Source organism: Vagococcus sp., assembly GCF_052102835.1.
GTDB lineage: Bacteria > Bacillota > Bacilli > Lactobacillales > Vagococcaceae > Vagococcus.
Map to the genome: position 1 here is coordinate 1 of NZ_JBQEIL010000006.1, position 57,671 is coordinate 57,671.

Here is a 57,671-nt window from a genome sequence, read left to right on the forward strand (position 1 = left end):
TACTTAAATCATAACAGAAAGACGATATGTTTTTTATATCAAAAATAAAAATAGGGCTGATAAGAATTTAAAATTCTCATCAGTCCTATTTATTATAGAGCTAGAATTGAAACGATACATTTTCTATACAAAAAAAGCCGCAGAGACAGAAGTCTCTTTGGCTTTTCAGTGATTCATGAAATCAATTATTAGGGGTTCCAGCATAGTGTTGAAACAATTAAGTAAAAGTCTCTTTTTATTTTTAACTTTGCAACAGAACCGTTTTTTCTAATTTCTTAATCTTTTTTATTAAGCTTATCTTTAGCTTTTTCTGTTAATTCATTAGCGACGTCTTTGACATTTTCTTTAACTTCTTTAGCTTTTCCGATTCCTTGATCAACTAAACCTTCAGATTTTAACTCTTTATCACCTGTGATATCACCAGTTACTTCTTTTGCTTTACCTTTGATTTTGTCTGTAAAACCTTTGTCTGTCATAAAAATGTCCCCCTTGTTATTTATTTAAGACAAGTATAGCATGAGTTGTTTTAAAAACACAAAAAATAAGCTTTAAATAATATTTTTATGGGTAGCGAGTTGGTTTATTTTGGAAATAAGTTGTTCAAAAATATAGGGACAAAAAATAGAAGTGAGTAAAAACGTTTCCGTTTTTTCGTCATAAATATCAAGTGAATCAGTAATAATCAAGTCAGCCCTCTCAATATGATTTGTAAATTGAATCAAATCACTTGAAAAATAAGCTTTTAATTTTTTTTGAATTAAAAAGGAGTAAGAAACGTTCTTTGAAAAGTTTAATTTGATAGCTATTTTTTCTTGTTTATAAGATTTTAAAAGGTGTGAAAGGAAATGAACAAATCGAGAATAACTTTTTCGATTTGTAAAAATATCTTTTAAAAAACTTGTTTTCATTTCTTTTTCTATGAGTATCATAATTGTTTGTGTTTCAGTATCCGTGATAGAACCTCGTACGGAAGTTGGATATAGAGGGATTAAATTTCGAATATCAAACCAAATATCACCAACAATTAAGTGAATAACAAAGTAATAAACGAGATGATAGATTTGGATGAGAAAATCAGCATAACTAATATTCACATCTAACGCAGTTGAGCTTTTTTCGATAATCGTCGCTGCTAGTTGTACATATTCAGAATCATGTTCAAGTAGTTGCCTAGCAATATTTCGCTTTTCGTTATCTGTAACGTTGCTAGCTGAGTGCAAGTGAGTTAAAAAGCTAAAAGCCAATTGATCATTTTCAGTTTTTGGACTAGTTTCTTCAGATAGGAGTTTATTTTTAAATAAATTGAGAGAATGATTATTACACAAAATTATTTTTAAAATATCCTTTAAAGTATTAGAAAAATGAATATCAATCTCCTTATTATTTTTGACGCGAACATCGTTGATTAAGATAAACATTGCGATTGAATTCTTTCGAGAAGTTGACGGATAAAGAGTATTGAATTCTGCTTTATCTGATGAATCAGTGAGTTGAAAAGAACTAGGAACTTTTGTTTCAAAAGGCCATTCGATATTTTGATAAGTATCTTTTACAACATGGTATAGAAAAAGACGGATGTTAAGTTCATTACCATCGAAAAAATAAAAATTCTTTTCTCTTCTTAAGCGAAAAGAATATCGCGAAATCGCTCGATTTATTACTTTCACTAATTTTCTCAAATAAGATTCTGAAATAAAAAGTTTATCACAAACTTCTTGAGTGGATAATTGATAATAGTTGGCCAAAAGAACAAGAAGGTTGAATACAGGAGACTCTTTTAAATAATGTAATTGGATTTGATTAATAATCAATATTTTTTTTGAATCATAATGTTTATTAAAATAAATATCCCCTTTATGGTTTGATATAATCAGTTTTTCTGGATTATCTTTACTCATAAAGGTCTGGTTTAAGCGATTGATTCCTTCTTTAACTGTTCGTGTAGGAATATAAAGCAACTCGCTAAGTTCGATTAGTGACGTTTTATCAAAGTAGGATAAAAGATATAGAGTGTAAAGATCTTTCTCTTTTGTAAGTTTTAACATGTTAACCACCTTTTCATTACAAAACATGTGTAAGCTTATACATGTTTTGGGTCATGACAAAGTCATCGTTTAAATGCTATTATAACGAAGTATTCAAGATGTGTAAATCTTATACAAGGGGAAGTTAATTTTAAAAGTTAGTAAAAGTATTTTATTGATTTGATTTTAGCTTAACTAAATGGGGAATACTTAAAAATATTTAAGTAGTATGGGAAAGTTGAAAAATCTAACGATGATACATTAAAATTTAAAATTAATTTTTTATATTATGGGGGGATAGTCTGTTTAACAGACTATTTTTTTTTGCCTTTATTAAAAAGATAAAAATAGTTATAATGAAAGAAATAGAAAATATAAAGTGTTAAAGAATTGAGGCAATTGAATGACAATAACATTGAAAAAAATTGAAGAACTGTTACTTGAACATCACCTATTAAAAGAATTTATTACTAATAAGGAGTGGCATTATCACTTACCAATAACGAATCAGGTGATAACTGAACTGACCTATGACTCTCGTCAAGTTGCTACAGATAGTCTGCTTTTTTGCAAAGGGATTGGTTTTAAACAAGCCTTTTTAGAAGAAGCGATAAAAAATGGCTTATCTTTTTATGTTTCTGAAACCCCTTATGATGTGGATGGAAAACTTGGTATTATTGTAACAGACATCAAAAAAGCGATGTCTATTATTGCGATGGCTTTTTATAATTATCCACAAAAAGAGTTATTCTTAATCGGTTATACAGGAACCAAGGGGAAAACAACGTGTTCTTATTTTACAAAGTCTATTTTAGATAGAGCGACACATAAAAAAACAGCAATGTTATCTACAATGAATACAACGTTGGATGGTGTGACTTTTTTTAAATCTAAATTAACTACTCCAGAATCTTTAGATTTATTTAGAATGATGCGTGAATCTGTAGAAAATGGTATGACTCATTTTATTATGGAGGTATCTTCTCAAGCCTATAAAGTTCAACGTGTTTATAATTTATTATTTGATGTTGGTATCTTTTTAAATATTTCGCCGGATCATATTAGCCCAATTGAACATCCGACTTTTGATGATTATTTTTATTGTAAGCGACAACTTCTTTTAAATTCTAAACAAGTTGTTTTATTTAAAGAAACGGATTATTTTGATATTTTAGAAGAAATCCTTCAAACAAAGAAAATTCCTTATTTGACTTATAGTTCACATTCAAAAGAGGCTGATTACTATTGGAAAGAAGTTATAGGAAGACCACAAGCCTTTGTTGTTAACCCAACAAGAGAAGCGGGACCTAAAATAGCGGGAGAGTACGATGTTAGCTTGCGAGGGGACTTTAATAAAGATAATGCATTAGCAACTTTAATCGTTTCTTCATTAGCAGGGGCGACTTTAGAAGATTGTAAGCAAGGACTGGCCATTGCGGAGGTTCCAGGTCGCATGGATCATTTACAAACCCAGTCTGGAGTTGATATTTATGTTGATTATGCACATAATTTAATTAGCTTACAAAGTTTATTAACCTTTGCAAAGAAAGAACATCCCAAAGCGAAAATTATTACAGTAATTGGAAGTCCAGGTAACAAGGCCTTATCGCGTCGTAAGGATTTTGGAACCGTCCTTAGTGATTTAACAGACGTTGTCGTGTTGACAGCGGATGATCCTGATCGTGAAGACCCACAAAAAATAGCAAATGAAATTAGTGCTTCCATTACTAATATTAAAGTGGAGCAATCTTTTGAAATGGATCGAGAAGTAGCCATTCGACAGGCAATAGCGAAAGCTGAACCGGGTGATGTGGTGGTAGTTGCAGGAAAAGGACGAGATGCTTATCAAAGGATAAATGGAGAGTCGGCTCCTTACCAAGGTGATTACGAAATTGTGAGAAGAATGATAAAATAAAAAAACGAGACTGCTGATTAAAAAAGCAGTCTCGAAATATTAGGATGTCGTATTTAAGATTTATCTTTTTTGATTGATTTCCGATAGTTAAGACCAAAAGGAACTAAACTTTCAGACCCGTTTTTAATACGTTTAATATTATCACGATGACGATAGATAATAAAAATACTAATCAGAGTCGCTAAAATAGTTAGTAACCAATTTTGATGACTTAAAATGATTGGAAAAGTTAAAGGTAAAACAATCGTTGAGAGGGTAACGGCGACAGCGCTTATCATACTAGAAAGACTAACCATGCTGGTTATAAAAAGTAGAATAATAAATAAACTGAATGAATAAATAAAGAAAGTTGGGCTATAGGCTAACAGCATACCTGCGCTTGTAGCAACAGCTTTTCCTCCTTTAAACTTGCCGAAAATCGGAAAGGTATGCCCTAAAATGGCCGCAACACCAAACCATAAGGGATTGATTGATAAATTGAACCACAAGGGTAGAAGAGTAGCAATCGTACCTTTTAAAATATCTAAAATTAGAACAACGGTACCTGGCTTTTTTCCTAAAACCCGAAAAGTATTAGTTGTACCTGTATTGCCACTACCAAAATCACGGATATCTTTATGGTAAAAAATTTTACCTAACCAAACTCCAGATTGTATGGAACCTAGCATGTAAGCTAAAAAGAATAACAAGATGAGTTTCACAGGTGATACCTCCTTAAGGATACGCATCATTTTACCATGAATACTGAAAGACAACAATATGAAAACAAGCAGCTTGCAGAATTTTTAAAGAGCGTTTAAACTGAAGTAAGTAGAGCAATTGGAGGGAAAAAAATGATATTTAAAAATCCATCAGATGAAGTGATTCAAGGTTATTTGAAAGAAGCAAAAAATATTGCGATTGTAGGACTTAGCAACAAGGTTGACCGAACAAGTTATGAAATAGCTGAATTGTTACAACAAAAAGGATATCATATATTTCCAGTTAACCCTGTGTTGAAAGGTCAAAAAATATTGGGAGAGCCGGTCTATGGTTCCTTGAAAGAGATTGCTGAACCAATTGATATTGTTGATATTTTTAGGCGGAGTGAGTTTTTACCAGAAATAGCGAACGAATTTGTTCAAACAAACGCTAAAGTCTTTTGGGCTCAATTAGGCTTATCAAGTGAAGAGGCTGCGATCATTTTGACTCGACATGGTAAAGTGGATATTGTGATGGATCGTTGTATTAAAATAGAGTTAGATAAATAAAAAACGATGAGACTTGCTATGAGCTCTTTAAGTTAGAATTTTAATCTGACTTAAAGAGCTCATAGCAACTTTAGTCCATCGTTTTTTTTTTGTTTTTTGCTGGTTGTTTTTTTCTCATCAGTAGAATCGTTAGGCTGGTTAAACAACCGACGATGAAAAAATAAATAAATGCAGCAGAGAAACTATCGGTGAGATCAACCAAAAGACCAATGATAAGTTGGACGACAGCCCCACCTACAATTCCCCCTGTTGCAACACTAGCGTAGACTGGGGCAAATTGACTTCCTTCATACTGTTTCAGGGGAATTGACATGACGTTTACAAATGTTAAGGTTAAGAAAAAAGAAGCAATGCTTAATAAAATAATAAAAAAGGTCAAAGAGGCTTGAAAATAAGCAATTAAAAGACTACAGCTTCCAATTAGAGAAGAAAGAATAATGACATTCTCATCTTTGTCTTTAAAGAGTCGATGAACGACAACATTACCTAAAATCGCCCCCATTAACGAAGCCGCACCACTAATAGAACTGATAATACCAGCCTGCACCAAAGAGATTGAACGAACAGACACAAGATAGCTGGGTAGCCAACTACCAATGCCATAAAGAACGTTATTAATACAAAAGGCAGCTAAAACTAATAAATAAATATTAGGATCACGAATAAGTTTACGAATATAAATTTTTTCAGTTTCTTCTGGTTTTATTAATTTATTACGATCTTTTGGAATTGAAAAGAATAGAAAAACAGCAGTAACTAAAGCTAAAATCGTTAGGCTTTTATAAGCAAAACGCCAATCAAATCGTTCGATAATTGGAGGAAGTAGAAGTGGGCCTAATATGCCAGCAAAACCAGAAGCTGAAATCAAGATACCTTTGGCAGTGCTTCTTTTTTCAATGGGGAAATGAGTGACAATTTCTTTACTTGAAGCTGAAGCATATCCAGAATGGGCTAGCATGCCTGATAGTAACCGTGTGATTAATAAGAAAGTGATAGTATCTGAGAGTGAAAACAGATAATCAAAACCACCAATGGCCACTAGCGACCATAAGATAACAGCCCGCTCACCAACCCGATTAATCATGAAGCTCATGGGAATTTGAAATAAAGCATAACCGATAAAAAAGACACTCATGATTAGTCCTTGAGTTGATTCGGACATTGGGATGTCTTTATTAATTGAAACAATCGCAAAACCAACGGATAATTTGTCGATATATATAATAATATAGCCAATCAATAAAGCAAATAATAGGTAATTAGCTTTCTTAGAATAAATTTTATTTTCCATATCTAGCCCTCTTTTCATTCGTTAAAAACGACCCTTTTTTATATCATATAACGATTAATAAAAAAAGTACAGTTAAGACAGAGGTTAGAGAAAACTTTGAATATTTTGCTAATTTGTTATATGATAAAGCTGAGGTTAGAATTTGATAGAGAAGATTCAGCTTGTTTACCAAGTTGTTTTTTTTTGCCTATTTTAGGCTTTCAATCTTTTTTAATATGAAGTAAGATAATGAAAGTAGAAATGATTGCCTTTTTAAAGAGAACAGGTTAAAGGAGATTTTTTATGTCAAATAAAATCAATAAAAAATATGATGATGCGTCCATTCAAGTTTTAGAAGGATTGGAAGCCGTTAGAAAAAGACCAGGTATGTATATTGGTTCGACAGATTCTAAAGGACTTCATCATTTAGTTTTTGAAATTTTTGATAATGCGGTGGATGAAGCACTATCTGGTTATGGTGATGAGATAGATGTCATCATACACAAGGATAACAGTATCACTGTTCGTGATTATGGCCGAGGAATGCCGACAGGAACTCATAAATCAGGAAAACTAACGATGGAAGTTATTTTTACAATTCTTCATGCAGGTGGTAAATTTGGGCAAGGAGGATATAAAACTTCAGGAGGTTTACATGGGGTGGGTGCCAGTGTGGTTAATGCTTTATCAGCTTATCTAGGTGTAACCACTGTTCGTGATGGTGAGAAGGTTTCTATCGAATTTGAAAAAGGCGGACATCCTGTTGGTAAAGTCAAACGGAGTAAGGTTAACAAGGAACGTAATGGCTCATTAATTACATTTAAACCGGATGAAACGATTTTTTCAAATATTGTTTTCTCTTATGATATACTTGCTGAACGCTTGCGAGAATCAGCATTTTTACTTAAAGGGATTAAAGTAACTTTGCTTGATGAACGAACCGATCGTTCAGATGTTTTTCTTTATAATGAAGGAATTAAAGAATTTGTGGCCTATTTAAATGAAGGTAAGGATGCTTTAACTCCAATCTTTTATTTTGAAGGAGAAAAAGATGAAATCGAGGTTGAATTTGCCTGTGAGTACAATGACGGCTATTCTGAAAACACGTTATCTTTTGTTAATAATGTAAGAACAAAAGACGGTGGAACGCATGAAACAGGAATGAAGACCGCATTGACAAAATCATTCAATGATTATGCGCGTAATGTCAGTTTATTAAAAGAAAAAGATAAAAATTTAGAAGGTAGTGATTTCAGAGAAGGTTTAACTGCGATTATATCAGTTAAAATCCCTGAAAATTTACTTCAATTTGAAGGCCAAACTAAAGCAAAACTAGGCACGCCGATTGCTCGTTCAGCAGTAGAAACAGTGATTAGTGAACAACTTGGTTTCTTTTTACAAGAAAATAATGATATGGCACAAATGTTGATTAGGAAAGCGTTAAAAGCTCGAGAAGCTCGAGAAGCAGCACGTAAAGCTCGTGAAGATAGTCGAAATGGTAAAAAACGAAAGAAAAATGAAGGACTGTTGTCGGGAAAATTGACACCAGCACAATCTAAAAATCCTAAAAGAAATGAACTTTATTTAGTCGAAGGTGATTCTGCCGGCGGTTCAGCTAAATTAGGGCGTGACCGTAAATTTCAAGCGATTCTACCTTTGCGAGGAAAAGTGATTAATACTGAAAAAGCGAAATTAGCTGACATCATGAAAAATGAAGAAATTAATACAATGATTTATACAATTGGCGCTGGTGTTGGTGCTGATTTTGAAGTTGAAAATTGTAATTACGACAAGGTCATTATTATGACCGATGCTGATACCGATGGAGCGCATATTCAAGTGTTATTATTGACTTTTTTTTATCGTTATATGAAACCATTAGTTGAAGCTGGAAAAGTTTATATCGCTTTACCTCCTCTATATAAAGTTCAAAAAGGTGTCGGTAAAAAAGCAAAAATTGCTTATGCTTGGACCGATGAGGAATTAGCAGGAGTTACTGATGAGATGGGTAAGGGCTGTATGTTACAGCGTTACAAAGGGTTAGGTGAAATGAATGCAGACCAATTATGGGATACAACCATGGATCCGACAACACGGACGTTAATTCGCGTTAGAATCGATGATGCTCTAAAAGCTGAACGTAGAGTGACTACTTTAATGGGAGATAAGGTTGAACCTCGTCGTCGTTGGATTGAAGAAAATGTTCAATTTACAATGGAAGAAGAAGGTAGTTTATTAGAGAATCATGGCACGGATGAATCCGTCGCTAATTTTGAAGACATCAACTTATTTGATCATTAAAACTTGAGAATTAAGGAGCGAAAAATAAATGAGTGAACGCCAAAACATTCAAGAATTAACACTTGAAGAAGTGATGGGAGACCGATTTGGCCGCTATTCTAAATATATTATTCAAGATAGAGCTTTACCAGATATTCGAGATGGACTGAAACCAGTTCAACGTCGTATTTTGTATTCGATGAATAAAGATGGTAATACGAATGATAAAGCTTTTAGAAAGTCTGCCAAATCAGTTGGGAATATTATGGGTAACTATCATCCTCATGGCGATAGTAGTATCTATGAAGCGATGGTTCGAATGAGCCAAGATTGGAAGCTAAGAGAACCATTAATAGAAATGCATGGTAATAACGGGAGCATGGATGGCGATCCACCTGCTGCGATGCGTTATACAGAAGCTAGGCTTTCAAAAGTAAGTGAACAACTATTAACCGATATTGAAAAAGAAACGGTTGATTTTATTTGGAACTTTGATGATACTGAAAAAGAACCAACAGTCTTACCCGCAAAATATCCTAATCTTTTAGTAAATGGTTCAACTGGAATTTCAGCAGGTTATGCAACTGAAATCCCGACACACAACTTAGGTGAAGTGATTGATGGAACGATTTATTTAATTGATCACCCTACGGCTTCTTTGGATAAATTAATGGAGTTTATACCGGGTCCTGATTTTCCGACAGGTGGTATTTTACAAGGCAAAAAAGAATTGAAGAAAGCTTATGAAACGGGTAAAGGAAAAGTTAATTTACGTTCGATTACTTCAATTGAACCTCTAAAAGCAGGTCGTGAGCAAATCATTGTCACAGAATTACCTTATGAAGTTAATAAAGCAAATCTAGTGAAAAAAATAGATGAACTACGGTTAACCAAAAGAATTGAAGGGATTTCTGAGGTTCGAGATGAAAGTGACCGAACGGGTTTAAGAGTGGTTATCGAATTAAAAAAAGATGTTGATGCCAATGGTATTTTGAATTATTTATTAAAAAATACCGATTTACAAATTAATTATAATTTTAATATGGTGGCTATTCATAAATTAAGACCAGAACAAGTAGGACTTAAAGTCGTTTTACAAGCCTATGTTGAGCACCGAAAGAAAGTAATTAGTGCACGTAGTAAGTTTGAATTAAACAAGGCAATGAAACGATTACATCTTGTTTCCGGATTAATCAAAGCTTTGTCAATTCTAGATGAAGTGATTGTAGCAATTCGAGCAAGTAAAGACAAAAAAAATGCTAAGCAGAATTTAATTACTCAATTTGCTTTTAGTGAGGAACAGGCAGAGGCGATTGTTTCTTTACAACTTTATCGTTTAACGAACACCGATATTGTGGCTTTGGAAGCAGAAGCTGCTGAACTTACGAGCGCTATTGAAAAACTAAAATTAATTTTAGATAATGAAATTGAGTTGTTTAAGGTGATGAAATCTGAGCTCAGAGAGGTTAAAAAACAGTTTCAAACGCCTCGTTTAACTCAATTAGAAGATGAAATTGAAGAAATTACGATTGAAACAGCTGTTTTAATTCCACAGGAAGAAGTGATGGTGAGTATTACTCGTGAGGGATACATTAAACGTAGTAGTTTACGCTCATATAACGCTTCTAAGGAAGATAAGATTGAAATGAAAGACACAGATGGATTATTGTTTAGTGAGCAGCTAAATACACATGATCATCTTTATTTATTAACGACAAAAGGTAGTGTCATTTATCGTCCTGTCCATGAATTAGTTGATAAACGATGGAAAGAAGTGGGAGATCACCTTTCGTTAGCTATTTCTAATCTAGCTTCGGATGAACAAATCTTAAAAGTGTTAACCCTTAAATCTGAAGTTGAGTTAAGTGGCCAATTAGTTATTATGACAAAAAATGGGATGATAAAACAAACAGATTTAAAAGAGTTTGAACCATGGCGTACGTATCGTAGTCGCTCGACAATGATGATTAAATTGAAAAAAGAAGATGAGGTCATTGCCGTTTATCAAAAAGAAACGGATGAAAAACGAGATGTTTTATTAGTTTCAAATCGTGCTTTTGGTTTGTTATATGCACTTGAGGAAGTTCCAATAGTTGGAGCTAAAGCAGCTGGAGTTAAATCCATGAATCTTAAAGAAGGCGATTTTATCGTTTCAGGTTTTGTTTTCAAAAGAGGAGCCAAAGAAACTTTGACTGTTTTAACACAACGAGGAGCGATTAAAAGAATGGATGTTGGGCAATTAAGTAAATTAAGTCGTGCTAAGCGAGGCTTGATGGTTTTAAGAGAGCTTAAAACCAATCCACATCGTGTTCATACGAGTTTCTTGGGATCAGAAACAGAGTCATTTGAAGTGGTTACTGAAAACGAAAAAAGTTATTCTGTAATGATTAAGGAAATTCCAATTAATGATCGGGCATCCAACGGTTCTTATTTAATAGACGAAAAAGAAGATGGTGACATTTATCTTGTTATTAAATAAGATGTAATTCTTTCTTAAACCGAATAGACATCACATTAAACTGAGAATAATAAATTATTCTCAGTTTTTTTATTAAAATATTTTTTTCACTATCATAAATCTGTTATAGGACAAAGAGTGATAAAACGCTCTGTTATAGTACAGTTTTTATTGTTGCTTACATTGTGTTAGTTTTGTTTTTTTATGTTTATAAACTTGATAAATCAACCTTTGTACAGGATTGAGTGAAAAATCATTTAATTTTATTCTTTTTTCACTATAACACTTGCGCACTTCTGTTTTTGTGTTATAATGAGCATGTAAATAAGTAATTGACCTAAAAAACAAAGATCAATTTAGGAGGATCCTGAAAATGACAGAACAATGGAATGGATTTAAAGGCGAAAAATGGCGTACATCAGTAGATGTGAGAGATTTTATTCAACACAACTACACAGAATACAAAGGTGACGACAGTTTCTTAGAACCTGCTGCAGAAAGCACAGACAAACTATGGACTAAACTACAAGAATTATTTGAAGTACAACACGAAAAAAATGGTGTGTACGATATGGACAGCAATATTCCTGCAACTATTACTTCTCATGAACCTGGTTATTTAATCAAAGAAGAAGAAAAAATTGTTGGTTTACAAACTGATGTTCCTTTAAAACAAGCATTTATGCCATTTGGTGGTATTAACATGGCTAACAACGCTCTTGTTTCAAATGGTTACGAAATTGATGACGAAATGACAAAAATCTTTTCTGATTGGAGTAAAACTCATAACCAAGGTGTTTTTGATGCTTACACACCAGAAATGAGATCTGCTCGTAAAAATAAAATTATTACTGGTTTACCAGATGCATACGGTCGCGGTCGTATTATTGGTGACTATCGTCGTTTAGCATTATACGGAATGGATTTCTTGATTTCTGAAAAGAAAAAAGATTTATCAAATGTTGGAAACAAAGTGATGACTGATGATGTTATCCGTTTACGTGAAGAAGTTTCAGATCAAATTAAAGCTTTAAACCAAATTAAAGAAATGGCTACTTATTATGGCTTTGATATTGCAAGACCAGCAGCAAATGCTCAAGAAGCAATTCAATGGACATACTTTGGTTATTTAGCAGCCATCAAATCACAAAATGGAGCTGCAATGTCAATTGGCCGTATTTCAGCGTTCTTAGATGTTTATATCCAACGTGATTTAACAAATGGTGTTATTACTGAAAATGAAGCTCAAGAATTAATCGACCATTTAATCATGAAATTACGTATGGTTAAATTTGCTCGTACGCCAGAATACAATCAATTATTCTCTGGTTATCCAATTTGGGCAACTTTATCAATTGCAGGTATGGGCTTGGATGGCCGTTCATTAGTAACTAAAAATGATTTCCGTATTTTACATACTCTTGTAAACATGGGACCATCACCAGAACCAAACTTAACTGTTCTTTACTCATCTCGTTTACCAGAAGGATTCAGAACTTTTGCTTCTAAAATTGCAAAAGAAAGTTCTTCAATCCAATTTGAAAATGATGATTTATTGAGAGCTAACTGGGGTTCAGATGATTGTGCGATTGCTTGTTGTGTATCTGCAACAGTTGTTGGTAAAGACATGCAATTCTTTGGCGCTCGTGCCAACTTAGCTAAAGCTGTTCTTTATGCTATCAACGGTGGTGTTGATGAAAAAACTAAAGCACAAGTTGCACCAAAATATCGTCCAATTACATCAGATGTTTTAGAATTTGATGAGTTCATTGAACGCTATAAAGATATGATGGATTGGTTAGCAGAATTGTATGTTAATACATTAAATGTTATTCACTTTATGCATGATAAATATTCTTATGAAGCAGCACAATTAGGTTTCATGGATACTGACTTAAAACGTACGTTTGCAACTGGTATTGCAGGTATTTCTCATGCAACTGATAGTTTAATGGCTATTAAACATGGTAACGTTAAAGTTATTCGTGACGAAGATGGCTTAGCAGTAGATTATGAACCAACAAAAGAATTTCCAACTTATGGTAATGATAATGAAGAAGCAGATGCGATGGCAAACTGGATCTTAGATTACTTCATGACTCAAATTAAACGTCAACATACTTACCGTAACTCTACACCAACAACATCATTATTAACAATTACTTCTAATGTTGTTTACGGTAAAGCAACAGGTAATACACCAGATGGACGTCGTGCAGGTAAACCTTTAGCACCTGGTGCTAACCCAAGTTATCAAGACGGTAAATACTTAGGTGAAAAGAATGGTTTATTAGCATCATTAAATTCAACAGCTCGTTTAGACTATAAACATGCTTTAGATGGTATTTCAAATACTCAAACAATTAATCCTAACGGTCTAGGAAAAGACGATGAAACACGTATTGCTAACCTTAGAAACGTAATGGATGGTTACTTTGATAATGGTGGTTACCACTTAAACGTTAACGTCTTTACAACTGATTTATTATTAGATGCACAAGCTCATCCAGAAAAATATCCAAACCTTACTATTCGTGTTTCTGGTTATGCGGTTAAATTCCGTGACTTAACTCCAGAACAACAAGCAGACGTTATTTCACGTACTGCTCACGATAAAATGTAATTAAATAAAATATTAAGAAGAGGTGACTTGCGATTATTGAGTCGCCTCTTTTTTTAAAAGAATTGAGGGAAACGTCATGTCACAACCAGTAAAGGGTAGAATTCATTCAACAGAAAATTTTGGAACCGTAGATGGTCCAGGAGTTAGATTTATTGTATTCATGCAAGGCTGTAAAATGCGTTGCCAATTTTGTCATAATCCAGATACTTGGAAAATTGGCGGGGGCAGGGAAGTTACAACCGATGAAATCCTAGAAGAAGCTTTGCGTTTCAAAGGCTACTGGGGAGATAAAGGGGGGATCACGATAAGTGGTGGTGAACCTTTACTTCAACCAGAGTTTTTAACGGATCTTTTCAAAAAAGCTAAAGAGCATGGCATCCATACAACGATTGATACTTGTGGTCGTCCATTTACTTATGAAGAGCCTTTCTTCAGTCAATTCAATGAACTAATGAAATATACTGATTTACTGTTATTTGATTTGAAACATATTGATAATCAAGGTCATAAAGAATTAACAATGAATCCAAATGATAGTATTTTAGAAATGGCTCATTACTTATCTGAAATTGATAAACCAGTCTGGGTAAGACATGTCCTTGTTCCTGAAAGAACAGATTATGATGAATACTTAATTCGTTTAGATGATTTTATTAAAACGTTGAAAAATGTTGATAAAGTAGAAGTTTTACCTTATCATACAATGGGAATTTTCAAGTGGGAGGATATGGGCTTAGACTATCCATTGGTAGGGATCGATCCTCCAACGCAAGAACGTGTTGATAATGCTAAAAAATTATTGCATGTTGACGAATATCAAAAATATTTGACTAGATAAAAAAGAACCTTAACCATTTTTTGTAGTGTATTTGAACGGCTGCAAAACAAGTGGTTAAGGTTTTTTTTAGCATACAAAACAATAAAGGTGTATAATATGAACATCATGAAATTAAGGAGTGTTTAAAATGTGTACAAGTATTTTTGTAACATCTAAAACGAAACAACATTATTTAGCACGAACGATGGATTTTGTATTTCCACTAGAGGCTACGCCTATATTTATTCCTCGAGGATATGTTTGGAAATCATTATCAGGTGAAGAACATACCAGTCAATACGCTTTTATCGGAAGTGGAAGTGCTGCAGAAGCAAAATATTTGTTAGCAGACGGGATTAATGAAAAAGGGGTTTCGATTGCTGAACTTTATTTTTCAGGAGAAGCAAGATATCAAGATGAATTAATAAAAGATAAGATAAACTTGGCTCCTCATGAATTTATTACTTGGTTATTAGGTGACATCGCAAGTATTACTGATTTACGTCATAAGATAAATGATATTTGCTTGCAAAATATACCAAATAAAATGATAAACACTACTGTACCGTTACATTATATCGTTTCTGATGTAAGTGGTGAATCCATTGTTTTAGAATCTGATAATTCAGAAGGAATTTTAAAAATAAAAGAAAATAGCTTAGGCGTAATGGCAAATAGTCCGGAGCTAGAGTGGCATTTAAAGAATGCGCGGAATTATTTAGGGTTAGATAATCATGCGATGTTGTCACGAGAGGTGGATCAATTTGATTTACTACCGACAGGTTTGAGTTCTGGAACATTTGGGTTACCTGGAGGCTTTACCTCTTCAGAACGTTTCATTAGAGCTGTCTATTTGAGACATGTGATGTTATGGGAAGGGGATGAAGCGGAAGTAGTGAACCAGATTATTCATTTATTAGATAATGTTTCCGTCCCTAAAGGAGCTGTAAAAAATAACCAAGGTGAATGTGATTATAGTCAGTACAAAGCTGTTTTCAATAATAATGAGTTAATCTACTATCATCAACCCTACTCAACACATGTCATTTCTAAAATTGATTTAAAACAGCTAGTTGACAATAAGGAAGTTAAAGTTTACAATGTATTGAAAATCAATGAGTTTTCAGAAATAGAATAATTGTGCTTTCTAGGGTTCCGAGGTCTTCGACTTGTCTGGTCCGAGAGAAAGGCCATGGTCTTTTGACTATGTCACGGAAGGATAAAAGCCTGGGAGATGTTTGAGTAATCAATCATTTCTTAGGTTTTTTATATTCTATTTCTAAATGAAAGGAGAAATATGATGAAAAACCCATGGATACAGGTCGTTATTGCAGCGCTTTTTGAAGTCAGTTGGGTCATCGGGTTGAAGCACGCTGATTCAATTTTAGAATGGGGAGTGACGTTAGTCGCTATTTTTATGAGTTTTTATTTGATGATTAAAGCTGGTGAAAAGATACCAGTAGGAACCGTTTACGCTGTTTTTGTAGGTCTTGGAACGGTAGGAACTGTTATTGTAGGTGCTGCTCTTTTTGGAGAAAACCTCACACTTGCTAAGTTGTTTTTTATTATTTTATTAATGATAGGTGTTGTTGGTTTGAAAACATCGACTAAAGAAGGAGTTGATTAATGATGGCCTGGGTGAGTTTAGTTTTAGCAGGAATTTTTGAGATGTTTGGTGTGAATGCCATTAATACCTATTTAAAAAATAAAACAAGGGCAAATATTATTAAATTGATTGCTTTTTTTGTCGCAAGTTTTTTACTGTTAAGTTTTGCTATGAAAAGTTTACCAATGAGTACAGCTTATGCTATTTGGACGGGGATTGGTGCGTCAGGAGGCGCTGTCTTGGGGATTATTATTTACGGAGAACCGAGAAATATTAAAAGACTTTTTTTTATTAGTTTGATTTTAATTTCAGCAATTGGATTAAAAATTATTTCATAAACTGGCTAATATGAGGAGATTTTTTATGTTATAATACACCATATGGAATGATTATATATTGGAGGAATATGTTATGACAAAGGTTTTAATTTTTGGTCATCAAAATCCAGATACGGATGCTATTACATCTGCGATTTCATTTGCTTACTTACAAAAAAAATTAGGCGTGAATGCAGAAGCAGTGGCTTTAGGTAAAGTTAATGAAGAAACGGCCTATGCACTGAATTATTTTGAAGTTGAGGCGCCTCGTATAGTAACAACGGTAGCGAATGAAACAGATAAAGTAATGTTAGTTGATCATAATGAAGTACAACAAAGCGCACTTGATATTAAAGATGTTGAAGTATTAGCAGTGGTTGATCATCATCGGATTGCTAATTTTGAAACAGCGAATCCTTTGTACTATCGTGCAGAGCCAGTGGGATGTACAAATACTATTATTTTAAAATTGTATAAAGAAAAAGGAATTTCAATTCCTCAAAAAATTGCCGGCCTAATGCTATCAGCAATTATTTCAGACTCTTTATTATTTAAATCACCAACTTGTACAACTGAAGATATAACAGCTGCTAAAGAATTAGCAGTAATAGCAGGTGTTGATTTAGAAGAATATGGTTTAGAAATGCTAAAAGCCGGAACGAACCTAGCAGATAAATCAAGTGAGGAATTAATTGATGCCGATGCTAAAAGTTTTCCAATGGGCGGTAAAAACGTTCGAATTGGTCAAGTAAATACGGTAGATGTTCAAGAAGTATTGGCCCGTCAAGCGGACTTAGAACGAGCGATGTTAGAAGCAAATACAGCGAATGGCTACGATTTATTTATTCTAGTTATTACGAATATCTTAGATAGTGATTCTGTTGCACTTGTCATTGGAGAATCAAAAGATAAGGTAGAAGCAGCATTTAATGTCACGTTAGAAAATAATATTGCTTTGTTAAAAGGTGTCGTATCACGTAAAAAACAAGTGGTACCACCATTAACGAATGCATTTAATTAAATTTTTTGATTGAAGCGATAAGGCTGATAAGATAAACTTACAGCCTTATCTTTGTGTTTTAATCTCTTTTTGAAAGGAGGAAAAAGGTAATGTTAATTTTAAATACACTTCTTTTTAATCCCAAATTGATGAGTTATACTCAAAATGAAAATTTTATCCCAATTTGTACATTTTTATCAGATCATCAGGATTGTACACTACGAGAAATGAAACAAGCCTTTCCATTATTTGATAATATGGAGAAATTTATAGACCCTTTGATTACTGCAGAAATTATTCAACGTCACCACGGAAGGTATCGTTTAAAACAGGCTAAACTATCGGTCGATTTGCAAGAAAGCATTGTTAAAGAAGTGAAGATACTGTGTGAACAATCCTCATCTCATTTTAAAAACTGGCTTGAAGAGAACGACTATTTTTCTAGTCTTGAGTGCAACGAAACAAAAGTTTTTGCTTTCGTTTTGGCTTTAGCAGAAGCCTTGATTTCTGAAGAACCATTTTATTTTTTTGAACAATCCTCACACCTCGACCGTTGGCAAGATTATCCTTTACAATTAAAAATGATGCAAGGGCATCGGGATAAATGGTTAACACTGGATACTTTCAATCCAAATTATCAAGCGAGCGTTGTTGATTATTTCAATTTATTGAAACTACCTAATTATGTCTTACCGAAAGAATTACAGCTTGTTTATCAAAGAATAGGGGATGTTAATCCTCACTATTTTTTAGAATATACAGAACGAAAATTAAGACGGTTATTTAAAAATAAAAAAGTGCCAACGACAACTCCAGATATATTCATGACCGCTTTGTTTGAAATGGGGTATGTTAAAATTAAAAATGAAGAATATCAGCCTCATCTTTTAAAACTTAATTCAAAAGAACTTTGGACAAAACCAAGTTTTTTAAATAAATTTGAAAAAACATGGCAAACTATTTATTCTGATCAGATAAGCTTAGGAGCTTGGAATTTTATGGTTACTTATTGCTTGTATGACTACTTTAAAAGAACATTTGATATTGGAGTAGTAACCAAACGGCATGCTTTATACGCTGACCTTTAGTTATGGGCAAAAACATTGGTATTTTGACTTTTATTCATTACAATAAGTGTAAGAAATAAAAAAGGTGGTCTATCATGTTTAAACAAATTAAAAAAATTGAAGAAGTGAAGAATGAAATCAAAAATAATCCGTTGGTATTTGCTTATTTTGGACAGCCAAACTGTAGTGTGTGTCACGGATTAAAACCACAAGTAGAAAAAAAGTTTGCAAATTTAGAAGAAGAAGTGACGTTTATTGAAATCAATACACTTGAAACACCGGAAGTTGCTGGCGAATATCAAGTAATGACGGTTCCAGTTATTTTACTCTTTGTTGAGGGACAGGAATATTTACGTCGGGCAAGAATTATCCCTTTACAAGATTTAGAAGATAATGTTTTAAAAATAGTGAAGGGTTACTTGAGTCTAAATGAAGAAGAAGAGGTAAGTAAATGAAAAAATTTATATCAGTACTAATTATTGTTTTAGTTATTGCTGGGGGCGGTTACTTTTACTATACTGAAGTGATGAAAACAAAAGCACCGGATAAAATTGCCACTAATACTGGGACAACGACAGTAAAAAAAGAGGTTTTAAAAGAACGAACTGAGGAAGTTAAGAAAGTTAAAGAAAAATTTTCTTATGAAGAAACTTTTGAGTCATGGGATTCTCTAGATGGTTTACTAAATGATGATGGTAGTTATACCGTTTCTAAATATCCAGATAAAAAATTATACTTAGTGATGGCAACTCAGCAAGAAGATGAAAAAATAATTGCCGTTTTTAATGACCAACCGTTGAATAAAAAATAAGCTAGGAGCTTACTGAATGAATAAATTAAACTATGAAGTGAATGAACAAAAAGGCCGAATTGATAAAGTTTTAAGTCAGGTTTATCCAGCGCATTCCCGGTCACAAATTCAAAATTGGTTAAAAGATAGCCATGTCTTTGTTAATGGAGAAGTGGTTAAAGCAAACTATAAAGTCAAACAAGGTGATAAAATTGAAATCGAAATTCCAGAAGTCAAGGAATTAGAGGTTGTTGCTCAAAATATCCCTCTCGATATTGTATTTGAAGATGATGATATTATCGTAGTCAACAAATCTCAAGGAATGGTTGTTCATCCTTCGGCAGGGCATCCTGATCATACATTAGTGAATGGGTTACTTTACCATTCGAAAAATTTATCTGGGATAAATGATGTTATCAGACCAGGTATTGTTCATCGAATCGATAAAGATACATCCGGTTTATTAATGGTTGCTAAGAACGATCAAGCGCATGAATTTTTATCTGAGCAGTTAAAATCACGCAAAGCTTTGAGAAAATATGTTGCCTTAGTGCATGGCGTAATTCCTCATGAAAAAGGTACGATTGAGGCACCCATCGGTCGTAGTAAAGAAAATCGCCAAAAACAAGCGGTAATAGAGGGTGGTAAGCCAGCGGTGACGCATTTTACCGTTTTAGAACGCTTTGATGAGTTTACATTAATCGAATGTCAGTTAGAAACTGGACGTACTCATCAAATCAGAGTTCATCTCAATTATATTGGCTACCCAATCGCCGGGGATCCGATGTATGGCCCTCGTAAAACATTAGAGGGTAATGGTCAATTCTTACATGCTCAAACGATTGGTTTTGAACATCCAAAAACGCATAAAGAACTGTTGTTTAGTTCTAAACTTCCTGAAATTTTTGAAAATCAATTGAATTTACTTCGCGAAATAGATTGATTTTTTTATAAAAATAAGTTAAAGTACAAGTAGTTGAATATAAGAGTCCTTTAAAACTAGTCCAGAGAGGCTAAGAAGGTATCCGTAGAAAGTGATAATATGTAATTTAAGATAATCTAGAGTTATCGTTATGTAATGTCACGCTTAATTTTTGTAGATACACTCCTGCCTTTCTTTGAAGAGGTAGGAGTTTTTTATTGCTCTTTAATTAAGAAAGGAGAAACATCATGAAAGAGAAAGAAATTATTGATGCAATGACAATGAAGCGTACGCTTACCCGCTTAAGTTATGAAATTATTGAGCGTAATAAGGGCATTGATAACCTTGTTCTTATCGGAATTAAGACAAGAGGTATTTTTCTAGCTCGTCGAATGAGTGAACGTTTAAAAGAATTAGAAGGATATGAAGTTCCAGTAGGTGAGATAGATATCACACTTTATCGTGATGACCACCATTTCTCAGAAGCACAAGAACCTGAAGTTCATTCATCAAGTGTTCCCTTTCCAATTGACGGGAAAGAAGTCATTCTCGTTGATGACGTTATTTTTACCGGTCGAACCATCCGTGCGGCATTAGATGCCATTATGGATATTGGTCGACCAGATAAAATATCATTAGCTGTTTTAGTGGATCGCGGTCACCGAGAGTTACCGATCCGTCCTGATTATGTTGGTAAAAATATCCCAACTTCAAAGTCTGAACAAGTCATTGTGCGGATGGTAGAAGTTGATCAAGTCGATACTATTCGTTTGAAAGCACAAATTTAATACGCTTTTTAATCCAGTCCAGAGAGACTAGAAAGAGCAAATAAGTTATTCAATTTTTTAAAATTGGCTGAGTGTAACTTATTGCGCCTCATTTCTAGTGAAATGAGGCGTTTTTTTGAAAAGGAGAGGGAAAAATGACAGAAAAAAAGTTTAGAAATCCAGATGTGGTACTTGATATTCATGATAGACCGCAGGGGTTAAAGTGGTTAGGGTTAAGTTTACAACATCTATTTACAATGTTTGGAGCCACGGTTCTTGTTCCGATTTTAGTGGGGATAAATCCAGGTATTGCACTGTTTAGTTCAGGTTTAGGTACTTTAGTTTATCTTTTTGTAACGAAAGGGAAAATACCTGCTTACCTTGGAAGTAGTTTTGCTTTTATTGCTGCGATGCAAATGTTGATGAAAGAACAGGGTTATCCTGCTATTGCATTAGGAGCATTAACCACAGGGATTGTTTACTTGATTGTTTCTTTAATTGTCAAAAGGAGTGGGTCTGGATGGTTAGACCGCTTATTACCTCCGATTGTTGTTGGACCAGTGGTAATGGTTATTGGGCTGGGCCTCGCTGCAAATGCCGCAAATCAGGCAATGTTTGAAACACTCGCCAATGGACAAGAGCTTTACAATGTTAAGTATATAGCTGTTGCGCTGATAACATTAGCCTTAACCATTTTTTTCAATATGTATTTAAAAGGTTTCTTGGGTTTGATCCCAATCTTATTGGGAATTGTGTGTGGTTATCTGATTGGGTTACTTTTTGGGATTGTTGATACACAACCAATCCTTGATGCACCATGGTTCGCTTTACCAGATTTTCAAACGCCATTTATTACTTATCAGCCTAAATTTTACTTGACGGCGGTACTTACGATGGCGCCAATCGCTTTTGTAACAATGACGGAGCATATTGGTCACTTAATGGTTTTAAATAAATTAACGAAGCGAAATTTCTATGAAAATCCCGGCTTGCATAAAACGCTGATGGGTGATGGGTTGGCACAAATAGTTGCTGGTTTAGTAGGAGGACCTCCTGTTACGAGCTACGGTGAAAATATTGGTGTCTTAGCAATCACTCGTGTTCATAGTGTTTTCGTGATTGGAGGAGCTGCAACGTTAGCCATGGTTTTGGGCTTTGTTGGTAAACTTACAGCGATTATTCAAAGTATCCCTGGCCCAGTGATTGCTGGAATTAGTTTTATCTTATTTGGAGTTATCGCTTCAAGTGGGCTTAAAATTTTGATTGATAATCAAATTGATTTCAATCAAAAACGTAATCTTTTAATTGCTTCTGTCATCTTAGTCGTTGGGATTGGTGGTTTAACTTTCCAAGCAGGTCCAGTAGCGGTATCAGGAATGGCTTTAGCGGCTCTGTTCGGAATTGTTCTGAATGTAGTTTTACCCCAGAAAGCAAAAAGTGAAGAAGAATAACTAGACAAAATAGGAAGGGTGACATCAATGATTATCACATCAGAACAAATTAGTTTAAAACATCTTTTAACAGCAGAGGCATTAAGTGATCAAGAAGTGATGGGATTAATTCATCGTGCACAGGCATTTAAACAAGGTGAAAAACCAAATCTAGATCAACAACAATACTTTGTGGCAAATTTATTTTTTGAAAATAGTACCCGAACGCATAAAAGTTTTGAAGTTGCTGAAAAGAAAATGGGCATTGATGTGATAGAGTTTGATGCCAAGACAAGCTCTGTTAGTAAAGGCGAGTCACTCTATGATACGGTTTTAACAATGTCAGCAATTGGGACACATGCCTGTGTCATCCGTCATTGGCAAGAAGATTACTATAACGAATTGATTGAGAGTAAAACAATAACAACTTCAATTATTAATGGAGGTGATGGTAGTGGTAATCACCCTACCCAATGTTTATTAGATTTACTGACAATTTATGAAGAATTTGGTCATTTTGATAATCTTAAGATTGCGATTTGTGGTGATTTAACTCATTCACGGGTAGCAAATTCTAATATGAAAATGTTAAAACGCTTAGGAGCCACGTTGTATTTTTGTGGTCCGGAAGAATGGTATAACAAAAAATATGAAGCGTATGGCACTTTCATTCCGTTAGAGGCTGTGATTGATAAGGTGGATGTCATGATGATGCTACGAGTTCAGCATGAAAGACATGATGATGATTCACAATTTTCAAAAGAAAATTATCACCAAGAGTATGGATTAACGGTTGAACGAGCAAAAAAAATGAAAGAAGGAGCCATTATAATGCATCCAGCTCCGGTCAACCGAGATGTTGAATTGGCGGATGAGTTGGTCGAATGCTATCAATCAAGGATTACTCAACAAATGACAAATGGTGTTTTTATTCGAATGGCGATATTAGAAGCAATTTTACATGGAAAGGCCTAGGTGAGCTAAATGGATATTTTGGTCAAAAACGGGAAAATTGTCACTCAACAAAATAAATTAGTTGAAACAGATTTATGGATAAAGGATGATAAAATTCAAGGTATTGGTCGATTTACAGAGTTGGAACAAGGGATGGACGAAGTGATTGATGCTAAGGGAAACTTGATACTTCCAGGATTTGTCGATGTCCATGTCCATTTTCGAGAACCAGGATTTGAATATAAGGAAACGGTACAAACAGGAAGCCGTTCTGCTGCAAAAGGTGGTTTTACTACTGTCTGCGCAATGCCCAACTTAAATCCGGTTCCCGATAATGTTGAAAATTTTGAAAAAGTTGACAAGATAATTGAAAAAGATGCCATTATTAAGGTTTTACAATATGCGTCAATAACCAGTGGATTAAGAAGTGAAGAACTTGTTGATTTTAAAGCGTTAAAAACAGCAGGAGCCTTTGCATTTACCAATGATGGTGTCGGAGTTCAAACAGCCGGTACCATGTATCTTGCGATGCAGGCTTGTGCGAGCTTAAACGTCCCACTAGTTGCTCATACAGAAGATGAATCGCTTCTTTTTGGAGGAGTCATGCATCTCGGTGATGTTTCTGATAAGTTGGGGTTACCTGGGATTATGGGTGCCACCGAGTCTTCTCAGATTGCTCGTGATGTTTTATTAGCAAAAGAAACAGGCGTTCATTACCATGTTTGTCATGTGTCAACAAAAGAAAGTGTTGAAATTATTCGTCATGCTAAGAAAAATGGGATTAAAGTAACGTGTGAGGTTTGCCCACATCATCTGATTTTGAATGATACTAGCATTACTTGTGATCATGGGTACTTTAAGATGAACCCACCTTTAAGAGCAGAAACTGATCGCCGAGCATTGATTGAAGGCTTGAAAGATGGCACCATTGATTGTATTGCTACGGATCATGCCCCGCATAGCCATGAAGAAAAAAATCAAAGTATGTTACACGCACCGTTTGGAATTATTGGTAGCGAAACCGCTTTTCCTCTAATGTATACTCATTTTGTTGAAACAGGAATTTTTACTTTAGCCGAAATCGTCTATTGGTTATCCGAAGCACCAGCAAAAATTTTTAATTTAGACGTAGGAACGTTGATGATTGGTAAATCTGCAGATTTTACGTTGATTGATATTAATGAATCTTTTGAAATTCAAGATGATTTTGAATCAAAATCAAATAATACTCCTTTTATTGGTGAAAAGGTAAAAGGGATGGTATTAGCTACTTTTGTGAATGGTGAAAAAGTCTGGTCAAAAAATAACTAGAGGGAGAGTCTTATGAAACAAGAAGAAATGATCGTTGTTCAACAAAAAAAATCGCTAAGAATATTTTTGAATTAACACTAAAAGGAAACCTCGTCAGTGAGATGACACAAGCGGGTCAATTTTTACATATCCGTGTACCTGACTCACATTTATTATTGCGTCGCCCCATTAGTTTAGCTGAGGTTAATTTAAAAGATGAGGAGTGTCGTTTGATTTATCGTGCAGAAGGTGAAGGAACGTTGAGGCTAAGTCAACTTTCTTCAGGTGAAACCGTTGATATTTTAGGTCCTTTAGGTCAAGGGTTTAATTATGATTTTATTCAAGAAAATGATTTGGTTTTTTTAGTTGGCGGTGGAATAGGCGTTCCTCCTCTTTATCAATTAGGTAAAAAATTAAAAGAAAAAAATGCAACACTGGTTTTTATGAATGGTTTTGCTAGTCGTTCGGTTATGTTTTATGAAGAAGAATTTAGTCAACTAGGAACATTGATGCTATCGACGGACGATGGTTCTTACGGGATTAGAGGTCATGTGGGTCATTTGATGGAAAGTGCTTGTTCTGTATATGGACAACCAAGAGCTGTTTATGCTTGTGGCCCGACTGCACTATTACGCTCAGTCGAACAAACCTTTAATCAGGAAGAGCACGTTTATCTTTCAATGGAAGAAAGAATGGCCTGTGGTGTAGGAGCTTGTTCTGCCTGTGTTTGTCAATCTAAGAAAGAACCAACAGTGACTAAAAAAGTATGTGCGGATGGTCCTGTGTTCAAACGTGGGGAGGTTATACTATGAATCGCTTAGCGGTGAAGTTACCTGGATTAGATTTAAAAAACCCGATTATGCCGGCAAGTGGCTGTTTTGGTTTTGGTGAAGAATATGCAAAATATTATGATTTGAGTCAATTAGGTTCGATTATGGTTAAAGCGACAACAGCAGAAAAGCGATTAGGAAATCCAACTCCTCGCGTTGCGGAAACCCCTAGTGGGATGTTAAATGCGATTGGCTTACAAAATCCTGGATTAGAAGTCGTTATGAAAGAAAAATTACCAGTATTAGAAAAATATAATCTACCAGTTATTGCCAATGTTGCAGGCTCAAGTGTGGCTGATTATCTGGAAGTGTGTGCTCGAATTGGTGACGCACCAAATGTTAAAGCGATTGAACTGAACATCTCATGTCCAAACGTTAAAGAGGGGGGCATTGCCTTTGGAACGAGTGCACAAGTTGCTTATGATTTAACCAAAGCAGTAAAAAAAGTTGCTAAAGTCCCAGTTTATGTTAAGTTATCCCCTAATGTTACTAACATTGTTCCAATTGCAGAGGCAGTTGAAAGAGCAGGAGCAGATGGTATAAGCATGATTAACACTCTTTTAGGCATGCGAATTGATTTAAAAACACGACAACCCATTTTAGCAAATGGGACAGGAGGATTATCTGGTCCTAGTATTAAGCCAGTTGCAATCCGGATGATTGATCAAGTTTCTCGAGCAGTTTCTATCCCTATTATTGGGATGGGGGGAGTAGCAACAGTTGATGATGTTATTGAAATGTTTTTGGCGGGTGCCAGTGCAGTAGCAGTAGGAACAATGAATTTTACTGATCCTTATATTTGTCCAAAATTAATTGATGCTCTTCCAAATCGAATGAATGAATTAGGGATTCAAACTTTAGAACAGCTAATTCAAGAAGTAAAGGAGAGTCGTTAAATGAAACGTCCTATTATTGCCCTCGATTTTAAAAACAAACAAGAAATTGCTCAGTTTTTAACTTATTTTCCAAAAGAAGAGTCTCTATTTGTAAAAGTTGGAATGGAAATTTTTTATAAAGAAGGACCGGAAATTATTGAATGGTTAACATCTTTAGGTTATGACGTTTTTTTAGATTTGAAACTTCATGATATCCCTAATACTGTTTATTCTGCAATGAAAAATATTGCTTCTTTAGGAGTAGCAATAACTAATGTACACGCTGTTGGTGGATTAGAGATGATGAAGCAGGCTAAACTAGGTTTATTAGAAGGAACTTTAAAAAATAAAGAAATGCCTAAGTTAATTGCGGTGACACAATTGACGTCGACAAGTGAGTATGAGATGCAAGCTGAACAACTAATCCCGTGTTCGCTCATCGAAAGTGTAACTCATTATGCAAAACTAACACAAGAAGCAGGTTTAGATGGTGTGGTTTGTTCTGCCTTAGAGGTTGAAGCCATTCAAGGAAAGACCTCTTCAGATTTTATTTGTTTAACACCGGGAATTCGCCCGGAGAATAGTAATAAAAGTGATCAAAAACGTGTCGTTACTCCTAAACAAGCAAAATTAATTGGTTCAACTTACATTGTTGTCGGCCGTCCAATCACCTTATCAGAAACACCTTACGAAACTTATTTACAGATAAAAAATGAATGGAATGAGGAAAAATAAAATGAAGAAAATAGCTGAACAACTCTTATCAATTAAGGTAGTTGCTTTAAGTCCTAATGAACCTTTTACTTGGGCAAGCGGCTTGAAAAGTCCAATTTATTGCGATAATCGTTTAACGATGAGTTATCCAGAAGTTAGACGAGAAATTGCTCAGAATTTAGCTCGAAAAATTAAGGAAACTTATCCTGGGGTTGAAGTGATTGCAGGGACAGCAACCGCTGGAATACCGCATGCTGCTTGGGTAGCTGAGATTTTAGATTTACCAATGGTGTATATTCGTGGCAAAGCCAAAGACCATGGCAAAAAAAATCAGATTGAAGGGCGGATTACGCTTCAACAAAAAATGGTTGTGATTGAAGATTTGATTTCAACTGGTGGCAGTGTAATCGAAGCCTGTGAGGCCGCTAAGGAGGAGGGAGCAGACGTTTTAGGTGTTATGGCTATCTTTACCTATCAATTACCTAAAGGCGTGGAGAACTTCAAAAAAGCCGAATTAGAAGTAGTGACGCTAACTAATTATACAGAGTTATTAGAAGTAGCATTAGAGCATCGTTATATTAAGGCCAATGATTTAGATGTTTTAAAAAGTTGGAAAAGTAATCCAGCGGAATGGAACTAATAAAATAAAGCAACTTCGGATGACTCTTTTTCAAGTGAATCATCCGAAGTTGTTTTATTGATTATAAAATTTGATTTTTTGAGTTTAAAAAAACTTTTTTATTTTCACGTTTTGCTAGTACCGGAAAAATAAAACCTAATGCAATTAAGAAAATAGGAGTTAAAATATTTAAGGTTAATTCAAAGAGAAAAGCTTTAGGATTATCGGAGTAATTCAATTTTGGTATAATTCCCATGATACAAGAAAAGGCGGTGAAAAGGAAACACCATAAACCGATAGCAAAACCAACCTTAGGATTTTTAACAAATTTATAATCTGAATCAAACCTGGAATGCATCTTATTGATCATCATAAATGCAAAAAAGACCCATAAATAACGAAGTGGCATCACAACTGAATTTAAATTAAGTAACCACTTGTATAAACTATTCATACTTTTAATACCAAGCCCCGGAAGGACAATTAGAATTGAAACGAGAAGGCCCGTCAGTAAGTAGCCATTGACAATGACGCCCTTTTTATTTTCTCTTGTAAAAGATTCTGGAATGAACTCTTTATCAGAATCAGCTAATAAAATTTTTAAGGGCGCATCAATTGAAAAGGCTAATGCAGAAACTTGGGCTAGTGCGTTTGCCACAGCATAGACAATGACAAATAAATTTCCAACTCGATAATACTGTCCTAATTTGGCAAAAGCTTCATAGGCACCATTGGCCATTAAATCAGAAGGAATAGCATTGGTATCAAAGAGCATCCCCATTGAGAATGAACCTAAGATAGCACAGATAGCAATCATAATGGTTAAGACAATCATCCCTTTAGGAAATTCTTTAGACGCATTTTTTGTTTCGTTAATATAAGGAGAAATTTTTTCTGCTCCTCCAACGGCTAAGACTAAGAAAGAGATGGTTGTAAAGTAATTTAGATCAAACTTAGGTATGTAAGTGCTTAGCGATGACATATCCGGTGTTGCTAAAACAGCATCATTACTGATCATAGGCGCACTAATCGCTAGTAAAATAAATAATAAGGACATAATAAACATAGCTGTTCCAGCTAAGCCACCAATTCGTTTTAATGTCGTTAAACCTTTAGATGAGATCCATAGAAAAAAAAGAAAAATAAAAAGGCTTAAAATAGAAACAACTAAGGCACTTGTTTCAGCAACAAAGTGACCATTTTGTTTGAAGGTCCAACTCAAAGCTATTAAAATCGCTTGTGGTTTTTGAGCTAAGTAAGGGATATGAACCACCCAGTAAGTCCAAGCAGCAAAATAGCCAATTTTTTTGGTACTGGTATTTTTAACCCAACTACTAACTCCTCCAGAACTATCTTTAAAAGTAGATCCTAACTGACCAACGATTAAAGCATAAGGGACAAAATAGAAAATCATAATCAATATCCATGAAAAAATAACAGATATTCCTTGAGTAGCATAGTTATTGACCACATTACCAAGCCCCCATACCGAAACAAAAGCAATGATTGCAATATTATACCATCTCAACTTTTTAGATTGACTCAATCTCAACACACTCCTATTTATAAAATATAACACATTGTTATATCATATTTTTAAATGAGTTAAAAGACAATCTTTTTTACGATAATTTACAAAAATATGAATTTATCATGTGTAAAAATAGAGGAAATTAAAAAACCTCTCATAAAAGAGAAGGTTTAGGTTATTTTTTTAATTTTTTTATGAGTTCCTCTTCAGGAGTAACATACAGTGTTTTTTGACCTTCATAAATAACATAACCAGGTTTGGCGCCATTAGGTTTTCTAATGAGCTTTACAGGAACGTAATCAACCGGTACTTGACTTGATAAACGATATTTAGAAAAGTAGGCAGCCAGTTGAGCAGCTTCTAGTAATGTTTCTTCAGTAGGTGTGTTGCTTCGAATAATGACATGAGAACCTGGTATGTCTTTGGCATGCAACCAGATATCTTGTTTATTCGCTGTTTTAAGTGTTAATTGATCATTTTGTAAGTTATTTTTACCTACTAAAATGAGTGTTCCGTCAGAAGAAACAAATTCTTCGGGTTTACTTGTCTTAATTTTTTGTTTCTTCTTCGTCTTGCGTTTATCTTTAATATAATGTTGATGGATTAACTCTTCACGAATAACTTCAACATCTCCTGGACTTGCAATATCTAACTGAGCAACGATAGAATCTAAATAAAGCAATTCATATTCTGTTAAAATCAATTGTTTATTGATTTCACTAATACCATTACGAAGTTTTGTATATTTGTGAAAATATTTTTGTGCATTCTGATTCGCCGAAAGAGCAGGATTAAGAGCAATCTCAATTGGCTGGTTATTGTCATAATAATTTTCAAGAATAACATTGGTACTACTTTTCTTAACAAGATGTAAAAAAGTAGTTAAAATTTCTCCTTTTAAACGATACTCATCTGCTGATTCAGTTGCTTTTAAATCTTTTTGTAAGTTCTTCTTTTTCTTCTTTAATTTATTAATATCTGCTGATAGTTTTCTAATAAGTTCCCCAGCCTGTTGTTTGACCCGGTCTTTCTCAGCTTTGCCACTATAATAGTGATCCAACAATTCACTTAACGTATGAAAGCTTGTTTCTTTTTCAGCTTGAAGTGAAGGAAAAGGAATTGGGCTAAAGAGTTCACTTTGTTTAACGGTGCTTAGAGTAGGGGCCTGTTGTGTTGTTAATTCAGTGAAAAACTGTTGCCATGCTTTTAATTTTTCTTTAGGTTGAATCATTAATCGTGTGAAGAGTTCTTGAGCAGTGTCTTTGCCTAAGCCTTGAAAAGAAGTTTGTAAGAATTGTGGTGACAAATCGTCTGTTGTAGCTAATAGGGCATGAAGTCCTTTGATATCAACAGTAAAGGGGTTGAGTTGTTCTCTTTGAGGAGGTCTTCGATAAAGACTACCCGGTAAGATTTGTCGATAAGTATTTTGACTGGAACCGACATGCTTGACAGCGTCTAAAATTTTACCTGTCGCTTGATTAACAAGTAGAATATTACTGTGACGCCCCATAAGTTCAACAATTAATAAGATGTTTTCTAAATCGCCCAATTCGTTCCGACTACTAAAATAAAAATGAATAATTCGGTCGTTTTCAACTTGTTCAATTTTTTCTAAAATACTGCCTTCTAAATATTTACGCAAAGTCATACAAAAGTTAGGAGGTGTTTTAGGATTTTGATAAGAGATGGTCGTAAGTTGAATACGAGAAAAACTAGGGTGTGCAGATAATAAAAGGGTATGATTCTTTCCTTGATTTCTAAAAACTAACATGATTTCATGTTCATAAGGTTGTTGAATTTTGGATAAACGACCGTCTGTAATCGTTTGGTTCAATTCCTCAACCATTAAATGTGTAAAAACACCATCAAATGACATAATAAAACCTCCTTGATATTTAAAAAGGGTTATGACCAGATAATTAAACTGTCACAACCCTACTTTTTACATTTTACATTAATTCGGTCCGTTACCAGCGTACCAACCTGTTTTGACATTTACAGTTACTAAATAAATCGGAAATTCTTCAGGTTTACTTTTTGGGAAAAGTCTTGAATTAGTGGTTGCGTATAAATCGTAATAGCCTTCACCATTTTCAACATATTTAGGAGTAAGGTAATAACCACCTTCAACAACATACCCACGTTGAATGACTTCTTTTAAGAATTTATCTTGAATTCCAGGATTCCAAGCCCAAGCAGCATCTGAAAAATCTTTAGTACTGTCTTCACGATTTCCCCAGCGTTGATTACTTGAACGGGTACTAGGGGCAACTGGTTGAGTGGTAGTCGCTTGAGTTTGTTGATTATTATCAAGTGTTGCTGTAGTTTCATTTTTCGCGATTGCTTGGTTCTCTTTTTCTTGTTTATCTAAGAATGATTTTACCTTTTCTAGTTCTTTAACTAAATTTGTTTTATTATCAGAAGTAGGTAAGGCATCCACTAGTTCTTTAGCTTCATCGTATTGTTCCTTAGTAACAGAAGTAACTACATCATCATGTGAATAAATTTTAGCCATCGCTGTTTTAAGCTCAGTTAAGGCTGATTCTTGTTTTAAAGCATACTCAAGAGCTGTATTATAGTTTTTATCAAAGGCATCAGCTGGATTTTCAATAGGAACTAAATTGATGGTTTCTTCAGTTGTTAGTTCAGCATTTTCATCAATTGTATCTCCGTTCATGACAGGTGTTTTAAATAACTGATTTAAAGCTTCTTGTTTTTTGAATTTAGTTTGTCCTGCTTTTAATAACGTTGTGTATTCAGCGAAGTTTTTAGTATTTTTTAAATTTTTTCCAGCTTGTTCAGCTTTATCTAGGTCTTTTGAAGAGATGTTTTCTTTTAAAAAGATATGCTCTGAATTTAAATAAAGGGCTTTAATCGCTGTTTCAGAAGAAGCGACAACTTTTTGTTGTTTGATTTCATCTTGATTGGTTTGGTAACTATGATACCAGTAACCCCCCCCACCAATAATGACTAAAGCTGCTGCAATTCCAATCCATTTTTTGAATCCATTACTAGCTTTTTTTGGCGTCATCGTTGGTTCTTCTTGAATAGAAGGACCCTTTATTTCTTTTGTATCATTTTCAATTGTTTCGTTTTCAGCACGATGATTGTTGACTTCATCTGAAATAGGGTCTGCCTTTTCTTGATCAATCATTTCTGTATCTAATAAAGGTGCTGGATCAAACTGTTTTGTTTCTTCTTCAACAAAAATAATTTCTTCTTCGTTTGGTTCAACCGTTTTATCATGGTCGATGAAGTCAGCAGGACTAGCAATGGCTTCTTCTACGATTTCAGGACTTGCATCTGAGGAGTCAGTAGCAACGTTCGGCTCTTTTTGTTTATGCTTCTTTTCAGTTTGCATTTTAAAGGTGTCAGTCGTTGTATGACGATGTTTAAAAAAGTCATCTGTAATTTCTTCTTCAATTTCTATTGGTTCCTCTGATAATTTATTTTCCGTAGGCGTGTTTTTCTTTTTATTTAATTCATCTTCGAGAACATCCATTGGGACAAATAAATCACAATTGGGACAAAAGGCTTGGTCCACTGATAGATGATGACCACAGTTAGGACATTTTTTTTCTACTTTAGGCAATGAAATCTCTCCTAATCATTTTTTTATAGACGATAACTAATTTATTATATACCATAACCCCTTAAAAATATAGGGATAAACAGGTTAATTCAAATAAAAAACAAAATTAAACTTTATGCAATATTATTTTTACACACAATAAGGTATAATGAAATTAATTAACAAGTAAGGTGGTATTGTATTCATGGTGCGTAAGAATACTAAAAAAATAGTAGGTAGAAAAAGAAATAGAAAAAAACGTTGGATCGTTGGTTCTATTCTTTTGTTTTTTGTTCTTTGGGGGAGTTCTTCTTATTATAAACAAACAATCCGTTCTCAGGAAGTTCGAGCAGTACGTGAGTTTTCTGAATCTAGTCCTGGTTTTGAACATCTAGATGACACAACAATTCAAACGAAGTTTAAGAATAAAGATGATTTTGTTGTCATGATGTATCGTGTTTCGAACAACCCTAGTTTAAATGTATTAGAGCATTTTTTTGAAAAAGGAATGTCTTCAAAAGAGTTAGAAGAACCTGTTTTTATTTATCAACCCATCTATGATTTTGAAAAAGTATCTAAGGAACTTGATTTAAAAAATGCCAATAATATTATTTCTATTAAAAGTGGTAAAGTAGATATGGTTTATGGTTTTGATAAAGTAACGGATGGAACAAAAGAAATTGAGGATGCTTTATTTACATTACTTAATCCGAAAATAGAGCCAAAAACACCAGTTCAAACAAAAAAAGTAAATCAAGAAGATGAACTTGAGTTTTCTGGTGAAGAGAATAAGGTAGATACCCAAGAAATTACCTTTGATTAAACAGATTGACAAAAAAATGAGTGAAGCGTATAGTTAATTCATAATAATAAAGAGAAATGAGGAATTGTCATGAAATCAAATCAATCAAATCAAATTTACTTCACAGTAGTTAACCGTTCATGGCAAAACTGGCGTAGATAAGTTGTATTTATGTTGAACACATAGATACAACAATTAGAGCATGTCTAAATTGTGTATCTATGCGAGTTATAAAAAAGCGAACACTCACCGCATAGATGAATAGTCATTTATGTGGTTTTTTGTTTTCAAAATTTACTAGAAGATAGTAGCCACTTTCAGGTTGGTTACTGTCTTTTTTTGATAAGGAGAAAGAAAAAATGAAAAATAGAAAGTTAATTTTTGCAGTTGTTTTATTAACTACTATAATTCTTGTTAGTTTTGTTAAAGGCCTGCTTCAGCCTTCAATAACAACGCAAAAGAACGAGAAAATTAGAATTGGGGTTCTTCAATTTGTCAGTCACCCAGCATTAGATGAAATTTATCAAGGTTTTGTAGAAGAATTAAAAAAATCAGGATATAAAAAAGGGGAAAAAATAGAATTAGACTATCAAAATGGACAAGCGGATCAAAGTAAACTAACCAGTATGAGTCAGCAGTTATTACAAAAACATCCAGATGTATTGGTAGGCATTGCAACACCAGCTGCTCAATCTTTAGCAAATCAAACCAAAGAGGTTCCAATCATTTTAGGAGCGATTTCAGATCCGAAGGGGGCTGGTTTAGTGGAGTCTAATGAACACCCTGGCGGAAACATAACAGGCGTTAGCGATTTGGCACCAGTCGCTAAACAGCTTAAACTAGCGCAAGAATTAATTCCAGAAGCTAAGAGTGTTGGTATCTTATACGCATCCTCTGAGGCAAATTCAAAGTTTCAAGTTGATTTAGCTAAGGAAGCTGCTGCTGTTTTAGGTTTAGAGGTTGAAACTTTTGCAGTTCCGTCATCGAATGAAATCTCACAAACAGTTCATCAAATGGCGCAAACAACAGATTTTATTCTGATTCCGAACGACAATACAATTGCTAACGCAATGCAGACAGTTGTTTCTGTAGCTAATCAATATAAAATACCGATTATCCCACCTGTTAGATCAATGGTTGAACAAGGGGGCTTAGCAACTGTTGGCGTTAACCAATACCAGTTGGGAGTACAAACAGCAAAGATGGCCATTCAAATTATAGAGAAGAAGGAAAAACCAGCTGAGATGCCAATCTATCTTTTTGAAGAAGGCGACGTTTCAATTAATCAAAAACAAGCGGATCTTTTAGGAATTAAAATTCCAGAAAAATATCAGTCGTTTGTTATAGAAGAAGAGGAGGAATACTAAATGTTAATATCAACCATCGGACAAGGCCTTTTATGGGCAATTTTGGGAATTGGCATTTTTTTAACGTTTCGAATTCTTGATTTTCCGGATTTAACGACAGAAGGAAGTTTTCCTTTGGGTGGAGCGGTAACCGTGACTGCGATTACAATTGGAACGCCGCCTATTTTAGCGACCATTATTGGAATGGTTGCCGGTATGTTAGCAGGATTAACAACCGGAATGCTCTATACAAAAGGGAAAATACCAGTTATCTTAGCAGGAATTTTAGTGATGAGTGCCTTAAATTCTGTCATGTTATTTGTGATGAAATCACCTAACCTTTCATTGCTTAATCAACCCACACTTTTTAAAGAACTAAATTTTTTGCATTTACCTCTTCATTTTGATGTGATTGTAATAGGTTTACTTTTAATTATAATGGTCATTTTTCTTCTCTATTTATTTTTGCATACGGATTTAGGTCAAGCTTATATTGCGACTGGTGATAATGAAGTTATGGCAAAATCGCTAGGCATTAAAACAGATCGCATGAAAATTTTAGGTTTAGTTGTTTCAAATGGGATTATTGCTTTATCTGGTTCTTTGATTGCACAAAGTGAAGGTTATGCTGATGTGAATAAAGGGATAGGGGTCATCGTCATCGGTTTAGCATCTATCATTTTAGGTGAATTGTTATTCGGAGAATTAACAATGCTAGAGCGTTTAGTTGCCATCGTGATAGGGAGTGTCCTTTATCAACTCTTAATTTTAATGGTAATTAAATTGAATTTTGATACAACCTATTTAAAAGCATATTCTTCACTAATATTAGCGATATGTTTAATGGTGCCTCAAATCAGAAAGAAAATTTTAGGAGGTAAACTAAAATGAGTTTTTATCCTTTAGAAATAAAACAGGCTAGTATCGAATTAGATAATCATCTGAAAATAATGGATCACTTAAATTTAACCGTTAAAACAGGTGATTTTATTACTATTTTAGGTGGAAATGGTGCAGGTAAATCAACATTATTTAATGCGATTACAGGACAACTACAATTAACTCAAGGTGAGGTTACTATTTTTGGGGAGAAGGTCACACAGGAAACGGAGGAAGAACGGGCTAGATTAATTGCTCGAGTTTTTCAAGATCCTAAAAATGGGACAGCTCCACGGATGACGGTAATGGAAAATTTACTTTTAGCGACGAAACGTGGTAAAAAAAGAAGTCTTTTTAAGATGCGTGAAATCAAGCAACATCGAGAGCTTTTTTATCAGAGATGCCAAGTAGTGGGCAATGGTTTAGAAGAACACTTAGACACACCAACAGGAAATTTATCCGGTGGACAGCGTCAAGCGCTAAGTCTGTTAATGGCGACTATGAATGAACCCAAACTGCTTTTACTGGATGAACATACAGCAGCACTAGATCCGAAAACAGCAAAACAACTAATGAAGTTAACGAATGATACAGTGACCGAGAAAAATTTAACTTGTTTAATGATTACACACCAAATGGAAGATGCCTTGATTTATGGCAATCGTTTAATTGTTTTAGAAAAAGGGAAAATAAAAAAAGATATTGAAAAGAGAGAAAAAGAAAAGTTAATGATGGAGGATTTACTACGATTCTTTTAAAAAAACAAAAGTATTTTTAATTAAAGCTTGCAAAAACCATAGTTATATAGTATAGTAATTATTGTAGTATTTTTGATACATATTAGGAAAATTTATATAACATTTCTCCTTTTAAGCGTCACATCTATTGCAATATAAGAAGCGTGCAGACGTACGCATTAATAAGGAGGAAAACATTCATGGCACAAGGAACAGTTAAATGGTTTAACGCTGACAAAGGTTTTGGATTTATTAGTCAAGAAGGTGGCGAAGATGTATTTGCACATTTTTCAGCTATCCAAGGTGACGGCTTCAAAACTTTAGAAGAAGGTCAAGCAGTTACTTTTGATATCGAAGATGGTCAACGTGGACCACAAGCAGTTAATATCGAAAAAGCTTAATTACCTAACACTTAGAAGTTTATACTTCTAAGTGTTTTTTATTTACATTAGAATGGAGTGAGTAGTATGACTGGTTTTAGAATAGTCCGTTTTTCAGACGTTCCGACTAAGTTGAGAACCGAAATTTGGAATCAAAGTTTTTCTGATTATATTTTACCTATAAAAATGACTGAAGAACAATTAGACTTAAGGCTATCTGAACTTAAACTCTCCTTCCAGAAGTCGGTAGTTTGTTTTGATGGTGAAGTAGGAGTAGGGGTTATCTTATATGGTGAAGATGGTTCTCTAGCTTGGATTGGTGGATTAGCAGTTATTAAAAGTTATCGTGGTAAAGGGGTAGCACGCTTGTTAATGAGGCATATTTTCAATCTGGCGAAAGCGGACGGCTTGACTTGGTTGACACTTGAAGTTATTGCAACAAACAATCGTGCACTAAAATTTTATCAAAAAGAAGGATTTACAACGAAACAAAGATTGTATTTTTTAACAGGTAATCGACCAACTTTTTTTGACCAAGAAGTTAAGCTTAAAAAAGAAAGTAAATATGACATCATAGAGGGTATAGTAGTGCCTTGGCAAAATAAAAGGATTAGAGGATACGATACTTTTAAATTTTTAAATAGTAAAAAAGAAGAATTTGGTACCGTAGTCTCTAACATTGAGAATAAGGAAATTAAAATTTATCAACTTGATTTAATCGATTGGGAAATGTTGGCTTCTGCTGTTGCTGCTATCTTTGAATATTATGAAGAGGCAGAGTCTTTTAAATGTTTTAATTTAGCCTTAACTACGAAACAATTATCCGAATTTTATAAAATTAAGGCAACGAAAGAATTAACCCAATATCAATTGGTTAAGGAAATCAAGTAATTAACGATCAGTCAAAAAAGGTCTTTGCCGATTCAACCGAAATATTAACACTTCGGTTGAATCGGCAAAGACCTTTTTTTAAATACCTAATCTAAAATCGGCTAAAGTATTTCCGATTTCGTCACTAGTAATTCCAATATACCTTTTCGTCACTCGTTCAGAACTATGGTTAAAAATCTCCATTAAGGTTGCGATATCCCGTGTTTTACGATAGTAGTGGTAGCCAAATGTTTTTCTTAGGGTATGTGTGCCAATATCTTTTCGATCTAAATCTTCTGCTATCCTTTGGTACTGTTTATAAACAGTGTTGACTTTAAGATGCCCCCCTTGTTGTCGGCTTGGAAATAACCATTCATCGTCATTTTTTCCTTTAATAAAGTTTTCGATATGTTCTTGTAGATTGTCAAGGTATAACATCTTTCTTTTTCCGGTTTTTCTTTCTACGATAATTGGTCTTTTTTCATAACGAATATCTTTAACTTTTAGTTTAACGATATCTGACATTCGTAACCCAGTGTTGATCCCTAGGATAAAAAGAAACGTATCTCGTTTAGGTGAACTTGTTCGTCGTAACCAAAAGAGAAAATCATCAATTTCAGTTTGACTACGTAAAGGTTGAACATTATAAGACAAAAAAACACCTCTTTTTAAGTGAAATAGTGAGTTCATTAATCTATATCCATATTACCATATTAATGAACTCATTAAAACCATATTTTTAAACCTTATGAATCAAGAGTTTGAGTTCACTATTCTACATAATAAAGTGAACTCATTATACCAGAGATTTTATAAGAGCTGAAATTTCAGTTCGAAAACAAGGGAAATTAGGTTAAAACACATTATGTCGTCAGAGGACGTTTCTAAGGCGTTTAAAATATTTAAAGTGGGTGATTGGTCAAACTGAACGTCTAAACACGAAATCAAATTTTTGTGATTTTGGGACAAAAAAAAGCCACCAAATTATTTGGAGGTTAATAATATTCTTTGAGAAGTTCTTCAATATATTTTGTTAATGAATCTGGATTAGTTGCATTAGTGACTTTATTGTTTAATTCATGATTCAGTTGTATTTCTATAGATTTACCGTTTTTATCTTTCGGGAAGCAATCTTGAGGTCCGAAAGTCCAAGAACCTTCTTACCATTTTACATCTCTTAGAATTATAAAAAGAAGCTTGGAAGATTCCAGGCTTCTTTTTGTATTCATTTGATAGCTTTTGCCTTTGCAATTAAGACTGTTATCATAGCAATTGAGACTATAGTCATCATCACTCCACCTTCAAGCCCAAAATCTCCTCCACTTAAAGTGGTTTTTAATGGACTTGTAATTGTACTAAAAAGACTATTTTCAATAACTTGGCCGCTAATTCCTGTTCCAATTATGACTCCAAGAACAATATTCCAAGTGCCATGAGCGAAACCAGTCAACCACATGTCATTTGTAATGTAATAGATTAATGAGAACATTATGCCAAACAGAAATAGATTGATTACTGGCAAAGCTGTTACACCAGGAGCAGATAGATGGAATAAAGAAAAGATCAGAGAGTTGCTAAAGATGGCAATTATAGTGTTGGAGTTGCTATTGACTGATGTATTAATGGTAGATAAAAGTATTGAAGGAAGGTATAAACCCATTACTAAAATAGTTCCGCATACTGTATCTTTGATAACACTTGAACTAATATGTTTAGTTGAAAAACCAAATTGGTGAGATTTCCTTTATACATTTTATTGTTAATGATAATCAACAAATATAAAATAATTGGATACCCCAACATGCTAATAATCATATAAAAGTGAAACGATTGGTCCGAATATAAAAGCTGCTAAAGATAAACTGATTATTGTTGTTGTTCTATTAGGTCTAAACCTCCTTTTATCTTGTGATTCCGTTTGTTTTACGCTCATTTGTTACACTCCTTTTTTTATAATGGGTAAACTATACCCCGATTTGGTCAATGAATTCAACGTTTTAATTTAATTTTGTTTAAAATATTATTTATTTAACCGTTAATTACATTTAGGTTGCCAGTTATTACCAGACGAGAATATAGACAATTATAAAAGGTATTATAAATATATCGAAAGAGAAATTAACTTTCTATTTCGCAGAAAAGACTTTATATAAGGTTTAGGAAAGGAGGAAAATACGATGAAAAAAATTAATGTATGTAAAGCAAACACAGTTGACGCAACAGCATGGTGGATCGTTATCTAATTTGATAACCAAATAACCATTAGGCGAGATAAAGATATCTCGCCATTTTTTAAATAAGGAGCGAAAAAATGAAGTATGAATATCCGACTGATTCGCTTCCTTGCAGACAACCCCTTTTACTTTGAAGATACTGGTCTTGGAGTGTCCGCTTTAATAAAGGTAATTAGTATTTCTTCACTGGTTACAATGTCGTTACTTTGGATAATCCCAATTATCAATCAAATTAATTAAGTCTAAATTTAGGAGGCGTGTTTTGAAAAAACAATTGGAGTTACACTCACTGAGCAAAAAATATAAAAAAGCCAATCATTTTGCTAATGAAAATATTAACCTAACATTTAGTCAAGGTGAAATATCGGCTATAACTGGTCATAATGGTGCTGGAAAAACCACAATGCTAAACCAGATCATAGGTATAATTAAACCAACTAAGGGATCTATTACGTTTGATGGCGTCTCTTTTGCTACTGACAGTAAAATAGCAAGAGAATATGTATCAATGATGCCTCAATTGCACGCTCCTTTAGCTGGTGTAACAATGGCACAGTCGGTGGAATCAATCTTAAGGATAAGAGGGTTGAGTCATAAAGAAGCGAAAAACGAATGTACTAAAATACTGAAAGAATTGAAAATAGACGAGTGGAAGGATATCCCAGGACAAAAACTGTCGGGTGGACTTAGAAGGCTTACTTCATTCGCAATGGCGGTCGCTTTCCCGTCTCCAATCATTGTACTTGATGAGCCGACTAATGACGTTGACCCGATAAGACGACAGATAATATGGAAACATTTAAAAAAACTCACAACGGACGGACATGTAATTATCGTCGTTACCCACAACATTTTAGAAGTAGAAAAATATGCCGACAGATATATTTTAATGAATCGTGGAAAAGTTCTGGAGGATAAAAAATTAAAGGAACAATCTATAGAGATAAACGAACAAAACCATATGATTGTTAATTTCGTTAATCTTAATGATTTGAAAGAAGCGATTGTTCCGAGTGCAACTCAATCAAGTCTAAATGAAGAAGAATTAGCGATAGAGATGGAGTTAACAAACAGTCAGGTCCTTGATGCAGTTAACTGGGTCATGAAATTGATAATCGAACGAAAGGTTCAAAACTATAAGGTTTCGCCGAAATCCTTAAATGAAACATATGGAGAGTTGATAGATGGAGACGATGAGAACTCACGGAAACAAATCAGTAATTAAGGAATTATTTGCATTAATTAAATGGAGTTTGTTAAGACACAAATCACTACTACCTGTTTTTACTCTAACTCAGGCTTTTTTATCCATAGCGATAGTTTACGGGTTAGCATTATTGATACCTGATGTAGATAAAGAAACAGCAGTGTATTTATCATCGGGAGCAACTACGCTTGGAATCATTGCTGTCGGGTGTGTGCTTGCAGCTCAAATAATTAGTACAGCAAAGCAAGATGGAATTGTCAGTTATCAACGCACTTTACCTGTTTCAAGGTTCAATATATTGGTTGCTGATTTTATTATTTGGGGTATGGTCTCTCTACCAGGGGTATTTATGTCATTCTTGGCAGCCTACTTCAGATTCAGGGTGAAAATAAGTTTTTCCATACAAGCAATTGTAATACTTATGTTGATTCAACTATGCATGATTTCTATCGGGTTTGCTTTGGCGTATTGGTTATCTCCAAATGTTGTTGGCTTGGCTACTCAGATAATTATGATTGGAGGACTATTGTTCTCTCCTATAACATATCCCACCGATAGATTACCTTCAGGTTTAGTAAGTTTTTTTGAATTCTTACCATTTGTTCCATCCAGTAATTTAATAAGGGCAATGTTTTACGAGCAAGGAACAGTTAATATTAACAATATTTTGGTAGTTTGTTTTTGGTTAATACTAACAAGTTCACTTTCACTTATTTCACTGTCAAGAAGGGATTGAGTAATATAGTGCAAACAATAAAAATCAAAAACTTATATAAAAATCTAAGTGATTCGTTCAATTTAAACGTTAATGAATTAGACTTAGAAGCGGGTAAAATATACGGATTAGTTGGTCCAAATGGTGCGGGTAAGACAACATTAATGAAGTGCTTGTGTGGATTACTTAGACCAGATGGAGGACTACTTGAAATAGATAGTAAACAAGTAGAAGTAGCAGATTCAAAAGTATTATCTAAAATTGGTACAAACTTTGTTAACTCGGATAGTCTTAAGGAGTTCAGTTTAGAGGATATATATAATGATCATGTTTTTTATTATGGCCTGAAAAACTTAATTACAATCGAAAAAATTTTGGATGATGTTGGATTAAGTGTTAATAAAAATATGAAATTTAATACAATGTCTTTAGGGATGAAGCAGAGATTTTTATTAGGACTTTCAACGGCCCACAATCCTTCTTTAGTCCTTTTAGATGAACCTTTCAATGGATTAGACCCAGATGGAGTAGATTTATTCATAGAAAATGTAAAATCGTTGTCCAAAGGAAGAGTATTAATCGTAAGTAGTCATGTTTTAAGAGATATGGAAACTTTTCTCGATGATGTGATTTTCATCGAAAAAGGGAACGTCTTGGAGTCTAAATCGATGTTTGAAATTAGAAATGAGTACAAAGAGGGGTTGAAAGATTATTATGATGAACAAAAACGAAAAACTAATTAATGGTGTACAATTAAATATTTTTCAATATGAAATGTCCAAGATAAAAAGTGCCTGGTCTAAAGTTTTTTTGATCACAATAGTAATTCAATTGATATCATTTATGTTCTTTTCAGTTGTGGGGAAATTTGATGATAGTTCTGATACGATTTCTTCTTTTCAGGGAATAATTGCACTGTCTAATACAGTTTCGATGTGTGGAATATCAATTTACGGAGCAGTTCTTTTGAGAAAAGAGTTGGTTAGATTTTACATTGGTGACCAAAGAAACAGAGCATTTTTATTTCCAGTAGATAGAAAAGAATTACTTATGAAAAAAACGAGTTCGTTCTTTGCTATTGTTCTAACAAGTTTTGGTAGTGCACTCTTTATTGCATTCATTGTAGAAGTAATACTGAACTTATTTTTGAAGTTTGACAGTTCAAATATAATTTTTGAGATGTATCTGGGATTCGTAGCTATTGCAACAAGTTGTAGCTTACTATTTTTAATTTTGATCTTGTCAGAAATGATATCAATTTGGAAGCAATCAGAAATTGCGACTGTAATTACAGCGGTAGTTCTTATGCTAATGTTTTCCAATTTTTCTGCAATGGGTTTAATGAATTTTCCAATGGTAACATTTATATCATCAGTAATGATGGGATTAGTATTTGCTTGGCTATTTATGGAATTTTCTAAATCTCTTAACAAAATGGAAGTATACTAAACAAGCGGAAGGATCTATATAAATAGACCGCCCCTTTTTTATTTTTTTTGGTATACATTAAAAACGACAACAGTCACAAAATACTTACCTTCTTCAGTCCAATGACGATATATACCACCAATTTGCTGTAAAAGACCATCTATGTTCTTCATTCCTAAGCCTTCTTCTTTCCTATGAGTCCTTGTTGAAACCTCTTCAGGATTAAAGTTGTTTGATACTTCAACTAAGAGGTCATTGTTAAACTGTTTGATAACAATGTTAACTTTCCTATTTTCAGGTTCAATCCTCATAGACGCTTGCATTGCGTTATCAATGACATTCCCAATTACGATCGCCAAAACATCGTTGTTAATTTTTATATTTTTTGAGATGAAAATTTGGTTATCAACGCTTATTTGATTTTTTTCTGCTTCAGCAAGTTTTTCGTTTAATAAATAATTCAAAACACCATCAGATGCGTAAGTTTTAGTAGGTGGTTCTAAGATATCAAAACTACCCTTAATATAATCTATAGCTTCATTTAGTTCTTCATTTTCAATCAAACCAAGTATGGTTAAGTACTGATTTTTTAAGTCATGTTTTAACTTTAGAACGTTACTTCTATTTTTTTTCATTTCATTTAAAATTCTGTGTTCAGTTTCAATGTTTTTCTTGTTGAGTGATATGTCATATTGTTGTTTTTGGTGTTCAATGGTTATTTTATAAAGAAAAATCACACAAACATTAAGTATGATAACACTGCTGGTGATTGCAGCTTCAGAAACTTGGTTACTTCCTGAATGGTCGTGTCTCATCAATAAGCTAAATAAAATGATGATTGACAAGACAGGAATTGAAATTAGAAACAATGTAGAAGTTAAGCTTGTTGAAAGTTTAGAATCGTTTCCTTTAACTATTGAAAATTTGATAATTACTATACCGACCAATTCAATTAAAGTGGTAAAGGATATTGAAACAATGGCAAAAGTAGGGTTGTCATATGAAGCAGAGCCCGTACTGATAATCATTTTTGTGAGGTATAAAGACAAAACCTCACAAATCAGGTTCATCGAAATAAGTGTTATCGTCCAAACAACTGAGTCTAAGTAGGGAACAGAGTGCAGCATTGCTACAGAGTATATCAGTATGACGCTTAACAATAAATTTATATAGGGTAAATTTGAATGAGTAAAATAGATGCTGGATAAGGTACTGGCAATGACTACCAAGAATATTAAAGCAGTCCAGGTTATTTTATAAAATTTGCTATGTTTTTTTACTGTTTTTGACCAATTGGAGAAAAAGTAAGAAACAATAAATAGGTAAGCCAACAAGCTAATATTACGTAATATTATACTAAACATTATATTTTTCCCCTCATAGACATTACAATATTTTCATGTGATGAAGATTTTAATCTTCTGCTTATAGGTATTTCAACAAATTCTCCTTTAAAATCTAACAAAAGAAAGTTGTTCCCTAATTCCTTAATAAAAGAGCAATTTATTATGAATGAAGAGTGAATTTGAACGAAATCAACATCTAATTGCTCATTTACTTGATTTGTTGACATGTATGTCTTATACGTTTTATCTATTGTGTGAATGATAACTTGTCTCTTGTCTTTCTCAAAATAGATAATATCTTTTGTAGGTACTTTATGAGTTGTTTTGTTTATTGAAAATACGAAATAATTTTCAGACTTACCTATATATTGAACGAGTTTACCTAAAACTTGATTCATTCTCTCTTGAGTAGGAGGCTTGAGTAGGTAATCAAAGGTTTGTACTTGGAAAACCTCTTCCATATATTCCTTGTAGCTTGTTAAAAATAAAATAGGGGATAAGATGCCTTTTTCTCTAATCTTTTTTGCAAGATCAACACCGCTCATTTCATCCATTTCTATATCTAAAATAAAGAAATCAAAGTTTTCGATTTCAAGTTGATTAATTAGTTTTAGTGGGTTGTAGTACGTATAGGTTTCAAACATGCTGTGGTCGTAAATTGATAGCATGGTATTTATTTTTTCAGTTAGTGATGGGTTGTCATCACAGATAGCAACTTTCAACAATCAACCCCCCCATTTTTTAAACTTAATAATCTTATTATGTATTAAATTGGGTTCTGTTGCAAATTTTTTTCAATTATCTTGATGTGAGGTAAAATTAAAAGAAAAAGATGATTAGGAGCTGCCAAATGACTCACTTTAAAGGTAAACAATTTAAAAAAGATATTATAACGGTAGCCGTTGGCTATTATTTGAGATATAACCTGAGTTATCGGAAAGTTTCAAAAATCATGAATGACCGTGGAATTGATGTTCGTCACACAACTATTTATATCGTGCCATTGATTCTACAGGCTTAAATTTAGATATATGGCTACGAAAAAATCGAGAAAGTCAATCTGCCTACTCTTTCTTTAAACGGTTAATTAAACAATTTGGAGAATCTAGAGTAATTGTTACAGATAAAGCGTCTTCGTTAAAGTTGTGCTCTCAATCGACTTAAATCTGAACATCTATTTACTAAAACAGAATATCGGATGAGTAAGTATTTGAATAATATCATTGAGCAGGATCATCGCCCAGTAAAGAAGATGAACAAGCTATATCAGTCCATAATGACTGCCTCAACTACGATTAAAGAAATTAAAACGATACATACTTTATATAACACTAGTCGAAGATACGGAAATCTCTTTGGCTTTTCAGTGACTTATGAGATTAACCAATTATTAGGAATTTCAGCATAAAATTAAAATAATTAAGTAAAAGGTTTTTTCATTTTAAACTTTGCAAGAGAACCTAAAAAAGCTTATGCTATTTTAATCTTTGTAACAGATCTTCTGAATTGGAATTTGAAAAGATACCAAGGGCGCTACTAGACAGTTTCTTTTCAGTACTGTCTATAATAGAAATTAAAAGGGATTGATTTAATTTGTCTGAAATGTTAATTTCTATAGGTTCATTTATTGAATATCCAACTGTTCGCAAAAAACTTATCTCCGATAAAGTAGAAGTAATTCTCGAAAATACCTTGTTAATTCGAGATAAATATAACCAAACTCATCTAAATAAAGGAACCTTGGGAGTCATTTCCGTATCAATGATAAATCCTGGTTTTAAATGTAGTTCACTATTTGCTACTCTTTTTTTATAGCCATTTATAAAATATGTTGCTAACGAGCTAATGCCTGTTTCTTGATTTTTTACATGCTCCATCCAGGTTAATTGTTGCTGAATAACTTCCATATTAAATTCTTCTAGTGGATTATTTTGAAAGTAAAGGATAATTTCTATGGTATCGTCTATGTTTATTTCTGTTTCTAGTAATTTTTGACTTAGTTGTTTTAGAGTAGAATTTTCTTGAATGATTTTTTTAAACTCTTTAAATTTATTTTCATCATCATCAATATTTATTGTGGTTCTGTTGAGCTCATTATTTATCGTTTGATGGTGTCAGCCTGATCGTTTGCCAATTTCTCTATTAGAGTCCCCCATATTATGCCAAACTTCAATAAGCTGCCTTTCCTTAAAGGAAAGATGTTTATAACTAGATTTTTTTGTGTTATTCTTAGTTTGTACCATGATAAAAATTCCTTTCGTTGTTGGGTAGTTACTTCAATGATACACGAATTTTTTACCATGGTATTTTTTTATTATTTTAGGGTGGCTAACTTGATTCTACAAATAAGTCTTAAAAAATAATTTCCATTCTAGTATATTTCGCTTTTTTTCTAATATGTTGATCAATTAGAGGAACCAATCGTTTAAAGTGTTCTGTTTGGGTATGGTTTTGTATAGCATTTTCATCTATCCAATGTTCAACAAATATAAAATGTCCTTTTTCATTCAAATCTTGGGTTAATTGATAAGAGATACACCCTATTTCTTTCCGTGTTTCTCTTACAAGTTCTTCGTAGAAAGGGAGGACGTTAGTTACCTGATCCGTTTTTATAAAATCTTCAGCGATGAGTAATATCATATTTTCCCTCCGAAAATTTATTGTTAGTAAGATTTATTTTATAATTGTATCATACTTAAGTGTTGGCGATTATAAATTTAGTGAAATAAGTATTGGAAATAGATGAATTCGAATAGTGAATCTGTTTTATTTTTTATCAATTTTATAATCCCTGGTATATGATAAAACCTAAGATGGAGCTCTTCTTAAAGCTTTTTTGATTGTATTCAAAATAAAAAATAAAAAATACTTTCTAATTATGCTTGCAATTTTAATGTTTACATGTTATATTATGAGAGTAGTATTTTGAGCGTTATAGGGTCATCTTGTAAATCCTATTTAGCAACACAATTATTGCAACAAATTATAGAATAGGAGGAAACAAACATGGCACAAGGAACAGTTAAATGGTTTAACGCTGATAAAGGTTTTGGTTTTATCACTCAAGAAGGTGGAGAAGATGTATTTGCACATTTCTCAGCTATTCAAGGTGACGGATTCAAAACTTTAGAAGAAGGTCAAGCAGTGACTTTCGATGTTGAAGATGGTCAACGTGGCCCTCAAGCAACAAACATTGAAAAAGCGTAATTAAATTCAAACTAAAGTAAAAGGAACTAAAGAGTTTATCTCTTTAGTTCCTTTTTTTATATGTTTTGAAAACCGATTTTTTGTGGCTCTTTGTCAAATAGAACTGATAGGAACTTTTTAGTTGAAGGATGAATTTGAGAATTTTCTCAGATTCATCCTTTTTTGCGTTATATCATCGCAATCAGCTGATTGATTAAAAAAATTTGAATTCTCATGTTTCTGAATGATTTAAAAGCATAAGACACACGTTAAAGCATTTTAATCGAAGAAACCTAATATAATCGCAGTAATGAAAGTACTAGAAAAAGCAATCCAATATTTTTCAAAGTATGGCTCCGTAAAGGGAATTGTTTAGATAAATCACCCAAGGAGAAATCTATCATAGTTTTGATGAACTTAAAGTAGCGATTGTTCAGTATATATTTATTGCTACAATAACAAACGAATGAAAAGAAGTTGAACAGGCAAAGTCCTGTCGAATTTTAAATGGTAGCTCAATCTGCTGTATAACAATCAGATTAAAGGTATAAAAAAGGATTGGATTTATCCACTCCTCAAAAGTCTAACTTTTAGGGGTCACTACAAAATTTGTCATCGTTTTTTTAATTATTTTTGAGGTAACGCCATAAGGTTGTTCGGCTAATCCCGAGTTGACGAGCGGTCTTAGTTTGATTTCCTTCATTTTGTTCCAAGATACTCAGAATAATATGTTTACTATAATCAAATAAAGTAGGTTGTTCTACAGTATCTGGTAGAGAAAAAGAAGACAGATAATAATTAGAAAAATTATGTACCAGTTGTTCTTTTTTTATTAATTGAGTTACTTGATGCTCTGATATGTAATGTGTTTTAGCATTAATGACTAATTCTTTTAATCCCGCTTGGATTTGTTTGAAATTTCCAGGCCAGTCATAATCGAGGAATGCTTCAAGTGCTTTTGGATCAAAACCAATAATTTCACAATTACATTCAATGTTAATTTTATTTAAAAGTAGAGTTGTCATCGCGTTGAGTTCGTTTTTACGCTCTTTTAATGACGGAATGTAAAGTCTTCCACAATTCAAATTCATGTGTAGTGTATTATAAACAGTATTGTCTTTTTCATTGTTTGAATTATAGGTAAAAAGTAAATGATTTCTTTGTAGCAATTTTGTATTTTTTATTATTGATATTAATGTATCGGTATCTTTAGCTGAAAGTTGTTCCATATTTTTGAATAAAATTGTATTGTTTTCATCTAATAAAGGACTATTGTTTGAGTTTAAAAGAAATTTCCACAACTTATCATTAACTAATTTAACGTCAATGGTAATTAAATGATTACGATGACTTTTTTGGTTAAGAAAAGATTGATAAGCAATGTTAGATTTTTCAGTTCCGACTTCACCGATAATGATTAATGCATTATAGAAACTAGCTGCTTTTTTCAACTCAATCTTTGTTTTATCTTGTATAAATTTTGAAAAAAGTAGTTGAGTTCTTAGTAGGTCGACAACTTCTGTTCTTTTTTGATAAGTAATTCCAAAGCGATTATTAATGATAGGGGGTGTCATACTTTTTACTTTACAACTAAAATATAGAGTTTCATCTATGATCAAATGATTAATTAATAAATGGTATATTTTTTCTGATTTATTGTAATAATATTGTTCATTATTGTCCAGATGAGGTCGAGTAGTTAAAAAGTGTAAAAGCGATATTTCTAAAGATTCTGAGAGTGTTGAAAAATAGGGATTAAATTTGGTATCAAAAATAATAGTATCTTGTTCTTGAAGTTGTAAAGAAGCCTCTAACATTAATTTTTGATGTTTTTCCTTTTTTAAGAAACGAATAATTGTCAAGGCTTCATTATAAGCTTTTTTGACGCTTTCATATCCTGATGTGATTAAAATAGTGTTTAATGATTTTGATAAAGCTAACCGATTCGTAATGACATCACATAAAATCATCTCAAAATTTTCTTGATTTAGGTTATCTAGAATATGGCTTGCATCACTTTTTTTATTTAAAGTGATAATTTTAATATTATACCCTAAGATATCACAAAGTAAGTGAGCGGGTTCGGTAATACTCGAGTAACCAACGATAGCATAATTATTAGTATAGTTATCGGCTAGCCGGATGGCTCCTAAGATATCATAAATTGAGATTGAAACATCAATAACTGGAATAGAAACTGATTGACGGATCAGATCTGCTGTTCCTCCCCTAGAAATAATAGCATCATAGTCATCGTGGTAATGTTTTAAAGCCATTTGTCGTCCTTCATCTAAATCAGCTGTATAAATATCAGTTTGAATGTCACTGATTTCTTGTCCAACAACTTCCATCGAGTTTTTTAATTCTTCATAAGGCGCAATTCCCAAAATCTTCTTTTTTTTTGTCATGTTTATTCCTCCTAACGAATCGTTTCAAAAATGAACATTAAATTGAATTTATTAACATATACAGTGACGATAAAGCTGATACGTTTCAAAAGTAAACGTATATTAGTTATTATACTATACATTTCCAGAAGAAAGCGGTTTAAAATGAACATATAACAGATAGGTGGTGAATATATGGTAAAGCTACTAATTATTGCTGATGATTTTACGGGTGCTCTTGACACAGGTGTTCAATTTTCAAAATTAGGTATCCAGACAATGGTAACGACAAATATAGATGAAAACTTACTAATGACCGATGAAAAATTAGAAGTTTTAGTTATTGATACAGAAACACGCTATCTAACCTTCGAAAAAGCATATCAGAAAATCAAAAAAATTATCTTGTCAGCGAATAAGGCAAAGATTGCGTACATCTATAAGAAAGTTGATTCTGCTTTAAGAGGAAATATAAGCGCTGAAATTAAAGCGATTTTAGATAATAGTCAAAAAGACACTCTTCCTTTTCTGCCGGCCTATCCAGAAATGAATCGAGTACTGATAGATGGAAAATTATATATTGATGGTCAGTTAGTATCAGAGAGTGTTTTTGCTGATGATCCTTATGAACCTGTTACAGAGAGTGACGTTATTTCTCGATTGAAAAATGAAGCAGAAATAGATGGAACTTTAATCCGAGGTAATGTCATACCTAACAACCCAAAAGGATTGCTACTCTTTGATTCAAAAACTGAGTTAGATTTAGAAAACCAGCTGCTAGCCTTAGACAAAGCAAATCTTTTAGATATCTCAATCGGTTGTGCAGGTTTTGCTAAAGTGCTAAGTAAACATCTCTTTAATAAAAATGCATCTATCGAATCTACTATAAAAAAACCCATTGTTGTTGTGAGTGGCAGTATTAATATGATTACTCAAAAGCAAATCGAATATGCTGAAGAAAAAAAATACCCAAGATTATCTTTATCGACCCAACAACTATTAACTCCTGGGTACTGGGATAGTCAGGTAGGAAAAAAGGATATTAAAATATTTTTGACTTTAATTGATAAATACCCTCTAGTTATTTTTGAAACATTAAGCGAAAAAACAACTAGAGAGTTACGGAAGCTAGAAAAAATATCTGGTTCTTCAATTCAAGAGGTTAGGTTTAAAATAGGGAATTCTTTAGGGCAGTTAACCAAAGCTCTATGGAAAGATCATTCTCAAGGAACTTTTTTATTTACTGGTGGAGATACTCTGTTTCAATCGATGGAAGTGTTAGGTATTACTAAAATTAAACCTATTACAGAAATTAGTAAAGGAGTTGTTCTTTCAAGAATTGATTGGCAAGAAAAAGAAATCGAAGTGATAACGAAATCCGGTGGCTTTGGTCATCAAGAACTATTTGAAGACATGATTAAAAATAAAACATGATAATCATATTTGACGGGTCGGTATTTTTAAAATAAGGAGGAAGAAAAATGATGAAAGACTATGAACTAAAAATGCCTAAAAGTGTGAGTGCGGGAGCTAATGCTTTAGAAAAACTTGAAGGTCTCCTTTCCAAAGGAGTTAACAAAATTGTAGTGTTTACTGACAAAGGGATTTTAGCTGCTGGGTTAGCAGATAAGCCGATAAGAATCATTGAATCGTTAAATATTGATTATACAATTTTATCAGACATCCCTGCTGAACCTAATTATCACGAAGCACAAAGTGTAATTGAGTTATTTAAGAAAGAACAGGCTGACTTTATTATAGCAATCGGTGGTGGAAGCGTGATGGATGTTTCTAAATTAGCCTCAATCTTGGCAACAGATGATTACACGGTTAAAGATTTACTAGACAATCCATTGTTAGCGAAAAAAGAAGTTACGAGCTTAATGATTCCGACAACAGCAGGAACGGGTGCTGAAACAACACCAAATAGTATTGTAGGAGTGCCTGAAAAAGAATTAAAAATCGGGATTGTTAATCCAGAGATGATAGCAGATTACGTCCTTTTAGATGGCCGTATGATAAAAAACTTACCTAAACCGATTGCTGCAGCCACTGGTGTAGATGCATTGTGTCATGCGATTGAATGTTTCACATCAAATAAAGCAAATCCGATTAGTGATACCTTCGCTTTGGAAGCATTGGATTTAATTATGAATAATATTATTGAGTCATGTACTAATTCAGATGCTTTAGAAGCTAAAAACAAGATGTTATTAGGTTCATTTTACGCAGGGGTTGCTATTACTTCATCAGGAACAACTGGAATTCATGCCTTGTCTTACCCTTTAGGTGGTGCTTATCATATTGCTCATGGTGTCTCTAATGCTATGTTATTAGCCCCAGTCATGCGATTTAACGAATCAGCAATTAAAGATTTATTAGCTAAAGCTTACGATCGAGTGGTCAGAGAAGGTGATCAAAACCTTTCAGTAAACGTTAAATCAGCGTATATGATTGCTGAATTTGAAAGGATAGTAGATGTATTAGAGATTCCAACTAGTTTAAAGGTATTTGATGTTCCTAAAGAGGATATCGATAAATTAGTTTCTGCCGGAATGGAAGTTACTCGTCTATTAGTCAATAATAAGCGTGAAATAAAACCTGAAGATGCACGAAATATTTATTTAGAAATTTTATAAATAATGGATTTAAATAGAAAGGAGTTAAGATTTGATGAAAAAAATAATAGGAATAACATTGGGAGATCCTGCGGGGATTGGACCAGAGATTGCTTTGAAAACTCTGAGCAAGGAAGCACTCTATAATCGTTGTCAACCAGTACTCATTGGAGATAAGAGTGTTGTCTCATATTATCTAGAAAAACACCCAGAACTAAATTTGAAAATTAATGTTATTAAAGAACCTAAAGAGGGAGTGTACACTCGAGGAACGATTGACCTTATTGATTTAGATATTGTAGCTATCGATGAGATGCCGATCGGAGAAGTTTCTGAAATTGGAGGAAATGCTGCTTTTCAATACGTAAAAAAAGTAATCGAATTAGCAATGGCGAAAGAGATAGATGCTACGGTGACAAATCCTTTAAATAAAGAAGCGATGAATAAAGCCGGTCATCATTATGCAGGACACACAGAAATTTATGCTGATTTAACTGGAACGGATAAATATACGATGATGTTAGCAGATGGTAACTTACGAGTGGTTCATGTATCAACCCATGTTTCTCTTCGAGAAGCCTGTGATTTAGCAACTAAACAACGGGTATTAGATGTTATTAGAATAGCAAATAAAGCCTGTAAAGACTTAGGCATAAGTCATCCTCGAATTGCAGTTGCAGGATTAAATCCACATTGTGGTGAAAATGGTTTGTTTGGAACTGAAGAAATTCAAGAAATAAATCCTGCAGTAGAAGCAGCTAAAGAAGAAGGAATTGATGTATATGGTTCATTACCTGCAGATACTCTTTTTTCAAAAGCGAATGGTGGAATGTATGATATCGTGGTCGCGATGTACCATGACCAAGGACATATTCCATTAAAGGTATTAGGTTTTGTTTATGATGAACAAAGTCGTCAATGGAAAGAAGTCAAAGGAGTTAATATCACTCTTGGTTTACCAATTATTCGTACATCGGTTGATCATGGAACAGCCTTTGATCAAGCTGGAAAATGGACAGCAAGTGAAGTAAGTTTAGAAAATGCGATAGATTATGCAATTAAATTAGCAAACAACGCATAAAACATCACTATTTTATAAAGTAATTTTAAAAATAAAAATTAATTAAAGGGAGAGAGTTTAATGAAACAGACTGAATTAAAAGGAATTATTTGTCCAATCTTAACACCAATGAATGCTGATGAAAGTATTAATGTAGAAGAACTTCGTATTCAAGTTGATCGGATGATTGACAATGGTATTCACGGTATATTTCCTTTTGGAACGAATGGCGAAGGCTATATTTTATCTGCAAAAGAAAAACAATTAGTTTTAGAGACGGTTGTTGATCAATGTAATGGAAGAGTGCCAATATATGCCGGAACAGGCGCTATTTCTACTAAAGAAACGATTGAACAAAGTAAAATGGCACAAGAATTAGGGGTGGATGTTCTTTCGATAATTACGCCAAGCTTTGCAGCAGCTAGTCAGGAAGAATTGTATGTTCACTATAAGACTGTCGCTGAAGCAGTAGAAACACCAATTGTTTTATATAATATACCAGCACGGACAGGAAATGCTCTTTCTCCTGGAACAATTGGACGTTTAGCAGAGATTGAAAATATTATTGGTGCTAAAGATTCTAGTGGTAATTTTAGTAATATCTTAGGTTATATTGGGGCAGGTCAGAAGAAAACAGATGGTAATTTTTATACATTATCTGGTAACGATCAGTTAATTATTTGGACGCTTCTAGCAGGAGGAACTGGCGGTATTGCTGGCTGTGCTAATGTTTATCCTCACACGATGGCTTCTATTTATGATTTATTTATGGAAGGTAAGGTTGAAGAAGCTAAAAAAGTGAATGAAAGTATCCAAAGTTTTAGAGATTGTTTCAAATATGGTAATCCTAATACTATTGTAAAAACGGCTACTCGTTTGCTTGGCTATAACGTAGGTTCTTGTCGTGCTCCATTTAACCAAGTACCTGAGGAAGGAATCGAAGCAATTAAGCGAGTTTTAGCAGAAAATAAAGAAAAAGGGATGCATTGATTTTTTATAATCAATCATAGAGCCCAATAGATACGTTGTTTTTTGGGATTGGATAGAATAAATGAAATTTCTAAAAATTTATTCTATCCAATTGATAATAAGGAAATAGATAAAATTTTAGGAGGATATTATGACTATTCAGATGATTATTGCGTTAGGAATTACAGTGCTAATGATTGCTCTAATCATGATTGAGAAACTCCCCTTTGGTGCACCGCCATTATTAGCTTGTTTGTTACTAGTTATATTTGGAATTACCGATATTAAAGGCGCCTTTTCAGGGTTCTCAAATTCAACGATTATTATGTTAGCTGAGTTTATGGCAATTATTGCTGCTTTGCAAAAAACTAATTTTATTGTTATGTTTAAAAAAGCCATGTTTTCAATGGCCAATAAAGGTGGTTTTAAATCCTATTTGTTAATTATTTTAGTCGTTATGTTAGGGTGTAGTTTGTTTGGTACTGGGTCAACGGCTTACTATGTATTAACAATTGGTTTGCTTTCTACTTTACCATATAGTAAAAAATTACCACCATCAAAGGTTATTATGACAGCTGGTTTTGCTGCAAACCATCCGCTAATTCCATTTAATACAGCATTACAATATGGTATTGTTATTGCTGTTCTAGGAGCTGCGGGTCAAACGATTAATGTTTCTGTTTTTAAATTTGCGATGGTGAATGTTTTTGTTTCTCTTGGTTTTTTACTAAATTGTATTATTCAATATAAGTTTTTGCCAGATCATCCGATAAAAGATAGCCGACTTGAAGAAGAAAAAGAAGAAGATGAAAAAAATGAAAGCGTTTCTTTACTGCCTAAGTGGAAAGAAAATGTTACTTATGCAGCCTTTGTTTTTGCAGTGGTGGGTATGCTTCTTCAAAGCAAGATAGGTGATGCTGGTTATGCAATGGCGGGTTTATCAGTAGCAGTTATTTTAATTACTGGCGTTTTAGATTTTAGAGAGATTAGAGATGCAATCAGTGCTCCAATTATTTTGATGTCTGCTGGGGTTATTGGTGTTGCAGATGCACTTGGAAGTACAGGTTTAACTAATTTAGTAGGTGAGTCAGTAGCCGGAATTCTAGGGACAAATATCAATCCATTTGTTATGATTTTTGCATTTTGTATCTTAACTAGTTTACTTGCTACGTTAACGGGGTCAACGATTGGAACCGTTTATGTTTTTACACCTTTAGCAATTGCTGTTTGTTCAAACTTAGGTTTAGATCCAACTGCAGCAGCTTGTGCCATTGTTTTATCTGGTTGGTGTGGTCATTTCTTACCAATCGATGGCATGCCTGCAATGATCTTAGGTTACGGGAAATATACAGCTAAAGAATTTTGGCAATTTACGATACCACAGTATTTTATTCGTTTAATCGCATTAACAGTAGGATCACTGATCATGTTCCCAATGTAAAAATAGAACAAAAAATAGAAGAGGTGTTATTAAAAATGGAAAATAAATTTGAATTAGAACATATTGGTATTAATACAGAAAATGAACAAGAAGCATTAGAGTTAGCAAAATTATTAAGTGATATCTTTAATTTAGCTCCCCGTCATGGTCAAAAGTCTGAATTTGCCGGGAATTACTTTGAATGTATGAAAAGTCCTTATTTAGGTAAAAATGGTCATATAGCTATGAGAACACCTAATTTGGATAGTGCTATGGAAGAGTTGAAAGGAAAAGGTATTTCCTTTAACATGGATACAGTAGCGTATGACGAAGGGGGTAAAATGAAGAACATTTATTTAGATGGAGAATTTGGTGGATTTGCTATTCATATTCTAAATAAATAGGTTGAAACAGTGATAAGAAAAAGCCTCCGATTTTAAATTTAAAATCGGAGGCTTTTTGGATTTTTCATTTGTCCAGCTAGTATTTTTAACTTTTTTAAATTAGATGATAATATGTTGGACTCTACCAACTTGATCGCCTTCGACTAACATAACTTTTATACCATGTGGATGTGTTGAACTATTGGTTAATATCTTTTTCACATGTCCTTGTGTTAATTTTCCAGTGCGTTGATCTTTTTTTAAAACGATATCTACTTTTTGACCGATAGTAATGTCTTTTCTGTTTTTCCCATTCATTGTAAAACCTCTTTTCTTTCATTATTTTATCACACATCGAAGAAGAAGAAGAGGAAAGACTTAATAGAATTATTAAGATAGGGAAGATGGAAGTATAAAATTTTAAATGGAATAATCTTTACCTATGTTTCAATGCAAAAAACTTCCTGAAATAGGAGGTCGATCATTCCGCTGGTATGAGGAATTTAGTATATTTTGTTTGAATATCTTTTTTATTCTTTTGAGTTCTCTTGTTAAATACATCGTGATCTAGCGGGACTGTTACATACTTGCCTTTATTGGGTCCGGTGGAAAATTTCGGAAAAATGTCCTCTGGACCAAATGTCCATGAATCAGATGGTATGCTACTCATTATGCCTTTGAATCCATAAGGATTTGATGTAGATTGGATGATCTTGTTATCCTTTGAAAGAAAAACATTTGGGATATTGTATTTTCTTCTAGTAACAACTAAGTTATTGTTAAC

General features: G+C 33.5%; 55 protein-coding genes, 4 pseudogenes and 1 riboswitch (1 of these 60 running past the window's edge). Of the genes and pseudogenes, 42 read left to right on the forward strand and 17 right to left on the reverse strand.

Annotation, left to right across the window (positions count from 1 at the left end):
- Window positions 1-105: 105 nt before the first annotated feature.
- A pseudogene (locus tag ACTJFD_RS07055) lies at window positions 106-192 on the forward strand (IS6 family transposase); the annotation flags it as partial.
- Between the two features lie 83 nt (window positions 193-275).
- Here ACTJFD_RS07055 and ACTJFD_RS07060 read toward each other — a convergent pair.
- Together ACTJFD_RS07060 and ACTJFD_RS07065 are read right to left on the reverse strand one after the other, a co-directional pair.
- Window positions 276-476: a CsbD family protein gene (locus tag ACTJFD_RS07060; RefSeq protein ID WP_442260637.1), complete on the reverse strand. Its 201-nt coding sequence runs from the start codon at window positions 474-476 to the stop codon at window positions 276-278.
- 72 nt (window positions 477-548) lie between these two features.
- Window positions 549-2,045: a helix-turn-helix domain-containing protein gene (locus ACTJFD_RS07065; protein WP_442260638.1), complete on the reverse strand. Its 1,497-nt coding sequence runs from the start codon at window positions 2,043-2,045 to the stop codon at window positions 549-551.
- 382 nt (window positions 2,046-2,427) lie between these two features.
- On the opposite strand from ACTJFD_RS07065, the gene ACTJFD_RS07070 reads away from it, so the two are divergent.
- Window positions 2,428-3,939 (forward strand): UDP-N-acetylmuramoyl-L-alanyl-D-glutamate--L-lysine ligase, encoded by a 1,512-nt coding sequence (locus tag ACTJFD_RS07070; RefSeq protein ID WP_442260639.1) that lies wholly within the window; start codon window positions 2,428-2,430, stop codon window positions 3,937-3,939.
- A gap of 53 nt (window positions 3,940-3,992) precedes the next feature.
- Here the strand turns inward: ACTJFD_RS07070 and plsY are convergent, their stop codons facing one another.
- Window positions 3,993-4,640 carry a glycerol-3-phosphate 1-O-acyltransferase PlsY gene (gene plsY, locus ACTJFD_RS07075; RefSeq protein WP_442260640.1) on the reverse strand — a complete coding sequence of 216 codons (648 nt, stop codon included), beginning with the start codon at window positions 4,638-4,640 and terminating at the stop codon, window positions 3,993-3,995.
- Between the two features lie 132 nt (window positions 4,641-4,772).
- On the opposite strand from plsY, the gene ACTJFD_RS07080 reads away from it, so the two are divergent.
- Complete coding sequence (locus tag ACTJFD_RS07080) at window positions 4,773-5,189, forward strand: CoA-binding protein (protein ID WP_442260641.1); 417 nt, start codon at window positions 4,773-4,775, stop codon at window positions 5,187-5,189.
- 70 nt (window positions 5,190-5,259) lie between these two features.
- Here ACTJFD_RS07080 and ACTJFD_RS07085 read toward each other — a convergent pair whose 3' ends face one another.
- Window positions 5,260-6,480 carry an MFS transporter gene (locus tag ACTJFD_RS07085; protein WP_442260642.1) on the reverse strand — a complete coding sequence of 407 codons (1,221 nt, stop codon included), beginning with the start codon at window positions 6,478-6,480 and terminating at the stop codon, window positions 5,260-5,262.
- A 282-nt stretch (window positions 6,481-6,762) separates the two neighbouring features.
- Between ACTJFD_RS07085 and parE the strand changes: the two genes are divergently transcribed.
- The 20 genes and pseudogenes from parE (at window position 6,763) to pyrE (ending at window position 27,839) form a co-directional block, all read left to right on the forward strand.
- On the forward strand, window positions 6,763-8,760 hold the full coding sequence (gene parE, locus ACTJFD_RS07090) for a DNA topoisomerase IV subunit B (protein ID WP_442260643.1): 1,998 nt from the start codon (window positions 6,763-6,765) through the stop codon (window positions 8,758-8,760).
- A gap of 28 nt (window positions 8,761-8,788) precedes the next feature.
- Window positions 8,789-11,218 carry a DNA topoisomerase IV subunit A gene (parC, locus tag ACTJFD_RS07095; RefSeq protein WP_442260644.1) on the forward strand — a complete coding sequence of 810 codons (2,430 nt, stop codon included), beginning with the start codon at window positions 8,789-8,791 and terminating at the stop codon, window positions 11,216-11,218.
- Between the two features lie 352 nt (window positions 11,219-11,570).
- Complete coding sequence (gene pflB / locus ACTJFD_RS07100; protein WP_442260645.1) at window positions 11,571-13,820, forward strand: formate C-acetyltransferase; 2,250 nt, start codon at window positions 11,571-11,573, stop codon at window positions 13,818-13,820.
- Between the two features lie 76 nt (window positions 13,821-13,896).
- On the forward strand, window positions 13,897-14,658 hold the full coding sequence (gene pflA / locus ACTJFD_RS07105) for a pyruvate formate-lyase-activating protein (RefSeq protein WP_442260646.1): 762 nt from the start codon (window positions 13,897-13,899) through the stop codon (window positions 14,656-14,658).
- Window positions 14,659-14,785: 127 nt separating this feature from the next.
- On the forward strand, window positions 14,786-15,775 hold the full coding sequence (locus tag ACTJFD_RS07110; RefSeq protein WP_442260647.1) for a choloylglycine hydrolase family protein: 990 nt from the start codon (window positions 14,786-14,788) through the stop codon (window positions 15,773-15,775).
- A riboswitch (guanidine-I (ykkC/yxkD leader) is annotated at window positions 15,774-15,873 on the forward strand. (Overlaps the previous gene by 2 nt.)
- A 64-nt stretch (window positions 15,874-15,937) precedes the next feature.
- Entirely contained in the window at window positions 15,938-16,264 is a 327-nt protein-coding gene (locus ACTJFD_RS07115) for a DMT family transporter (protein ID WP_442260648.1), read from the forward strand.
- Window positions 16,264-16,581, forward strand: a complete 318-nt coding sequence (locus ACTJFD_RS07120; RefSeq protein ID WP_442260649.1) for a DMT family transporter — start codon at window positions 16,264-16,266, stop codon at window positions 16,579-16,581. Before ACTJFD_RS07115 ends, ACTJFD_RS07120 begins: the two co-directional genes overlap by 1 nt.
- 73 nt (window positions 16,582-16,654) lie before the next feature.
- Window positions 16,655-17,581: a manganese-dependent inorganic pyrophosphatase gene (locus ACTJFD_RS07125; protein ID WP_442260650.1), complete on the forward strand. Its 927-nt coding sequence runs from the start codon at window positions 16,655-16,657 to the stop codon at window positions 17,579-17,581.
- Between the two features lie 89 nt (window positions 17,582-17,670).
- Window positions 17,671-18,648, forward strand: coding sequence for a DUF1803 domain-containing protein (locus ACTJFD_RS07130; RefSeq protein WP_442260651.1), 978 nt, complete (start codon window positions 17,671-17,673; stop codon window positions 18,646-18,648).
- A gap of 74 nt (window positions 18,649-18,722) precedes the next feature.
- Complete coding sequence (locus ACTJFD_RS07135; protein ID WP_442260652.1) at window positions 18,723-19,082, forward strand: thioredoxin family protein; 360 nt, start codon at window positions 18,723-18,725, stop codon at window positions 19,080-19,082.
- Window positions 19,079-19,438, forward strand: coding sequence for a hypothetical protein (locus tag ACTJFD_RS07140; protein ID WP_442260653.1), 360 nt, complete (start codon window positions 19,079-19,081; stop codon window positions 19,436-19,438). The genes ACTJFD_RS07135 and ACTJFD_RS07140 overlap by 4 nt, the downstream gene beginning before the upstream one ends.
- 16 nt (window positions 19,439-19,454) lie before the next feature.
- Complete coding sequence (locus ACTJFD_RS07145) at window positions 19,455-20,360, forward strand: RluA family pseudouridine synthase (RefSeq protein WP_442260654.1); 906 nt, start codon at window positions 19,455-19,457, stop codon at window positions 20,358-20,360.
- A 227-nt stretch (window positions 20,361-20,587) separates the two neighbouring features.
- Window positions 20,588-21,127, forward strand: coding sequence for a bifunctional pyr operon transcriptional regulator/uracil phosphoribosyltransferase PyrR (gene pyrR / locus ACTJFD_RS07150; protein ID WP_442260655.1), 540 nt, complete (start codon window positions 20,588-20,590; stop codon window positions 21,125-21,127).
- A gap of 134 nt (window positions 21,128-21,261) precedes the next feature.
- Window positions 21,262-22,557, forward strand: a complete 1,296-nt coding sequence (locus ACTJFD_RS07155) for a solute carrier family 23 protein (RefSeq protein ID WP_442260656.1) — start codon at window positions 21,262-21,264, stop codon at window positions 22,555-22,557.
- A 27-nt stretch (window positions 22,558-22,584) separates the two neighbouring features.
- Window positions 22,585-23,511 (forward strand): aspartate carbamoyltransferase catalytic subunit, encoded by a 927-nt coding sequence (locus tag ACTJFD_RS07160; protein ID WP_442260657.1) that lies wholly within the window; start codon window positions 22,585-22,587, stop codon window positions 23,509-23,511.
- A 9-nt stretch (window positions 23,512-23,520) separates the two neighbouring features.
- Window positions 23,521-24,801, forward strand: coding sequence for a dihydroorotase (locus tag ACTJFD_RS07165; protein ID WP_442260658.1), 1,281 nt, complete (start codon window positions 23,521-23,523; stop codon window positions 24,799-24,801).
- Window positions 24,802-24,813: 12 nt separating this feature from the next.
- Window positions 24,814-25,592: pseudogene (locus tag ACTJFD_RS07170) on the forward strand (dihydroorotate dehydrogenase electron transfer subunit).
- A complete protein-coding gene (locus ACTJFD_RS07175; protein ID WP_442260659.1) occupies window positions 25,589-26,506 on the forward strand; it encodes a dihydroorotate dehydrogenase in 918 nt (305 codons plus the stop codon). The pseudogene ACTJFD_RS07170 and the gene ACTJFD_RS07175 overlap by 4 nt, the downstream one beginning before the upstream one ends.
- Window positions 26,507-27,220, forward strand: a complete 714-nt coding sequence (gene pyrF / locus ACTJFD_RS07180) for an orotidine-5'-phosphate decarboxylase (protein ID WP_442260660.1) — start codon at window positions 26,507-26,509, stop codon at window positions 27,218-27,220.
- Complete coding sequence (pyrE, locus tag ACTJFD_RS07185; RefSeq protein WP_442260661.1) at window positions 27,198-27,839, forward strand: orotate phosphoribosyltransferase; 642 nt, start codon at window positions 27,198-27,200, stop codon at window positions 27,837-27,839. Before pyrF ends, pyrE begins: the two co-directional genes overlap by 23 nt.
- Window positions 27,840-27,900: 61 nt before the next feature.
- Here the strand turns inward: pyrE and ACTJFD_RS07190 are convergent, their stop codons facing one another.
- The 3 genes from ACTJFD_RS07190 to ACTJFD_RS07200 all read right to left on the reverse strand — a co-directional run bounded on the left by ACTJFD_RS07190 (window position 27,901) and on the right by ACTJFD_RS07200 (window position 32,941).
- Window positions 27,901-29,364: an amino acid permease gene (locus tag ACTJFD_RS07190; protein ID WP_442260662.1), complete on the reverse strand. Its 1,464-nt coding sequence runs from the start codon at window positions 29,362-29,364 to the stop codon at window positions 27,901-27,903.
- A gap of 160 nt (window positions 29,365-29,524) precedes the next feature.
- Window positions 29,525-31,225 carry an NFACT RNA binding domain-containing protein gene (locus ACTJFD_RS07195; protein WP_442260663.1) on the reverse strand — a complete coding sequence of 567 codons (1,701 nt, stop codon included), beginning with the start codon at window positions 31,223-31,225 and terminating at the stop codon, window positions 29,525-29,527.
- Window positions 31,226-31,303: 78 nt separating this feature from the next.
- On the reverse strand, window positions 31,304-32,941 hold the full coding sequence (locus ACTJFD_RS07200; RefSeq protein ID WP_442260664.1) for a cell division site-positioning protein MapZ family protein: 1,638 nt from the start codon (window positions 32,939-32,941) through the stop codon (window positions 31,304-31,306).
- 184 nt (window positions 32,942-33,125) lie between these two features.
- Between ACTJFD_RS07200 and ACTJFD_RS07205 the strand changes: the two genes are divergently transcribed.
- From ACTJFD_RS07205 to ACTJFD_RS07230, 6 genes are all read left to right on the forward strand, one after another.
- A complete protein-coding gene (locus ACTJFD_RS07205) occupies window positions 33,126-33,743 on the forward strand; it encodes a hypothetical protein (protein ID WP_442260665.1) in 618 nt (205 codons plus the stop codon).
- 338 nt (window positions 33,744-34,081) lie between these two features.
- Entirely contained in the window at window positions 34,082-35,089 is a 1,008-nt protein-coding gene (trpX, locus tag ACTJFD_RS07210; protein WP_442260666.1) for a tryptophan ABC transporter substrate-binding protein, read from the forward strand.
- Window positions 35,090-35,959 (forward strand): ABC transporter permease, encoded by an 870-nt coding sequence (locus ACTJFD_RS07215; protein WP_442260667.1) that lies wholly within the window; start codon window positions 35,090-35,092, stop codon window positions 35,957-35,959.
- A complete protein-coding gene (locus tag ACTJFD_RS07220) occupies window positions 35,956-36,705 on the forward strand; it encodes an ABC transporter ATP-binding protein (protein WP_442260668.1) in 750 nt (249 codons plus the stop codon). The genes ACTJFD_RS07215 and ACTJFD_RS07220 overlap by 4 nt, the downstream gene beginning before the upstream one ends.
- Before the next feature lie 179 nt (window positions 36,706-36,884).
- Complete coding sequence (locus tag ACTJFD_RS07225) at window positions 36,885-37,085, forward strand: cold-shock protein (protein ID WP_442260669.1); 201 nt, start codon at window positions 36,885-36,887, stop codon at window positions 37,083-37,085.
- A 66-nt stretch (window positions 37,086-37,151) separates the two neighbouring features.
- Complete coding sequence (locus ACTJFD_RS07230; protein WP_442260670.1) at window positions 37,152-37,955, forward strand: GNAT family N-acetyltransferase; 804 nt, start codon at window positions 37,152-37,154, stop codon at window positions 37,953-37,955.
- A 78-nt stretch (window positions 37,956-38,033) separates the two neighbouring features.
- Here the strand turns inward: ACTJFD_RS07230 and ACTJFD_RS07235 are convergent, their stop codons facing one another.
- Complete coding sequence (locus ACTJFD_RS07235; RefSeq protein WP_442260671.1) at window positions 38,034-38,588, reverse strand: tyrosine-type recombinase/integrase; 555 nt, start codon at window positions 38,586-38,588, stop codon at window positions 38,034-38,036.
- A 571-nt stretch (window positions 38,589-39,159) separates the two neighbouring features.
- A complete protein-coding gene (locus tag ACTJFD_RS07240; protein WP_442260672.1) occupies window positions 39,160-39,594 on the reverse strand; it encodes a CPBP family glutamic-type intramembrane protease in 435 nt (144 codons plus the stop codon).
- Between the two features lie 658 nt (window positions 39,595-40,252).
- Between ACTJFD_RS07240 and ACTJFD_RS07245 the strand changes: the two genes are divergently transcribed.
- From ACTJFD_RS07245 to ACTJFD_RS07265, 5 genes are read left to right on the forward strand one after another with little or no spacing between them, the layout of a single operon-like run.
- A complete protein-coding gene (locus tag ACTJFD_RS07245) occupies window positions 40,253-40,408 on the forward strand; it encodes a hypothetical protein (protein WP_442260673.1) in 156 nt (51 codons plus the stop codon).
- 22 nt (window positions 40,409-40,430) lie between these two features.
- On the forward strand, window positions 40,431-41,393 hold the full coding sequence (locus tag ACTJFD_RS07250) for an ABC transporter ATP-binding protein (RefSeq protein WP_442260674.1): 963 nt from the start codon (window positions 40,431-40,433) through the stop codon (window positions 41,391-41,393).
- Entirely contained in the window at window positions 41,353-42,111 is a 759-nt protein-coding gene (locus ACTJFD_RS07255; RefSeq protein ID WP_442260675.1) for an ABC transporter permease, read from the forward strand. The genes ACTJFD_RS07250 and ACTJFD_RS07255 overlap by 41 nt, the downstream gene beginning before the upstream one ends.
- An 8-nt stretch (window positions 42,112-42,119) precedes the next feature.
- Window positions 42,120-42,833, forward strand: a complete 714-nt coding sequence (locus ACTJFD_RS07260; protein ID WP_442260676.1) for an ATP-binding cassette domain-containing protein — start codon at window positions 42,120-42,122, stop codon at window positions 42,831-42,833.
- Window positions 42,805-43,539, forward strand: coding sequence for an accessory regulator AgrC (locus ACTJFD_RS07265; RefSeq protein WP_442260677.1), 735 nt, complete (start codon window positions 42,805-42,807; stop codon window positions 43,537-43,539). Before ACTJFD_RS07260 ends, ACTJFD_RS07265 begins: the two co-directional genes overlap by 29 nt.
- Window positions 43,540-43,577: 38 nt before the next feature.
- On the opposite strand, the gene ACTJFD_RS07270 is transcribed toward ACTJFD_RS07265, so the two are convergent.
- Entirely contained in the window at window positions 43,578-44,882 is a 1,305-nt protein-coding gene (locus tag ACTJFD_RS07270) for a GHKL domain-containing protein (RefSeq protein ID WP_442260678.1), read from the reverse strand.
- Complete coding sequence (locus tag ACTJFD_RS07275; protein WP_442260679.1) at window positions 44,882-45,586, reverse strand: LytR/AlgR family response regulator transcription factor; 705 nt, start codon at window positions 45,584-45,586, stop codon at window positions 44,882-44,884. The genes ACTJFD_RS07270 and ACTJFD_RS07275 overlap by 1 nt, the downstream gene beginning before the upstream one ends.
- 128 nt (window positions 45,587-45,714) lie before the next feature.
- Here ACTJFD_RS07275 and ACTJFD_RS07280 point away from each other — a divergent pair.
- A pseudogene (locus ACTJFD_RS07280) lies at window positions 45,715-46,272 on the forward strand (IS6 family transposase).
- A gap of 313 nt (window positions 46,273-46,585) precedes the next feature.
- Here ACTJFD_RS07280 and ACTJFD_RS07285 read toward each other — a convergent pair.
- The 3 genes and pseudogenes from ACTJFD_RS07285 to ACTJFD_RS07295 all read right to left on the reverse strand — a co-directional run bounded on the left by ACTJFD_RS07285 (window position 46,586) and on the right by ACTJFD_RS07295 (window position 47,504).
- Window positions 46,586-46,771, reverse strand: coding sequence for a hypothetical protein (locus ACTJFD_RS07285; RefSeq protein ID WP_442260819.1), 186 nt, complete (start codon window positions 46,769-46,771; stop codon window positions 46,586-46,588).
- A gap of 132 nt (window positions 46,772-46,903) precedes the next feature.
- A pseudogene (locus ACTJFD_RS07290) lies at window positions 46,904-47,107 on the reverse strand (helix-turn-helix domain-containing protein); the annotation flags it as partial.
- A 109-nt stretch (window positions 47,108-47,216) separates the two neighbouring features.
- Window positions 47,217-47,504, reverse strand: coding sequence for a putative quinol monooxygenase (locus ACTJFD_RS07295; protein WP_442260680.1), 288 nt, complete (start codon window positions 47,502-47,504; stop codon window positions 47,217-47,219).
- 366 nt (window positions 47,505-47,870) lie between these two features.
- Between ACTJFD_RS07295 and ACTJFD_RS07300 the strand changes: the two genes are divergently transcribed.
- Window positions 47,871-48,071, forward strand: a complete 201-nt coding sequence (locus tag ACTJFD_RS07300; protein ID WP_442260681.1) for a cold-shock protein — start codon at window positions 47,871-47,873, stop codon at window positions 48,069-48,071.
- 602 nt (window positions 48,072-48,673) lie between these two features.
- Here the strand turns inward: ACTJFD_RS07300 and ACTJFD_RS07305 are convergent.
- Window positions 48,674-50,458, reverse strand: coding sequence for a PrpR N-terminal domain-containing protein (locus ACTJFD_RS07305; RefSeq protein ID WP_442260682.1), 1,785 nt, complete (start codon window positions 50,456-50,458; stop codon window positions 48,674-48,676).
- Between the two features lie 174 nt (window positions 50,459-50,632).
- On the opposite strand from ACTJFD_RS07305, the gene ACTJFD_RS07310 reads away from it, so the two are divergent.
- The 6 genes from ACTJFD_RS07310 to ACTJFD_RS07335 all read left to right on the forward strand — a co-directional run bounded on the left by ACTJFD_RS07310 (window position 50,633) and on the right by ACTJFD_RS07335 (window position 56,908).
- Window positions 50,633-51,871: a four-carbon acid sugar kinase family protein gene (locus tag ACTJFD_RS07310; protein ID WP_442260683.1), complete on the forward strand. Its 1,239-nt coding sequence runs from the start codon at window positions 50,633-50,635 to the stop codon at window positions 51,869-51,871.
- A 47-nt stretch (window positions 51,872-51,918) separates the two neighbouring features.
- Window positions 51,919-53,076 carry an iron-containing alcohol dehydrogenase gene (locus tag ACTJFD_RS07315; RefSeq protein ID WP_442260684.1) on the forward strand — a complete coding sequence of 386 codons (1,158 nt, stop codon included), beginning with the start codon at window positions 51,919-51,921 and terminating at the stop codon, window positions 53,074-53,076.
- 34 nt (window positions 53,077-53,110) lie between these two features.
- Window positions 53,111-54,136 carry a 4-hydroxythreonine-4-phosphate dehydrogenase PdxA gene (pdxA, locus tag ACTJFD_RS07320; protein ID WP_442260685.1) on the forward strand — a complete coding sequence of 342 codons (1,026 nt, stop codon included), beginning with the start codon at window positions 53,111-53,113 and terminating at the stop codon, window positions 54,134-54,136.
- A 60-nt stretch (window positions 54,137-54,196) separates the two neighbouring features.
- The gene (dapA, locus tag ACTJFD_RS07325; protein ID WP_442260686.1) at window positions 54,197-55,105 is read left to right on the forward strand and encodes a 4-hydroxy-tetrahydrodipicolinate synthase; all 909 of its coding nucleotides are present in this window, start codon (window positions 54,197-54,199) and stop codon (window positions 55,103-55,105) included.
- Between the two features lie 130 nt (window positions 55,106-55,235).
- Window positions 55,236-56,525 (forward strand): SLC13 family permease, encoded by a 1,290-nt coding sequence (locus ACTJFD_RS07330; RefSeq protein WP_442260687.1) that lies wholly within the window; start codon window positions 55,236-55,238, stop codon window positions 56,523-56,525.
- 35 nt (window positions 56,526-56,560) lie between these two features.
- Window positions 56,561-56,908, forward strand: coding sequence for a 2-dehydro-3-deoxyphosphogluconate aldolase (locus tag ACTJFD_RS07335; protein WP_442260688.1), 348 nt, complete (start codon window positions 56,561-56,563; stop codon window positions 56,906-56,908).
- Between the two features lie 99 nt (window positions 56,909-57,007).
- Here ACTJFD_RS07335 and ACTJFD_RS07340 read toward each other — a convergent pair whose 3' ends face one another.
- Window positions 57,008-57,205 (reverse strand): YwbE family protein, encoded by a 198-nt coding sequence (locus tag ACTJFD_RS07340; protein ID WP_442260689.1) that lies wholly within the window; start codon window positions 57,203-57,205, stop codon window positions 57,008-57,010.
- Window positions 57,206-57,368: 163 nt separating this feature from the next.
- A protein-coding gene (locus tag ACTJFD_RS07345) for a hypothetical protein (protein ID WP_442260690.1) crosses the window boundary here: on the reverse strand, window positions 57,369-57,671 show its 3' portion. The gene runs 381 nt beyond the window's last position; the window shows 303 of its 684 coding nt (coding positions 382-684); the start codon falls outside the window, past its right edge; it ends in the stop codon at window positions 57,369-57,371.

Bases quoted from the DNA above. Each gene is read 5' to 3' on its own strand.
- ACTJFD_RS07060 (WP_442260637.1), bottom strand. From the start codon at position 476: ATGACAGACAAAGGTTTTACAGACAAAATCAAAGGTAAAGCAAAAGAA.
- ACTJFD_RS07065 (WP_442260638.1), bottom strand. From the start codon at position 2,045: ATGTTAAAACTTACAAAAGAGAAAGATCTTTACACTCTATATCTTTTA.
- ACTJFD_RS07070 (WP_442260639.1), top strand. From the start codon at position 2,428: ATGACAATAACATTGAAAAAAATTGAAGAACTGTTACTTGAACATCAC.
- ACTJFD_RS07080 (WP_442260641.1), top strand. From the start codon at position 4,773: ATGATATTTAAAAATCCATCAGATGAAGTGATTCAAGGTTATTTGAAA.
- ACTJFD_RS07085 (WP_442260642.1), bottom strand. From the start codon at position 6,480: ATGGAAAATAAAATTTATTCTAAGAAAGCTAATTACCTATTATTTGCT.
- parE (WP_442260643.1), top strand. From the start codon at position 6,763: ATGTCAAATAAAATCAATAAAAAATATGATGATGCGTCCATTCAAGTT.
- parC (WP_442260644.1), top strand. From the start codon at position 8,789: ATGAGTGAACGCCAAAACATTCAAGAATTAACACTTGAAGAAGTGATG.
- pflB (WP_442260645.1), top strand. From the start codon at position 11,571: ATGACAGAACAATGGAATGGATTTAAAGGCGAAAAATGGCGTACATCA.
- pflA (WP_442260646.1), top strand. From the start codon at position 13,897: ATGTCACAACCAGTAAAGGGTAGAATTCATTCAACAGAAAATTTTGGA.
- ACTJFD_RS07110 (WP_442260647.1), top strand. From the start codon at position 14,786: ATGTGTACAAGTATTTTTGTAACATCTAAAACGAAACAACATTATTTA.
- ACTJFD_RS07115 (WP_442260648.1), top strand. From the start codon at position 15,938: ATGAAAAACCCATGGATACAGGTCGTTATTGCAGCGCTTTTTGAAGTC.
- ACTJFD_RS07120 (WP_442260649.1), top strand. From the start codon at position 16,264: ATGATGGCCTGGGTGAGTTTAGTTTTAGCAGGAATTTTTGAGATGTTT.
- ACTJFD_RS07125 (WP_442260650.1), top strand. From the start codon at position 16,655: ATGACAAAGGTTTTAATTTTTGGTCATCAAAATCCAGATACGGATGCT.
- ACTJFD_RS07130 (WP_442260651.1), top strand. From the start codon at position 17,671: ATGTTAATTTTAAATACACTTCTTTTTAATCCCAAATTGATGAGTTAT.
- ACTJFD_RS07135 (WP_442260652.1), top strand. From the start codon at position 18,723: ATGTTTAAACAAATTAAAAAAATTGAAGAAGTGAAGAATGAAATCAAA.
- ACTJFD_RS07140 (WP_442260653.1), top strand. From the start codon at position 19,079: ATGAAAAAATTTATATCAGTACTAATTATTGTTTTAGTTATTGCTGGG.
- ACTJFD_RS07145 (WP_442260654.1), top strand. From the start codon at position 19,455: ATGAATAAATTAAACTATGAAGTGAATGAACAAAAAGGCCGAATTGAT.
- pyrR (WP_442260655.1), top strand. From the start codon at position 20,588: ATGAAAGAGAAAGAAATTATTGATGCAATGACAATGAAGCGTACGCTT.
- ACTJFD_RS07155 (WP_442260656.1), top strand. From the start codon at position 21,262: ATGACAGAAAAAAAGTTTAGAAATCCAGATGTGGTACTTGATATTCAT.
- ACTJFD_RS07160 (WP_442260657.1), top strand. From the start codon at position 22,585: ATGATTATCACATCAGAACAAATTAGTTTAAAACATCTTTTAACAGCA.
- ACTJFD_RS07165 (WP_442260658.1), top strand. From the start codon at position 23,521: ATGGATATTTTGGTCAAAAACGGGAAAATTGTCACTCAACAAAATAAA.
- ACTJFD_RS07175 (WP_442260659.1), top strand. From the start codon at position 25,589: ATGAATCGCTTAGCGGTGAAGTTACCTGGATTAGATTTAAAAAACCCG.
- pyrF (WP_442260660.1), top strand. From the start codon at position 26,507: ATGAAACGTCCTATTATTGCCCTCGATTTTAAAAACAAACAAGAAATT.
- pyrE (WP_442260661.1), top strand. From the start codon at position 27,198: ATGAATGGAATGAGGAAAAATAAAATGAAGAAAATAGCTGAACAACTC.
- ACTJFD_RS07195 (WP_442260663.1), bottom strand. From the start codon at position 31,225: ATGTCATTTGATGGTGTTTTTACACATTTAATGGTTGAGGAATTGAAC.
- ACTJFD_RS07205 (WP_442260665.1), top strand. From the start codon at position 33,126: ATGGTGCGTAAGAATACTAAAAAAATAGTAGGTAGAAAAAGAAATAGA.
- trpX (WP_442260666.1), top strand. From the start codon at position 34,082: ATGAAAAATAGAAAGTTAATTTTTGCAGTTGTTTTATTAACTACTATA.
- ACTJFD_RS07215 (WP_442260667.1), top strand. From the start codon at position 35,090: ATGTTAATATCAACCATCGGACAAGGCCTTTTATGGGCAATTTTGGGA.
- ACTJFD_RS07220 (WP_442260668.1), top strand. From the start codon at position 35,956: ATGAGTTTTTATCCTTTAGAAATAAAACAGGCTAGTATCGAATTAGAT.
- ACTJFD_RS07225 (WP_442260669.1), top strand. From the start codon at position 36,885: ATGGCACAAGGAACAGTTAAATGGTTTAACGCTGACAAAGGTTTTGGA.
- ACTJFD_RS07230 (WP_442260670.1), top strand. From the start codon at position 37,152: ATGACTGGTTTTAGAATAGTCCGTTTTTCAGACGTTCCGACTAAGTTG.
- ACTJFD_RS07240 (WP_442260672.1), bottom strand. From the start codon at position 39,594: ATGGGTTTATACCTTCCTTCAATACTTTTATCTACCATTAATACATCA.
- ACTJFD_RS07245 (WP_442260673.1), top strand. From the start codon at position 40,253: ATGAATATCCGACTGATTCGCTTCCTTGCAGACAACCCCTTTTACTTT.
- ACTJFD_RS07255 (WP_442260675.1), top strand. From the start codon at position 41,353: ATGGAGACGATGAGAACTCACGGAAACAAATCAGTAATTAAGGAATTA.
- ACTJFD_RS07265 (WP_442260677.1), top strand. From the start codon at position 42,805: ATGATGAACAAAAACGAAAAACTAATTAATGGTGTACAATTAAATATT.
- ACTJFD_RS07270 (WP_442260678.1), bottom strand. From the start codon at position 44,882: ATGTTTAGTATAATATTACGTAATATTAGCTTGTTGGCTTACCTATTT.
- ACTJFD_RS07285 (WP_442260819.1), bottom strand. From the start codon at position 46,771: ATGGAAGTTATTCAGCAACAATTAACCTGGATGGAGCATGTAAAAAAT.
- ACTJFD_RS07295 (WP_442260680.1), bottom strand. From the start codon at position 47,504: ATGATATTACTCATCGCTGAAGATTTTATAAAAACGGATCAGGTAACT.
- ACTJFD_RS07300 (WP_442260681.1), top strand. From the start codon at position 47,871: ATGGCACAAGGAACAGTTAAATGGTTTAACGCTGATAAAGGTTTTGGT.
- ACTJFD_RS07305 (WP_442260682.1), bottom strand. From the start codon at position 50,458: ATGACAAAAAAAAAGAAGATTTTGGGAATTGCGCCTTATGAAGAATTA.
- ACTJFD_RS07310 (WP_442260683.1), top strand. From the start codon at position 50,633: ATGGTAAAGCTACTAATTATTGCTGATGATTTTACGGGTGCTCTTGAC.
- ACTJFD_RS07315 (WP_442260684.1), top strand. From the start codon at position 51,919: ATGATGAAAGACTATGAACTAAAAATGCCTAAAAGTGTGAGTGCGGGA.
- pdxA (WP_442260685.1), top strand. From the start codon at position 53,111: ATGAAAAAAATAATAGGAATAACATTGGGAGATCCTGCGGGGATTGGA.
- dapA (WP_442260686.1), top strand. From the start codon at position 54,197: ATGAAACAGACTGAATTAAAAGGAATTATTTGTCCAATCTTAACACCA.
- ACTJFD_RS07330 (WP_442260687.1), top strand. From the start codon at position 55,236: ATGACTATTCAGATGATTATTGCGTTAGGAATTACAGTGCTAATGATT.
- ACTJFD_RS07335 (WP_442260688.1), top strand. From the start codon at position 56,561: ATGGAAAATAAATTTGAATTAGAACATATTGGTATTAATACAGAAAAT.
- ACTJFD_RS07340 (WP_442260689.1), bottom strand. From the start codon at position 57,205: ATGAATGGGAAAAACAGAAAAGACATTACTATCGGTCAAAAAGTAGAT.